Source organism: Pseudomonas sp. 8Z (genome assembly GCF_902506535.1).
Lineage (GTDB): Bacteria > Pseudomonadota > Gammaproteobacteria > Pseudomonadales > Pseudomonadaceae > Aquipseudomonas.
In genome coordinates, this window is record NZ_LR733826.1 from 282188 (window position 1) to 339858 (window position 57671).

General features: G+C 59.5%; 51 protein-coding genes (1 of these 51 cut by a window edge). 43 read left to right on the top strand and 8 right to left on the bottom strand.

From position 1 onward, the window contains the following. The 11 genes from iolC to AERO9A_RS10705 all read left to right on the top strand — a co-directional run. A protein-coding gene (iolC, locus tag AERO9A_RS10655; protein WP_159971934.1) for a 5-dehydro-2-deoxygluconokinase crosses the window boundary here: on the top strand, window positions 1–930 show its 3' portion. The gene continues 1008 nt to the left of window position 1, outside the view; only the last 930 of its 1938 coding nucleotides appear in the window; its start codon lies beyond the left edge, outside the window; the stop codon is at window positions 928–930. A 25-nt stretch (window positions 931–955) separates the two neighbouring features. Then, a complete protein-coding gene (gene iolE / locus AERO9A_RS10660; protein WP_159971935.1) occupies window positions 956–1855 on the top strand; it encodes a myo-inosose-2 dehydratase in 900 nt (299 codons plus the stop codon). 11 nt (window positions 1856–1866) lie between these two features. Continuing rightward, window positions 1867–2682, top strand: coding sequence for a 5-deoxy-glucuronate isomerase (gene iolB / locus AERO9A_RS10665; RefSeq protein ID WP_159971936.1), 816 nt, complete (start codon window positions 1867–1869; stop codon window positions 2680–2682). A gap of 50 nt (window positions 2683–2732) precedes the next feature. Further along, on the top strand, window positions 2733–4232 hold the full coding sequence (locus tag AERO9A_RS10670; RefSeq protein WP_159971937.1) for a CoA-acylating methylmalonate-semialdehyde dehydrogenase: 1500 nt from the start codon (window positions 2733–2735) through the stop codon (window positions 4230–4232). A 14-nt stretch (window positions 4233–4246) separates the two neighbouring features. Then, window positions 4247–6184, top strand: coding sequence for a 3D-(3,5/4)-trihydroxycyclohexane-1,2-dione acylhydrolase (decyclizing) (gene iolD / locus AERO9A_RS10675; RefSeq protein WP_159971938.1), 1938 nt, complete (start codon window positions 4247–4249; stop codon window positions 6182–6184). 55 nt (window positions 6185–6239) lie between these two features. Then, window positions 6240–7250, top strand: a complete 1011-nt coding sequence (locus AERO9A_RS10680; RefSeq protein ID WP_159971939.1) for a Gfo/Idh/MocA family protein — start codon at window positions 6240–6242, stop codon at window positions 7248–7250. Between the two features lie 45 nt (window positions 7251–7295). Further along, window positions 7296–8390, top strand: coding sequence for a Gfo/Idh/MocA family protein (locus AERO9A_RS10685; protein WP_159971940.1), 1095 nt, complete (start codon window positions 7296–7298; stop codon window positions 8388–8390). Window positions 8391–8712: 322 nt separating this feature from the next. Beyond that, complete coding sequence (locus tag AERO9A_RS10690) at window positions 8713–9639, top strand: sugar ABC transporter substrate-binding protein (RefSeq protein ID WP_159971941.1); 927 nt, start codon at window positions 8713–8715, stop codon at window positions 9637–9639. A 480-nt stretch (window positions 9640–10119) separates the two neighbouring features. Further along, window positions 10120–11667, top strand: coding sequence for a sugar ABC transporter ATP-binding protein (locus AERO9A_RS10695; RefSeq protein ID WP_159971942.1), 1548 nt, complete (start codon window positions 10120–10122; stop codon window positions 11665–11667). A 61-nt stretch (window positions 11668–11728) separates the two neighbouring features. Then, entirely contained in the window at window positions 11729–12754 is a 1026-nt protein-coding gene (locus tag AERO9A_RS10700) for an ABC transporter permease (RefSeq protein WP_159971943.1), read from the top strand. 146 nt (window positions 12755–12900) lie between these two features. Further along, window positions 12901–14010, top strand: a complete 1110-nt coding sequence (locus AERO9A_RS10705) for a Gfo/Idh/MocA family protein (RefSeq protein ID WP_159971944.1) — start codon at window positions 12901–12903, stop codon at window positions 14008–14010. Window positions 14011–14246: 236 nt separating this feature from the next. Here the strand turns inward: AERO9A_RS10705 and AERO9A_RS10710 are convergent, their stop codons facing one another. The 3 genes from AERO9A_RS10710 to AERO9A_RS10720 are packed head-to-tail and all read right to left on the bottom strand — an operon-like array spanning window position 14247 to window position 17033. After that, window positions 14247–15173 (bottom strand): sugar ABC transporter substrate-binding protein, encoded by a 927-nt coding sequence (locus AERO9A_RS10710; RefSeq protein WP_159971945.1) that lies wholly within the window; start codon window positions 15171–15173, stop codon window positions 14247–14249. Window positions 15174–15219: 46 nt separating this feature from the next. Next, on the bottom strand, window positions 15220–16011 hold the full coding sequence (locus tag AERO9A_RS10715) for a TIM barrel protein (protein WP_159971946.1): 792 nt from the start codon (window positions 16009–16011) through the stop codon (window positions 15220–15222). 5 nt (window positions 16012–16016) lie between these two features. Beyond that, window positions 16017–17033 (bottom strand): Gfo/Idh/MocA family oxidoreductase, encoded by a 1017-nt coding sequence (locus tag AERO9A_RS10720; RefSeq protein WP_159971947.1) that lies wholly within the window; start codon window positions 17031–17033, stop codon window positions 16017–16019. Between the two features lie 184 nt (window positions 17034–17217). Between AERO9A_RS10720 and AERO9A_RS10725 the strand changes: the two genes are divergently transcribed. Further along, complete coding sequence (locus AERO9A_RS10725; protein WP_159971948.1) at window positions 17218–19227, top strand: sigma-54-dependent Fis family transcriptional regulator; 2010 nt, start codon at window positions 17218–17220, stop codon at window positions 19225–19227. 75 nt (window positions 19228–19302) lie between these two features. Here AERO9A_RS10725 and sstT read toward each other — a convergent pair whose 3' ends face one another. Beyond that, window positions 19303–20526 (bottom strand): serine/threonine transporter SstT, encoded by a 1224-nt coding sequence (sstT, locus tag AERO9A_RS10730; RefSeq protein WP_159971949.1) that lies wholly within the window; start codon window positions 20524–20526, stop codon window positions 19303–19305. Between the two features lie 477 nt (window positions 20527–21003). Here sstT and AERO9A_RS10735 point away from each other — a divergent pair, with 477 nt between their 5' ends. Further along, window positions 21004–22332, top strand: a complete 1329-nt coding sequence (locus tag AERO9A_RS10735) for an MFS transporter (RefSeq protein ID WP_159971950.1) — start codon at window positions 21004–21006, stop codon at window positions 22330–22332. Between the two features lie 11 nt (window positions 22333–22343). Here the strand turns inward: AERO9A_RS10735 and AERO9A_RS10740 are convergent, their stop codons facing one another. The 4 genes from AERO9A_RS10740 to flgA all read right to left on the bottom strand — a co-directional run bounded on the left by AERO9A_RS10740 (window position 22344) and on the right by flgA (window position 24925). Beyond that, entirely contained in the window at window positions 22344–23084 is a 741-nt protein-coding gene (locus AERO9A_RS10740; RefSeq protein ID WP_159971951.1) for a flagellar brake protein, read from the bottom strand. Between the two features lie 88 nt (window positions 23085–23172). Continuing rightward, window positions 23173–23640 carry a flagella synthesis protein FlgN gene (locus AERO9A_RS10745; RefSeq protein ID WP_159971952.1) on the bottom strand — a complete coding sequence of 156 codons (468 nt, stop codon included), beginning with the start codon at window positions 23638–23640 and terminating at the stop codon, window positions 23173–23175. Between the two features lie 51 nt (window positions 23641–23691). After that, the gene (gene flgM, locus AERO9A_RS10750; RefSeq protein WP_159971953.1) at window positions 23692–24033 is read right to left on the bottom strand and encodes a flagellar biosynthesis anti-sigma factor FlgM; all 342 of its coding nucleotides are present in this window, start codon (window positions 24031–24033) and stop codon (window positions 23692–23694) included. A 133-nt stretch (window positions 24034–24166) separates the two neighbouring features. Beyond that, the gene (gene flgA, locus AERO9A_RS10755) at window positions 24167–24925 is read right to left on the bottom strand and encodes a flagellar basal body P-ring formation chaperone FlgA (protein WP_159972305.1); all 759 of its coding nucleotides are present in this window, start codon (window positions 24923–24925) and stop codon (window positions 24167–24169) included. A gap of 79 nt (window positions 24926–25004) precedes the next feature. On the opposite strand from flgA, the gene AERO9A_RS10760 reads away from it, so the two are divergent. The 30 genes from AERO9A_RS10760 (at window position 25005) to AERO9A_RS22475 (ending at window position 57547) form a co-directional block, all read left to right on the top strand. Beyond that, window positions 25005–25937 (top strand): chemotaxis protein CheV, encoded by a 933-nt coding sequence (locus AERO9A_RS10760; protein ID WP_159971954.1) that lies wholly within the window; start codon window positions 25005–25007, stop codon window positions 25935–25937. A gap of 44 nt (window positions 25938–25981) precedes the next feature. After that, the gene (gene cheR / locus AERO9A_RS10765) at window positions 25982–26809 is read left to right on the top strand and encodes a protein-glutamate O-methyltransferase CheR (RefSeq protein ID WP_159971955.1); all 828 of its coding nucleotides are present in this window, start codon (window positions 25982–25984) and stop codon (window positions 26807–26809) included. Between the two features lie 254 nt (window positions 26810–27063). Beyond that, window positions 27064–27471 carry a flagellar basal body rod protein FlgB gene (flgB, locus tag AERO9A_RS10770; RefSeq protein ID WP_159971956.1) on the top strand — a complete coding sequence of 136 codons (408 nt, stop codon included), beginning with the start codon at window positions 27064–27066 and terminating at the stop codon, window positions 27469–27471. 11 nt (window positions 27472–27482) lie between these two features. Further along, on the top strand, window positions 27483–27926 hold the full coding sequence (flgC, locus tag AERO9A_RS10775) for a flagellar basal body rod protein FlgC (RefSeq protein ID WP_159971957.1): 444 nt from the start codon (window positions 27483–27485) through the stop codon (window positions 27924–27926). Window positions 27927–27948: 22 nt separating this feature from the next. Next, complete coding sequence (gene flgD, locus AERO9A_RS10780) at window positions 27949–28614, top strand: flagellar hook assembly protein FlgD (protein ID WP_159971958.1); 666 nt, start codon at window positions 27949–27951, stop codon at window positions 28612–28614. 36 nt (window positions 28615–28650) lie between these two features. Further along, window positions 28651–30021 carry a flagellar hook protein FlgE gene (gene flgE / locus AERO9A_RS10785; RefSeq protein WP_159971959.1) on the top strand — a complete coding sequence of 457 codons (1371 nt, stop codon included), beginning with the start codon at window positions 28651–28653 and terminating at the stop codon, window positions 30019–30021. Window positions 30022–30232: 211 nt separating this feature from the next. After that, on the top strand, window positions 30233–30973 hold the full coding sequence (locus tag AERO9A_RS10790) for a flagellar basal body rod protein FlgF (RefSeq protein ID WP_159971960.1): 741 nt from the start codon (window positions 30233–30235) through the stop codon (window positions 30971–30973). A 46-nt stretch (window positions 30974–31019) separates the two neighbouring features. Continuing rightward, on the top strand, window positions 31020–31805 hold the full coding sequence (gene flgG / locus AERO9A_RS10795; protein ID WP_159971961.1) for a flagellar basal-body rod protein FlgG: 786 nt from the start codon (window positions 31020–31022) through the stop codon (window positions 31803–31805). Between the two features lie 39 nt (window positions 31806–31844). Further along, the gene (gene flgH, locus AERO9A_RS10800; protein WP_159971962.1) at window positions 31845–32567 is read left to right on the top strand and encodes a flagellar basal body L-ring protein FlgH; all 723 of its coding nucleotides are present in this window, start codon (window positions 31845–31847) and stop codon (window positions 32565–32567) included. Between the two features lie 149 nt (window positions 32568–32716). Next, window positions 32717–33796 (top strand): flagellar basal body P-ring protein FlgI, encoded by a 1080-nt coding sequence (locus AERO9A_RS10805; protein WP_159972306.1) that lies wholly within the window; start codon window positions 32717–32719, stop codon window positions 33794–33796. A gap of 10 nt (window positions 33797–33806) precedes the next feature. Next, a complete protein-coding gene (flgJ, locus tag AERO9A_RS10810; RefSeq protein WP_159971963.1) occupies window positions 33807–34991 on the top strand; it encodes a flagellar assembly peptidoglycan hydrolase FlgJ in 1185 nt (394 codons plus the stop codon). A 9-nt stretch (window positions 34992–35000) separates the two neighbouring features. Beyond that, window positions 35001–37046 carry a flagellar hook-associated protein FlgK gene (flgK, locus tag AERO9A_RS10815; RefSeq protein ID WP_159971964.1) on the top strand — a complete coding sequence of 682 codons (2046 nt, stop codon included), beginning with the start codon at window positions 35001–35003 and terminating at the stop codon, window positions 37044–37046. Window positions 37047–37113: 67 nt separating this feature from the next. Further along, entirely contained in the window at window positions 37114–38793 is a 1680-nt protein-coding gene (locus tag AERO9A_RS10820; protein ID WP_159971965.1) for a flagellar hook-associated protein 3, read from the top strand. Window positions 38794–38978: 185 nt separating this feature from the next. Further along, on the top strand, window positions 38979–39749 hold the full coding sequence (gene rfbF, locus AERO9A_RS10825) for a glucose-1-phosphate cytidylyltransferase (RefSeq protein WP_159971966.1): 771 nt from the start codon (window positions 38979–38981) through the stop codon (window positions 39747–39749). After that, window positions 39740–40807, top strand: a complete 1068-nt coding sequence (gene rfbG / locus AERO9A_RS10830; protein WP_159971967.1) for a CDP-glucose 4,6-dehydratase — start codon at window positions 39740–39742, stop codon at window positions 40805–40807. Before rfbF ends, rfbG begins: the two co-directional genes overlap by 10 nt. Continuing rightward, a complete protein-coding gene (rfbH, locus tag AERO9A_RS10835; RefSeq protein WP_159971968.1) occupies window positions 40800–42122 on the top strand; it encodes a lipopolysaccharide biosynthesis protein RfbH in 1323 nt (440 codons plus the stop codon). The genes rfbG and rfbH overlap by 8 nt, the downstream gene beginning before the upstream one ends. After that, window positions 42122–42814, top strand: a complete 693-nt coding sequence (locus AERO9A_RS10840; protein ID WP_159971969.1) for a sugar phosphate nucleotidyltransferase — start codon at window positions 42122–42124, stop codon at window positions 42812–42814. The genes rfbH and AERO9A_RS10840 overlap by 1 nt, the downstream gene beginning before the upstream one ends. Continuing rightward, entirely contained in the window at window positions 42811–44175 is a 1365-nt protein-coding gene (locus tag AERO9A_RS10845; protein ID WP_159971970.1) for a CBS domain-containing protein, read from the top strand. Before AERO9A_RS10840 ends, AERO9A_RS10845 begins: the two co-directional genes overlap by 4 nt. After that, the gene (locus tag AERO9A_RS10850) at window positions 44172–46070 is read left to right on the top strand and encodes an N-acetylneuraminate synthase family protein (protein ID WP_159971971.1); all 1899 of its coding nucleotides are present in this window, start codon (window positions 44172–44174) and stop codon (window positions 46068–46070) included. The genes AERO9A_RS10845 and AERO9A_RS10850 overlap by 4 nt, the downstream gene beginning before the upstream one ends. A 25-nt stretch (window positions 46071–46095) precedes the next feature. Beyond that, window positions 46096–47889: a thiamine pyrophosphate-binding protein gene (locus AERO9A_RS10855; RefSeq protein WP_256665917.1), complete on the top strand. Its 1794-nt coding sequence runs from the start codon at window positions 46096–46098 to the stop codon at window positions 47887–47889. A gap of 43 nt (window positions 47890–47932) precedes the next feature. Next, entirely contained in the window at window positions 47933–48682 is a 750-nt protein-coding gene (locus AERO9A_RS10860) for an SDR family NAD(P)-dependent oxidoreductase (protein WP_159971972.1), read from the top strand. A gap of 14 nt (window positions 48683–48696) precedes the next feature. Beyond that, window positions 48697–49512 (top strand): sugar phosphate isomerase/epimerase, encoded by an 816-nt coding sequence (locus tag AERO9A_RS10865; protein ID WP_159971973.1) that lies wholly within the window; start codon window positions 48697–48699, stop codon window positions 49510–49512. After that, on the top strand, window positions 49502–50254 hold the full coding sequence (locus AERO9A_RS10870) for an SDR family NAD(P)-dependent oxidoreductase (protein WP_159971974.1): 753 nt from the start codon (window positions 49502–49504) through the stop codon (window positions 50252–50254). The genes AERO9A_RS10865 and AERO9A_RS10870 overlap by 11 nt, the downstream gene beginning before the upstream one ends. Next, a complete protein-coding gene (locus tag AERO9A_RS10875; RefSeq protein ID WP_256665918.1) occupies window positions 50251–51093 on the top strand; it encodes an SDR family oxidoreductase in 843 nt (280 codons plus the stop codon). Before AERO9A_RS10870 ends, AERO9A_RS10875 begins: the two co-directional genes overlap by 4 nt. Continuing rightward, entirely contained in the window at window positions 51087–51377 is a 291-nt protein-coding gene (locus AERO9A_RS10880; protein ID WP_159971975.1) for a hypothetical protein, read from the top strand. The genes AERO9A_RS10875 and AERO9A_RS10880 overlap by 7 nt, the downstream gene beginning before the upstream one ends. 152 nt (window positions 51378–51529) lie before the next feature. Then, entirely contained in the window at window positions 51530–52582 is a 1053-nt protein-coding gene (locus AERO9A_RS10885; protein ID WP_256665919.1) for an NAD(P)-dependent oxidoreductase, read from the top strand. Then, window positions 52572–54137 (top strand): hypothetical protein, encoded by a 1566-nt coding sequence (locus AERO9A_RS10890; RefSeq protein ID WP_159971976.1) that lies wholly within the window; start codon window positions 52572–52574, stop codon window positions 54135–54137. The genes AERO9A_RS10885 and AERO9A_RS10890 overlap by 11 nt, the downstream gene beginning before the upstream one ends. Continuing rightward, window positions 54134–55594 carry a hypothetical protein gene (locus AERO9A_RS10895; protein WP_159971977.1) on the top strand — a complete coding sequence of 487 codons (1461 nt, stop codon included), beginning with the start codon at window positions 54134–54136 and terminating at the stop codon, window positions 55592–55594. Before AERO9A_RS10890 ends, AERO9A_RS10895 begins: the two co-directional genes overlap by 4 nt. Before the next feature lie 125 nt (window positions 55595–55719). Continuing rightward, window positions 55720–56424: a DNA polymerase beta superfamily protein gene (locus AERO9A_RS10900; RefSeq protein WP_218580141.1), complete on the top strand. Its 705-nt coding sequence runs from the start codon at window positions 55720–55722 to the stop codon at window positions 56422–56424. 565 nt (window positions 56425–56989) lie between these two features. After that, the gene (locus AERO9A_RS22475) at window positions 56990–57547 is read left to right on the top strand and encodes a hypothetical protein (RefSeq protein WP_256665920.1); all 558 of its coding nucleotides are present in this window, start codon (window positions 56990–56992) and stop codon (window positions 57545–57547) included. The last annotated feature ends 124 nt before the right edge of the window (window positions 57548–57671 follow it).

The following is a 57671-nucleotide window of genomic DNA, read 5'->3' on the forward strand; positions in this document are numbered from 1 at the left end:
AGCAGCCCGGTGCCCATCACGCGGCCCGATCTGGATCCCGTTCTCAACCGCCTGCACCGGGTCAGCGTGCCGCGTCGGCAGTGGCAGCAACTGTTCATTTTCGCTTTCGATCATCGTTACCAACTGGTGGACATCGCTCAACAGGTCGGCGCCGACCCGGCGCGTATTCCTGCGCTCAAGCAACTGTTCGTGCAGGCCATCGAGCAAGTCCAGGCGGATCTGGCGCGGCAAGGTATCGAGGCCGATGTCGGGCTGCTGGCCGATGAGCGTTTCGGCCAGGATGCGCTCAACGCTGCCACTGGCCGCGGTTGGTGGGTCGCACGTCCGGTAGAGCTGCAAAACTCGCGGCCGCTGGCTTTCGAACATGGTCGCTCGGTGGGCACTAACCTGCGCAGTTGGCCCAGCGAGCAGATCATCAAATGCTTGGTGCAATTTCACCCTGACGATGAACCTTTGCTGCGTCTGGAGCAGGAGGCTCAGCTCAAGGGGTTGTACGAAGCGGCTCTGGCCAGCGGCCATGAGCTGTTGCTGGAGGTGATTCCACCGAAGCAGCATGCATCGACTCGCCCGGACGTGCTCTATCGCGCCATCAAGCGCCTGTACAACCTGGGCATCTATCCCGAGTGGTGGAAGATCGAGGCGCAGCCTGCGGCCGTCTGGGAGCAGCTCGATCAGCTTATCGCCGAGCGTGATCCGTACTGCCGAGGCGTGGTGTTGCTGGGGCTCAATGCTCCGGCTGAGCAGCTCGCTCAGGGCTTCCGTGAGGCCAGTGGCAGCCGCCGCTGCCAGGGTTTCGCCGTGGGCCGCACCATCTTCGGTCAGCCGAGCCGGGCTTGGCTGGCTGGCGAGCTAGACGATGCCGGGCTGATTGCCCAAGTGCGCGCCACCTTCGAATTTTTGATCCAGGCTTGGCGCGACGCCCGCGCCTGAGCCGCCATCTGACGAGCAGAGCCAAATGAGCGCACAACAAAAACTCAAAATCGGTATCAACCCTATCTCCTGGGCCAATGACGACCTGCCTGCATTGGGCGGTGATACGCCGCTGGAAACCATCCTGCGTGAGGGCAAGGAGATTGGCTTTCAGGGCTTCGAGCTGGGGGGCAAGTTCCCCAGTGAGCCCAAGGCATTGGGTGAGGTGCTTGGCCAGTATGACCTGGAGCTGGTTTCGGGCTGGTATTCCAGTCGCCTGGCCCATCGCGATGTGGACGTCGAGATCGAGGCCATTCGTCCGCACTGCCGCCTGCTCGCCGAGAACGGTGCCAAGGTGCTGGTTTATGGCGAAGTGGCCGGATCGATCCAGGGCCAGCGTGTACCGTTGATCGAGCGCCCGCGTTTTCATAGTGATGCCGCCTGGCAGGCGTATGCCGAAAAGCTCAATCGCCTGGCTGCCTTTACCCTGTCGCAGGGGGTGCGGCTGGCCTATCACCATCACATGGGCGCCTATGTGGAGTCGCCCGAGGATATTGCTCGGCTGATGGCGCTGACCTCGCCGGATGTGGGCCTGCTGTTCGATGCCGGTCACTGCTACATGGGCGGTGGCGAGCCATTGCGCGTGCTTCAGCAGCATGTCGAACGGGTCTGTCATGTGCACTTCAAGGACGTACGCAAAGGCGTTGTGCAATTGGCGCGTAACAACCAGTGGAGTTTCCCGGATTGCATTCTTAACGGCACTTTCACCGTGCCAGGCGATGGCGACATCGACTTCTCGGCATTGCTCAAGGTGCTGGTAAGCGCTGGCTATGAAGGTTGGCTGGTGGTGGAAGCCGAGCAGGACCCGGCGGTGGCTCCTGCTTACGAATATGCCAAGAAGGGCTACGACACGCTGCGCCAACTGGTGGCGCAGGCCACTGCCTGAGGAGGCCCATGATGAATCTGCTCGTCAAAGCCGACAAGACTGCGCGTGACATCATCCGGGTACCGGATAGCGCGCTGCAATACGTTGGTTTTTCTGCTCATCGCTTACAGCCTGGGGAGCGTTTGCCGGTGCAGACCGGTGATCGTGAAATGTGCATCGTGCTGCTGAGCGGTAACGTCAGCATCCAGGGTGGACATGCTCGTTTCGGCGCGTTTGCCTGGCCGGGGCTGGTCGGGCGTCAGAGCGTGTTCGAGGATGTCTCGCCTTATGCCGCCTACCTGCCGCCGGGCTGCGAGGGATCAATCATCGCTGACAGCGTTGCCGAGGTTGCCCTGTGCGCTTCACCGGGCCATCCGCAGCCGGAGCAATGGCTGGCACCGCGTTTGATCGAGCCCGCCAGCATGAAGCGCTCAACCCGTGGCAAGGGCGCCAACGTGCGCTATGTCTGCGACATCCTGCCGGATACAGCAGCCGCGCATGCGCTGCTGGTGGTCGAGGTACGCACGCCGTCTGGGCACTCTTCCAGTTACCCGCCGCATCGCCACGACAGCGATAGCCTGCCGCAGCAGAGTCGGCTGGAGGAGTCCTATTACCACCGCATCGACCCTGGCCAGGGCTTCGTTTTTCAGCGTGTTTACACCGACGATCGCGACCTGGATCAGGCCATGGCGGTCGAGGATCACGATGTGGTGCTGGTGCCACGCGGTTATCACCCGGTCTGCGTGCCTTACGGCTATGAGTCTTATTACCTCAACGTGATGGCCGGCCCTACGCGCGTCTGGAAATTTCACAACGACCCGCAGCACGAGTGGCTGCTGGATCTGTAAGCACTTTTCATCGGCCGCCTGCTTGGCCGCAGAACATGAGGACTCAGAGCATGAGCGAGACCCCCATTATTGGGCACTACATCAATGGCGAAGTCGTCACCCGCGCCGAGCGCTTCGGCGACGTCTTCAACCCTGCGCAAGGTGTGGTCAAGGCGCGTGTTGCCCAGGCTACGCTGCAAACCGTTGAGCAGGCCGTGGCTGCCGCCAAGGCTGCCTTTGTGTCCTGGTCCGAGCAGTCGGCGCTGCGCCGCGCACGTATTTTGTTCCGCTTCAAGGAGCTGCTTGACCAGCATCAGCAGGAGTTGGCCGCAGTCATCACCCGCGAGCATGGCAAGGTGCTGTCCGATGCCATGGGCGAGGTGACACGCGGCATCGAGGTGGTGGAGTTCGCCTGTGGTGCCCCGCATCTGTCCACGACTTCCTACAGCGATAACATTGGTGGCGGCATCGATAACTGGAATCTACGTCAGCCGCTGGGGGTGTGCGCCGGTATCACGCCCTTCAACTTCCCGGTGATGGTGCCGCTGTGGATGATTCCCATGGCGTTGGCCACCGGCAATACCTTTATCTTGAAGCCCTCCGAGCGCGATCCTTCCGCCAGCCTGATGCTTGCCGACCTGCTCAAGCAGGCGGGTTTGCCCGATGGCGTGTTCAATGTGGTGCAAGGCGACAAGGTGGCGGTCGACGCCTTGCTGCAGCACCCGGATGTGGAGGCGATCTCCTTCGTCGGCTCTACGCCCATCGCCGAGTACATCCACCAGGAAGGCACGCGTCGCGGTAAGCGTGTGCAAGCTCTGGGCGGCGCCAAGAACCATATGATCGTGATGCCCGACGCCGACCTGGAGCAAGCTGCCGACGCGCTGATCGGTGCCGGTTATGGTTCGGCTGGCGAGCGCTGCATGGCCATCTCCATCGCGGTGGCGGTGGGAGAGGTAGGCGATGCGCTGATCGAGAAGCTGCTGCCGCGTATCGACGCTTTGCGCGTGCGCAATGGCGTGGAGCGTGACGCCGATATGGGCCCATTGGTGACCGCCCAGCACAAGGCCAAAGTCGAAGGCTATATCACCCAGGGGGTGGCGGAGGGCGCCAAGTTGCTGGTCGATGGGCGCAACTTCACGGTGCCGGGTGCCGAGAATGGTTTCTTCGTTGGCGCCACCCTGTTCGATGGGGTGACAACGGATATGACTATTTATAAGGAAGAAATCTTTGGCCCGGTGCTGGGCATCGTGCGTGTGCCGGATTTCGCCAGCGCGGTGGAGCTGATCAACGCCCATGAGTTCGGCAATGGCGTGTCCTGTTTCACCCGTGATGGCGGCATTGCCCGAGCCTTCGCCCGTACCATCAAGGTGGGCATGGTCGGTATCAACGTGCCGATCCCGGTGCCCATGGCCTGGCATTCCTTCGGTGGCTGGAAGCGCTCGCTGTTTGGCGACCACCACGCTTACGGCGAGGAAGGTTTGCGCTTCTACACACGTTACAAAAGTGTGATGCAGCGCTGGCCCGACAGCATCGCCAAGGGCGCCGAATTCAGCATGCCGACTGCCAAGTGACTGGAGCCGCCACCATGAGCACGCAACGTCTGACCATGGCCCAGGCCCTGGTGAAATTCCTCGATAACCAGTACGTCAGTGTCGACGGGGTCGAGAGCAAATTCGTCGCTGGCATCTTCACCATCTTCGGTCACGGCAATGTGCTGGGCTTAGGCCAGGCGCTGGAGCAGGATCCCGGCGATCTGGTGGTTCATCAGGGCCGCAACGAACAGGGCATGGCGCATGCCGCCACCGGTTTCGCCAAGCAGAAACTGCGTCGGCAGATTTACGCCTGCACCTCGTCGGTCGGGCCAGGGGCGGCCAACATGATTACCGCGGCCGCGACGGCCACGGCCAACCGTATACCGCTGCTGCTGCTGCCGGGCGATGTCTATGCCAGCCGCCAGCCTGACCCGGTGTTGCAGCAAATCGAGCAGTTTCATGACCTGTCGATCAGCACCAACGATGCTTTCCGTGCGGTGAGTAAATATTGGGATCGCATCAACCGCCCCGAGCAATTGATGAGCGCGGCGATCAACGCCATGCGCGTGCTGACCGACCCTGCCGAGACCGGTGCGGTGACCCTGGCCCTGCCGCAGGACGTGCAGGGTGAGGCTTATGATTATCCCGACTACTTCTTTGCCAAGCGTGTGCACCGCTTGGATCGTCGGCCGCCAGCGGCTGCCGCCATCGAAGAGGCGCTGCGGCTCATCTCGCGCAAACGCAAGCCACTGCTGATCTGCGGCGGTGGGGTGAAGTACGCCGAAGCTGCCTCTGCCTTGCAGCGCTTTGCCGAGCGCTTCGAAATTCCCTTCGCCGAGACGCAGGCAGGCAAGAGTGCCATCGTCTCCAGCCATGAACTCAACGTCGGTGGCATTGGTGAAACCGGCTGTCTGGCTGCCAACTTGCTGGCCAAGGAGGCTGATCTCATCATTGGCGTGGGCACCCGTTACAGCGATTTCACCACCTCGTCGAAGTGGCTCTACCAGAACCCCGACGTGGAGTTTCTCAACATCAATGTGGCTGCCTTCGATGCCGGTAAGCTCGATGGGGTGGCGGTCGTCGCCGATGCTCGCGAAGCCCTGATCGCCTTGAGCGCCTTGCTAGGCTCCACCGACTACCGAGCCGCTTGGGGCGCCCAGATTGGCGAGGCGCGTGAGCAATATCGCGAGGAGGTCGAACGGGTCTATGCCGCCCGCTATAGCGGCTCGGACTTCGTGCCGGAGGTCGATGATGCATTGCCGCGTGCGGTGCTCGATGAGTTCATCCGCCTGACCGGTTCATGTTTGACGCAGAGTCAGGTGCTGGGGCGCCTCAATCAACGCCTGGCTGACGACGCCATCATCGTTGCCGCCGCTGGCAGCCTGCCCGGCGACCTGCAGCGCGCCTGGCATAGCCGCGCGGTTAACACCTATCACCTGGAGTATGGCTACTCCTGCATGGGCTATGAGATCAACGCTGCGCTGGGGGTGAAACTGGCTGAGCCTGCGCGTGAGGTCTATGCCCTGGTTGGCGATGGCTCCTACCAGATGCTGCATTCGGAGTTGGCCACCTCGATTCAGGAAGGGCGCAAGATCAATGTGGTGCTGTTCGACAACATGGCTTTCGGTTGCATCAATAACCTGCAGGTCGGTCATGGCATGGGCAGTTTCGGCACCGAATTTCGCTTCCGCAACCCGGAGACGGGCCGTCTCGATGGCGCCTTCGTACCGCTCGACTTTGCCATGAGCGCTGCCGCCTATGGCTGCAAGACCTACCGGGTGCGCAGCCTTGAGGAACTCGACGCGGCCCTGGCCGATGCCAGTCAGCAGTCGGTATCGACCCTTATCGACATCAAGGTACTGCCCAAGACCATGCTGCATGGCTACCTGTCCTGGTGGCGTGTGGGCGGTGCCGAGGTGTCCACCAGCGAGAAGATCGCTGCAGTCGCGCAAGTGCTCAAGGAGAAGACCGCTCAGGCCCGTCAGTATTGATGCTCGATCATCCGAGGCATGCTCATCACAACTATTCCAATTGGAGAACCATGTCATGACTTTGAATATTGGGGTGATCGGTACCGGCGCCATCGGCCGCGACCATATTCGCCGTCTCAGCCATACGTTGCGCGGTAGCCGTGTGGTGGCAGTGACCGACATCAATGCCGCGCAGGCTTCCCGCGTCGTGCAGGAGGAGGGCATCAGTGCCGAAGTCTATGCCGATGGCCATGCTCTGATCGGTGCTGCGGATGTCCAGGCCGTAGTGGTCACTTCCTGGGGGCCGACCCATGAGGAGTATGTGCTGGCTGCCATCGCAGCGGGCAAACCGGTGTTCTGTGAAAAACCCCTGGCAGTCACTGCCGAGGGCTGCAAACGCATCGTCGACGCCGAGCAGGCCTATGGTCGGCGCCTGGTTCAGGTGGGCTTCATGCGCCCCTACGACGCGGGATACCGGCAGCTCAAGGCGGTGCTTGACGGTGACCGTATCGGCGCGCCACTGATGATTCATGCCGCGCACCGTAACCCGACGGTAGCCGACAGCTACAGCACGGACATGGCCATCACCGATACCCTGATTCACGAAATCAACGTGCTGGCCTGGTTGTTGGACGATCAGTATGTCTCGGCGCAGGTGGTGTTTCCGCGCAAGGCCCCCAAAGCCTTGGAGCATCTGCGTGACCCGCAGATCGTGTTGCTGGAAACCGCCAAAGGTGTGCGGATCGATGTCGAGGTCTTCGTCAACTGCCAGTATGGCTACGACATTCAGTGCGAGGTCGTGGGTGAACGCGGTATCGCCCGCTTGCCCGAGCCGACCACTGTGCAGTTGCGCAGCGAGGCGCGGCTCTCCAACGAGATTCTGATGGACTGGAAGGATCGTTTCATCGACGCCTACGACGTGGAGTTGCAGGCCTTCATCGATGACCTGGCGCGCGGTCAGTTGACGGGTCCATCGTCGTGGGATGGTTACCTTGCGGCAGTCACCGCTGATGCCTGCATAAGCGCTCAGAACAGCGGCGCCATCGTGCCGATCAGTCTGCCCGAGCGGCCTGCGTTCTACGGCTGACTCCTGTTCCAGCCGACAAGGCTGCTGCCGCTTTAGGAGGTGTGCATGCGTATCGGATTGGTCGGCTATGGTCATGCTGGCCGCTTCTTTCATGCCCCTTTGATTGCCTGTACGCCGGGCCTGGCGTTGGTTGGTGTGGTGACGCGCTCGGCCATGCGCCGTGCTCTGGTGGCTCGGGATTATCCGGGGGTGATATGCCATGACAGCCTCACCGGGCTGCTGGATATCGGCGTCGACAGCGTGGTGATCGCGGCGCCGCTGGCTGAACGCCCGGCGTTAGTGTTGGAGGCCATCGCCCGTGGTGTAGCGGTGGTGAGCGAAAGCCCGCTGGCGACCAACCTCGCCGAGGCACGAGCGATAAGCGATGCTGCGCAGCAGGCCGGGGTCGCGCTGACGGTCTTCCATAACCGGCGCTGGGACTCGGACGTGTTGACAGTGGCTCGGTTGTTGGCTCAGCAAGCGCTGGGGCGCATACGCATCTTCGAGTCCCGTCTGCAGGCACAGGCGCCGCGACGTGCGGGTGGCCTGCTGCTCACCCAAGGTTGTCATCTGGTAGACCAGGCCTGCCAGTTATTCGGCCCGGTGACGCAGGTATATGCCGAGGTTTTGGCACCGGCGGGTTTGCCCGGAGAGGACGACGAATTTTTCCTGTCGCTGCAGCATGGCGGTGGCGTGGTGTCACACCTGTGGGGCAGTCGTTTGCAAGACTGTTCTGCCCGTTTACGAGTGGTCGGCGAGGCGGGTGTTTACACCGTCGATGGCACCGATGGCCAGGCTGAGGCACTGTTGCAAGGTCGTACACCGCGCAGCGAAAAAGGCAATTGGGGCGTGGAGGAGCATCCACGCTGGGGCTGGCTGCATCAAGCGCAAGAGCGTCAGCGTGTGCCGAGTGAGCGCGGTTGCTGGCCGCTCTTTTACCAGCAGTGGGCCGCTACGTTGATTGATGGCGCGCCGCTGCCGGTCGAGCCGGATCAGGCGCTGGCGTGCCAGGCAATTCTGGATGCGGCGCAGCGTAGCGCGATGAGTAGACGGCGCGAACCCGTTGAAACGATTGCCACTGAAAGTCGACAGCACCTGCAGGCAACGCGAGGTCGAGGAGACGTGGCGGGTGGCAGGCGGCAAGTTCGTAGTGGACTATAAATTCTATTTTTATCTTGTTGTGGAAATAATTTTTCAATATGGTGTTTTGGCGAGCGCGTATGAAGTGCCCGCACTCTCAGGCTCAACTGCATCTCAACAACAATAAAGAAGGGTGCCGCCTCATGAATCCTCAGGATATGACCTCCGCTTCGCTGTTTCCGGCATCGGGCCGACTCCTGCAGTCGCTCTCGTTGTTGGCGTGTATCCGCGGCGCTGAATGCAGACGCGCGATGCTGCCGACCTCCCGGACTGTTGCGCCTGGCGCGGCGCGGCGCTGACACGCAAGGTTCCCCACTCTCATTTCTCTATGGAGTCTTTCCACATGCCGAGCAAACGTCGTTTCGCTGCCCTGGCCTTGTCTTTGATGTTGACCAGCACCGCAGCCCTCGCTGAGTTAAGGGTCGGGGTGACCATGTCGTCATTCGATGACAACTACCTGACTTACCTGCGCGAGTACATGTCCGAGAAGGCCAAGACCGATGGTGTGCAGTTGCAATTCGAGGACGCCCGCAACGATGTGGTCAAGCAACTGAGCCAGGTGCAGAGCTTCATCAGTCAGAAAGTCGATGCGGTTATCGTCAATCCGGTGGACACCATGGCCACCCGCACTCTGACGAACGCAGCGACCAAGGCAGGTGTGCCTATCGTCTACATCAACCGCCGCCCGGATGATCCGCAGTTACCCGATGGTGTGGTGACCGTGACCTCCGATGACAAGGAAGCGGGGCGCCTGCAAGCCCAGTACGTCGCCGATAAACTGGAAGGCAAGGGCCAGGTGGCTATCCTGCTGGGCGACCTGGCCAACAACGCCACCCATAACCGCACAGCCGGGATTAAGGAGACGCTGGCCAAATACCCGGATATCACGATTGTCGAGGAGCAGACCGGCGCCTGGCAGCGCGACAAGGGTATGGATCTGACGAGTAACTGGCTGCTGGCTGGCAAGGAACTCAATGCAGTGCTCTCCAATAACGATGAGATGGCCATTGGCGCCGCCATGGCGCTGCGTCAGGCGGGCAGGACGGATGTGTTGGTCGCGGGTGTCGATGGCACACCGGATGGCCTGGCGGCTATCAAGCGCGGGCTAATGGCCGTATCGGTCTATCAGGATGCCAGGGGGCAGTCTGAAGCCTCGCTCGACGCTGCATTGAAGATGATCAACAAAACGCCTGGCGAGCAACACGTCGTGATTCCCTATCAGTTGATCACGCCGCAAAACCTGGCCGAGTTTCAAGCGCTGACTAAATGAGTCGGGCCAAGCATGCCTCCATCCGCAAGGTTTTGTTTGCGCCGCTAGTGTGAGCTGCCTGCCTTGGGCGTGAAATGAACAACGGGCATCCCGCTTACGGGATGCCCGTTTTTTATAGGGCGCCAGCTTGCTCGCGTGGGTGAACGAATGCTGGGTGCATAGTGTCCTTGATAAGGCTCTGTTCGTTTTAAAATTCCAAAAAACTGTTGACTGGAATTTATTTTCCAATAAAGTCAGTTCTGCGCTACGACGAAACACAGCGACCTTGCATCTGGTGAGGTCAGGCTGAACAAAAATAAAAGGTGCCGTCATGCTATCGCTTTACCACCCTCTTTGCGGGCTGCCGTCCGCTCATCTTTACACCTTCTCTCTCGCCGAGACCTGTTCGTCGAGCCCAGTCTCTGGGGCTCCTTCGCGCATCAACCTTCACTGACCAGCGGCTTGCGCCGCTTGATCGGCGCCCGCGAGGAGAACGCGATCATGCTCAACGCTGCCACTTCCCAGTCTTCTGCCCAACCGTTGCCGACCCAGAGCGAATACCTGCTCGAAATCGTTGATGTCACCAAGGAGTTTCCCGGTGTCAAGGCGCTTTCTGAAGTGCAACTGCGTGTACGCCCAGGCACTGTACTGGCGCTGATGGGCGAGAACGGGGCGGGTAAATCCACGCTGATGAAAATTATCGCCGGTATCTACCAGCCAGATGCTGGCGAGCTGCGCTTGCGTGGTGAGCCGGTGCACTTCGAAACACCCTTGCAGGCACTGCAGTCGGGCATTGCCATGATCCATCAGGAGCTCAACCTGATGCCATTTATGACCATTGCCGAAAACATCTGGTTGGGGCGCGAGCCGCTCAATGCGCTGCACCTGGTCGACCATGGGCGCATGCGCCGACAGACTCAGGCGTTACTCGATCGGCTGCGTATCAACCTTGATCCTGACGATAACGTCGGTTCGCTTTCCATTGCCGGGCGGCAGATGGTGGAAATCGCCAAAGCGGTGTCTTACGACAGCGATGTATTGATCATGGATGAGCCAACCTCGGCGATTACCGAAACCGAAGTGGCGCATCTGTTCTCGATCATTGCCGACCTCAAGGCGCAGGGTAAGGGCATCGTTTACATCACCCACAAGATGGACGAAGTGTTCCAGATTGCCGATGAGGTGGCGGTTTTTCGCGATGGCCAGTACATCGGTTCGCAACGTGCCGACAGCATGAATGGCGACGGCCTGATCGCCATGATGGTGGGCCGTGAGTTGAATCAGCTCTTCCCTGAGCGCACAGCGCCGCGCAAGGACGTTCTGCTCTCGGTGCGTGATCTGGCGCTGGAGGGGGTGTTCTCCGGGGTTTCCTTCGACCTGCACGCCGGTGAGGTGTTGGGCATTGCCGGACTGATGGGCTCAGGGCGCACCAATGTGGCTGAGGCGCTGTTCGGTGTAACGCCGGCAACCAGCGGCGAAATTCGTATCGATGGTGAGCCGGTGCGGATGAACGATCCTTGCCTGGCGATCCAGAAAGGCCTCGCGCTGCTGACCGAAGACCGTAAGGACACAGGCCTGTTTCCCTGCCTGTCGGTCGGGGAAAACATGGAGGTTGCGGTGCTCTCCGGCTTTGCCAGTGGCGGCTTCGTACAGCAGCAGCGTCTTGATGAACTGTGTGAGCAGATGAGCCAGCAACTGCGGGTCAAGACACCTTCGTTGGATCAGTGCATTGCCAATCTTTCCGGTGGCAATCAGCAGAAAGCCCTCTTGGCGCGCTGGCTGATGACCCGTCCGCGTGTGCTGATTCTCGATGAACCGACTCGTGGTATCGACGTCGGTGCCAAGGCCGAAATCTACCGCTTGATCGCCAACCTGGCTGCCGAGGGCCTGGCGGTCATCATGATTTCCTCCGAGTTGCCTGAAGTCATGGGCATGAGTGACCGGGTGATGGTGATGCACGAAGGCACCGTGACGGGTTTTCTCGATCACGCCGAGGTGACTCAGGAGCGTGTCATGCACCTGGCTTCGGGTAATCCCGTCTTTCACTGAAGCGCGTTATGCGTGGCGGGCCGTGCCCGCCACTTCCTGGCATAAAAAGAGGTAGAACAAGATGAGTGCCATTCTGGACAATAAAACTGCAGCGCTTCCCGCTACGCGCCCGCGTCGACGCATTCCGACCGAGCTGGGCATCCTGCTGGTGCTGATTGGCATTGGCCTGGCCTTCGAGGCCTTTGGTTGGGTGCTGCGCGATCAGAGCTTCTTGATGAACCCGCAGCGCCTGGTGCTGATGATTTTGCAAGTGTCGGTGATCGGTCTGCTGGCCATCGCGGTAACCCAGGTCATCATCACCACCGGTATCGATTTGTCATCCGGCTCAGTGTTAGCGCTGTCGGCAATGGTTGCTGCGAGCTTGGCGCAGACTTCGGATTTCGGCCGCGCGGTGTTTCCCTCGCTAACCGATATGCCGGTGTGGGTGCCTGTCATGGCAGGGCTTGCAGTGGGATTGATAGCCGGAGCCATCAACGGCAGCATCATCGCCATCACCGGTATTCCGCCTTTCATCGCCACGCTGGGCATGATGGTTTCGGCTCGTGGTCTGGCGCGCTATTACACCGAAGGCCAGCCAATCAGCATGCTCTCCGAGGAGTACACTGCGATCGGCGCTGGCGCCATGCCGGTCATCATCTTTCTGGTGGTGGCGGTGATCTTCCATATCGCGCTGCGCTACACCAAGTACGGCAAGTACACCTATGCCATCGGCGGCAACATGCAGGCGGCGCGTATCTCCGGGATCAATGTCAAGAAGCACCTGGTCATCGTCTACAGCATCGCGGGGCTGCTGGCTGGCTTGGCTGGAGTGGTGGCCTCGGCACGTGCGGCTACTGGTCAGGCAGGTATGGGGATGTCCTATGAACTGGACGCCATTGCCGCTGCGGTCATCGGTGGTACCAGCCTGGCCGGTGGCATGGGGCGTATCACCGGTACGGTGATTGGTGCCTTGATTCTCGGGGTGATGGCCAGCGGCTTCACCTTCCTGGGTGTCGATGCCTACGTTCAGGACATCATCAAGGGCCTGATCATCGTTATCGCCGTGGTGATCGACCAGTACCGCAACAAGCGTAAGGCCAAGCGCTGAGCGCGTTCTGAGCGGGCTCGCGGTATTTCCCCAAGCCCTTATGCGCGGTCTCTGCAGCCGCGCATGGGGGCTAACTCTATCTAGCATTGCGCCCGTCGAGCGCATTGGTTGTGTGCTGGGTTTTCTTCAAGTGCCTGGAGGTAAGCATGCGTAACATCGGTATTGGTTTGATTGGTACTGGCTTTATGGGGCACGCACACGCGTTGGCGTTTCAACATGCGCTGAGCAGTTTTACCCTGCCGGTACTGCCGCGTCTGGTGGCCCTGGCAGATGCTGACCCTGCGCGTGCGGCCCGTTGTGCTGCTGACTGGGGCTTCGCCAAGTCCTGTGATTGGGAGAGCCTGATCGCTGATCCGCAGGTTGAGCTGGTGGCTATCACCACGCCCAATCTGTTGCACGCGCCGATGGCATTGGCCGCGCTTGCGGCCGGCAAGGCGGTTTATTGCGAGAAGCCGCTGGCGGTGACGCTGGAGGAAGCGACGCAGATGCGTGATGCCGCGCGTGCTGCTGGGGTGGTCAATCGTGTGGGCTACAACTACCTGCAAAACCCTATGCTGGGCTTGGCTCGTGATCTGATCGCGGCTGGCGAGGTGGGTGAGATCGTCAGCTTCAACGGTGAATTCAGCGAAGACTTCATGGGCGACCCGCAGGGAGCTTTTACCTGGCGCTGCGAGACGGGGCAGGCCGGCGGCGCTCTGGCTGATCTGGGCAGCCATCTACTGTCGCTGTCGCGCTTTTTGCTTGGCCCGGTCGAGGCGTTGTGCGCCGACTTGCATACGGCACATGGGCAGCGCCCGCACCAGAGTGGGCTTCGCGCGGTTGAGGTCGATGATCAGGCGCATCTGCTACTGCGTTTTGCCAGTGGCGCGCGTGGTGCGCTCACGACCAGTTGGCTCAAGCATGGGCGTAAGAACCGCCTGGCCTTCGAGGTGTGTGGCACCCGTGGCACCTTGACCTTTGATCAGGAACGCCTCAACGAGCTGCGTTTCTATCAGGCGGGCGAGCGTCCAGAGCTGGCAGGCTTCCGCACCTTGCTGGCTGGCCCGCAGTTGCCTGACTATGCCGCTTTCTGCCCGGCCCCTGGCCATCAGCTTGGTTACAACGAGCTGAAGACGCTGGAAGTTCGCTCATTGCTTGAAGCGCTAGGGGGCAACTCCGGCTACACCGGAGTGGATTTCCAGGAGGCGTGGGAGGTGGAGCGCCTGGCCCATGCCGCTCGCACTTCGTCTCGTGAGGGGCGTTGGGTGCGTTTGTAGCGCTTGTCACTGCTGATCAAATAACGCGCAAGGCCCAGCCAGTCATTGGTTGGGCCTTGTGCTTTGGGGGCGTCAGCCTATTTGTCGTGCTGAGATTGTAATACAAGGGTGAGATGCGGCCTGGGTGTGTGCGTGCTACTCGCATCAACTTGACCGAGAGCCTTATAAAGCAAAAGCACCGGTGCGATGCAGGTCGCTGCCGGTGCCTTGCACGGGAGTGCGCCAGCCAATACTGGCTACTTCAGGCGGGCTTGGTAGGTTTCCAGATTCTCTGGGGTGATCAGTTCGTAAGGCACCCAAATGGAGGCCTCAACCGGTTCCTTGCGGATCATTTTCAGTGCCGACTGCAGGGCTTGGATGGCCTGGCCTTTGGGGTCTTGAAACACCGAGGCTGCCAGCAAGCCACGCTTGATTGCGGCCTGGCCATCGGGCAAACCGTCGACGCCTACCACGGCAACCTCGCCATTGCTTTTACCCGCTTGGCGCAGAGCCATGGCCGCGCCAATGGCCATCTCGTCGTTGTTGGCGATAATCGCATCGAACTGGGTGCCGGCAGTCAGCCAGTTGCTGGTCAGATCCATGCCCTTGCTGCGATCCCAGTCGGCGTTCTGTTCGGCCACTACCTTGATGTCCGGGTAAGCCTTGAGCGCTTCTTTGACACCTTCGGTGCGCCCGCGCGTGGCGTTCTGGGTCAGCTCACCCATGATCAGGGCGACATTGCCTTTACCGTTCAAGCGCTTGGCGATGAAGTCCCCCTGCAAACGGCCTGCCTGGAGATCTTCGGAGGTCACGGCGACCACGCCTTCGGGGAGCTTGGGGTTGTCAGGCCGACGATTGACGTACACCAACGGGATCTTGGCTGCGGTGGCTGCGCGGGTGATGTTGACGGTGGCCGCGGTGTCTACCGGCAGCACGATGACCGCATCGACGTTCTGCGCGAGAAAGCTCTGAACCTGGTTGAGCTGGCGTACAACGTCGCCCTGAGCATCCTCGAACTGCATGGTGACTTGTTCCGTCTTGCCTGCATCCTCAAGGCTGCGGCGTACGTTGGTCATAAAGTTATCGTCGACCTTGGCAATGCTGACGCCGATACGGTAATCGGCCATCGCCAGAGGAGTAAGCGCGCATACGAAGGCAGCGCAGAGCAGTTTGCGAAGGGGCATGTGAGATTCCTCTTGTTTTTATGATGATGGGCCCGAGGGCCCGGTGTTACAGGGTGAAAGCGGCTTGAAACCGCTGCAGGGCTCGCTCGGAGTCACCGTCTGCCGCCCAGCCTTCCAGGCCGACTACGCCGCGGTAGCCCAGCTCGGCGAGCGCTCGGGCGATGGCGGGGTAGTGGATTTCACCGGTGCCGGGTTCGCAGCGCCCCGGCACGTCGGCGACCTGAATTTCACCGATAGAGGCACCGGCACGGCGGATGAGTTCAATCAGATTGCCTTCGCCGATCTGTGCGTGATAAAGGTCCAGATTCAAGCGCAGATAGGGGCTGGCGACTGCCTCGATCAGTGCCAGGGTGTCCTCGGCGCGGGCGAAGGGTACGCCGGGGTGATCAACGGCGGTGTTGAGGTTTTCCAGCAGGAATACTTTGTTGGCCTGCTCGCCCAGACGTGCGATCTCGGCCAGGGTGTCACGTGCGGCTAGCCATTGCGCTCCGTTGACGGTGCTCAGGGGTTTGACTGGCAGCCCACGGTTGTCCAGGCCGGTGCCGTGCAAGTTCAGGGAGGGGCAGTTGAGTCGTTCGGCGACCTCAAGTGATTCGCGGGCGCTGGAGAGCAGTGCCGCGCGGCCTTCGGGGCTGATCAGGTCGCCAGAGATGTAGCCGGTCATCGAGGTGAAGCGGGCGCCAGTGGCGGCCAGGGCGTCGATGTCGTGGCGTGTCCAGTCCCAGATTTCCACGGCGAAGCCCAAGGCATGCAGGCGGCGTACGCGCTCGACGAAGGGCAGGTCGAGGAAGACCATTTCAGCGCTGACAGCCAGGACGAAAGGCGAGGTGTTGGTCATGGCGTTTACTCCTGTACTGCAACAGGTTGACCGGTTTTCACCGATTCGATGGCGGCCAGGGCAATGGCCAGCGCCGCACGGGCATCGGCACCACCGACCGGTACGGGCGTACCGCCGTGCACGGCATCGATAAAGGCGCGCAATTCACCCAGATAGGCGTCGCGCAGCAGTTCGGCATCCGAGCGTTGGGTGGTTTGGCTGATGCCTTCGGCGCCGTAACAAACCAGCTCGCTGGTACGTGCATCGCCCGCAGTGAGCATGCCGGCACTGCCAAACACTTCGCCGCGTACGTCATAGCCGTACACCGCCTGGAAGTTGGCCTCGGCGGTGGCGATCGCGCCGTTGTCGTAGCGAATGGTGACCACGGCGGTGTCCAGCAGGCCCTTGTCGCGGAAATCTGGGCGTACCAGAGCGTCGGCTACCGCATATACCTGGGTGGCCCGTGCGCCTGGGTTGAAGAAGTTAAGCGTGTCGAAATCGTGGATCAGGGTTTCCAGAAAGATTGTCCAGGGCTTCACTGCGGCAGGGTTTTGCAGGCCAGGATCGCGCGTCAGCGAGCGCATCAGTTGCGGCGTGCCGATGCGTCCGGCGTTGATCATCTCGCGTGCGGTACGGAAGCTGGTGGCGAAACGGCGGTTGAAACCCACCTGCAGAGCAACACCGGCATCGGCGCAGGCTGCGATGGCGCGGTCAGCTTCTTCCAAGGTCACGGCCATGGGCTTTTCACAGAACACTGGCTTGCCTGCGCGTGCGGCTGCCACGACCAACTCGGCATGGCTGCGTGCCGGGGCGACGATAACCACTGCCTCTACGGCCGGGTTTTCGATCAGGGCTTGTGGGTCGGTATGGATGTGCTCGACATCGAGGATTTCACCGAGGCGGGCGGCAGCACCGGGAGCCGGATCGGCCAGGGCGACCAGACGGGCGCCGTGAAGATGTTGGGCGAGGGCAGTGGCGTGGAAGGTGCCCATGCGACCTGTACCGATGAGGCCGACGGACAGAGGTGTCTTGGAATGAGGCATGAAGAGGCGTCCTATTGTGGTTGTTATGCGCAGGGCCTTGGGCCCGAAAGGGCTTCAGCAACCGTCATGCCAGTCATGGAATGCGCCATTTTTAGGGGTTTTCAGGTGGGGCGACTCTTGTAATATGTCTAAAAAAAAGACATGCCTAGTTAGACATGTCCAACTTTCAGACAGAGTCACCACCATGCTTGAGTTGGGCGCCGCAAATGATCTGAGTCAGGAGTTGCTGTTTGTCAGTGAGTTGCAGCAGCCGGCTTCTGCTGTTGCTATTGAGCGTGGTTTGGATGCGGCTTGGGTGGACTGTTTGGCAGGTGATTCGGAGTTGTCTGCGCTCCGCTCTGTGATTCGCGCGTCCTGGCTACGCAGTCGGGCGGCTGGCGTCGAGGCCGAAGAGTTCCACTACGAGTTCGTCGAGCCTCAAGAGCTGACGAGCCGTCTTGCGGCCAATCGTGAAGTTCTCGATATCGCCGCACCGATCATGGCCGAACTGCTGCGCTACAACCCCGGTGGCCACCTTAATCTGGCTGATGCCGATGGTGTGACGCTCAGCGCTTGCGGGGTGGATTTGACTCCTCTCGGGAGTCGTTTGCTGGAGCAGGTACAAGGCACTAACTGCACGGGGCTGGCGCTGCGTGAGCAGCGTCTGGTCTTCGTTCTGGCGGGTGAGAACTTCAAGCGTGAACTGCGTGAGCGGCACATGCACTGTGCCTCGGCGCCGGTACGCGACCCCCAGGGCCGATTGCTTGGGGCGCTGACGCTGACTGCTGCGGTTGGCAACTTTCATTGTCACACCCTCGGCACCGTGCAGGCGGCAGCGGAGGCCGTGTCGCGGCAATTGGCGCTCAAGGCCCTGCTGGATGAGCAACAGCGTGTGCTGGAGGTGCTTAATGAAGGGGTCATTCTGCTCGATGATGGGCGCCACATCCGTAGCCTCAATGGCTATGCTCGGCGTTTACTGCAGCTCGATGATCAGCAGTTGGGCAGGCCGTTCGCCAGCCTTATCGCTCAGGATACCGACCTCGGGCACTGGCTGGATCGTCGCTGGGAGCGTCAGGATCGTGAGCTAACGCTGCTATTGCCTGATGGCGGTAGCCTGCCGTGTCTGGCCTCGGCTTCGCCAATCGCGCAGGGTGGCTGGGTGCTGTCGTTACGTGAGAATCGCCGGATCCGGGAAATCACCCGGCAATTGCTCGGCACTCGGGCGCGTTACAGTTTCGCGGATATCCAGGGGCGCTCAGCGGCGTTGCAAGACTGCATCCGACTTGCTCAGGCGGCCAGTCGTAGCGAGGCGACGGTATTGATTCAGGGGGAAAGTGGCGTGGGCAAAGAGTTGTTCGCTCAGGCCATTCATAATGCCAGTAGCCGCTGTGCTGGCCCTTTCGTTGCGGTGAATTGCGGTGCCATTCCACGTGATCTGGTGCAGAGCGAACTGTTCGGGCACGTCGAGGGCGCGTTCACGGGGGCGGCGCGCGGAGGCGCGGCAGGTAAGTTCGAGCTGGCTGATGGCGGCACCTTGTTTCTCGATGAGATTGGCGACATGCCCCTGGACGCGCAAATCAGTCTGCTGCGAGTGCTTCAGGAAGGCGAGGTGACGCGCATCGGTGCTAAGAAGGCGCATGCGGTGGACGTTCGTGTTATCGCCGCCACCCATCGCGATCTAGCTCAGGCCGTTGTTGGCGGGAGTTTTCGTGAGGATGTGTTCTACCGACTCAATGTGCTGACGCTTGAGGTGCCGCCGTTGCGTGAGCGTCGTGAGGACATTCCCAAGCTGGTGGCGACAATGCTCAAGAGTTTGGGGCGCAACCTTGAGCGACCACCGCAGGCCATCGCCGATGAGGCCTTGGCACTGCTGATGGCACATAACTGGCCAGGTAACGTACGTGAGCTGGAAAACGTCATCGAGCGCGCGATCAATCTGGCGCAAGGTGCTTTCATTCAGCCTGCGGATTTACCGCCTGCACTTGTCCGTGTGGCCAATGGCGACGCAGAAGCAGAAAGCCATCTCCCGCCCCTTGAGCTAGGCGAGCGTGATCTGATTCGTGCAGCGCTGGAAGAGACCGCAGGCAACATCCGCCGCTCAGCAAGTTTGCTGGGCATATCGCGTGCAGGCATTTATCTGAAGCTCAAACGCTATGGGTTGGATGCCGGAAAATTTCGTCGCCTTGATGACGATTCCACCGCGCCAGGTGATTGAGCTGGGTTTGATCGTGCCGAGGCTATGGCCCAGTGATAGAAAGAAGGCTTGCGCGTTGCGCAAGCCTTCTGCGTTTTAGCCTTGGCGTTTTTCTTCTGCCAGGCAAGCCGCCGCAGTGAAGAGCGCATCGGTTGAGGAGTTCAGAGCGGTTTCTGCGGAGTCTTGAACGATACCGATGATGAAGCCGATCGCTACGACCTGCATGGCTACGTCATTGGGAATGCCGAACAGGCTGCAGGCTAGAGGGATCAGCAGCAGCGAGCCTCCCGCTACACCTGAAGCGCCGCAAGCGCTGATCGAGGCAAGCAAGCTCAACAGCAGGGCAGTGGGCAGATCGACGGCAATATTCAGGGTGTGCACGGCTGCCAGGGTCAGCACGCTGATGGTGATGGCTGCGCCAGCCATGTTGATGGTGGCGCCGAGCGGGATAGACACCGAATAGGTTTCTTCGTGCAGACCAAGGCGCTGGCACAGTTGCAGATTGACTGGAATGTTGGCCGCCGAGCTGCGGGTGAAGAAGGCCGTCAGGCCGCTTTCGCGCAGGCAGGTGAAAACCAGCGGGTAGGGGTTGCTACGCGTCTTCCAATACACCAGTGCTGGGTTAATCAGCAATGCGACCAGTAGCATGCAGCCGACCAGTACCACGAGTAGGTGCAGGTAGCCGAGCAGCGCGCCGAAGCCGGATTCGGCCAATGTTGAGGCCACAAGGCCGAAGATCCCCAGCGGAGCCAAACGGATGACCAGCTTGACGATGGATGTGACGCCATTGGACAAATCGCCCAGTAGCTGTTTGCTGCCGACGCTGGCATGGCGCAAGGCGAAGCCCAGGCCGATGGCCCAGGCCAGGATGCCGATGAAATTGCCTTTGAGCAGGGCGTTTACCGGGTTGTCGACGACGTTCATCAGCAGGGTCTTGAGAACTTCACCAATCCCACCCGGCGGCGACAGTTCGGCAGCCTGACTGCTCAGTACAAGCGCAGAGGGGAAGGCGAAGCTGGCGACGACCGCCACCAATGCGGCACTGAATGTGCCGAGCAGGTACATCAGCAGGATTGGGCGAATATGGGTCTGTTGACCGTGCTGATGGTTCGCGATGGAGGCCATCACCAGAATGAACACTAATACCGGGGCGACGGCTTTCAATGCCGAGACGAACACATTACCGATCAGACCGACTGAAAGCGCCGCCTGAGGTGCGACAACGGCAAGGGCAATGCCCAGGAGCAGGCCTACGGAAATCTGCACGACCAGGCTGGTACGGTTGAGCAGTTGTAGGAGTGGATTGACGGCTTCGGACATGACGCAGATCTCTGTTTACTGAGGCGCGAGGGTATTCGCAGGCCTTTCTCGAGCGGCTTTCCAGCCAGGGGCGGAAAAAATAGCGCGCGACTCTAGCACAGTCGCCAGCACCATTTGCCTGGGTAATGAGGGTGGGGCGAGTCAGTGCAACTGTGTGTCGCATTCAGGTAAACCTTTACTGCTTGAAATATCGAACATTCGGCGCTTATTTTGTACGCGGTGTGTCCGCCGACTATGCTCAGAAGGCATCTGAGCGTTCAGGTCGGTTGGTGTACCCCGGAGACGTGATCGAGCGTCCGATATGCCATCGAACTGATGGGCCATACACTCGTCGAAGATTGCATCGCTGGCCAAGCAACGCTGGCCATGGTCTTGTATGAGGCTATTCATTCGTGCTGACTGAGCATCTCGAAAGCGCGCCGCTGTACCGGGCGTGAGTCATCGACTTACGCTCCGCCATAGGAGTTTTACCTGCCAATGCGTTTGATCTGGAAGTCCTTCCGCTCGCTGTATTTCGCCACTTTGTTGATGCTGCTCGGTTCAGGTCTGCTTAGTACCTACCTGGCTCTGCGTCTGGCCGATACGGTGGATGGACTGTGGGTGGGGGCGTTGATGGCGGCCAATTATTTCGGTCTGGTACTGGGCGGCAAACTGGGGCACCGGCTCATTGCGCGAGTCGGGCACATACGGGCTTACGTGGCCTGTGCAGGTGTGGTTACCGCAGCGGTATTGGGACATGGTCTGGTGGAGTGGTTACCGTTCTGGCTGTTTCTGCGCATGCTGGTTGGTCTCGGCATGATGTGCCAGTACATGGTGATTGAAAGCTGGCTGAACGAGCAGGCTGACGCCAGCCAGCGTGGATTGGTGTTCAGCGGTTATATGGGCGCCTCGTACATGGGCTTGATTCTGGGGCAGCTAGCCTTGGTGATCCATCCGACCTTGGGGCTGGAATTACTGATGCTGGTCGCCCTGTGCTTCGCGCTGTGTCTGGTTCCGGTGGCGCTGACCCGGCGCCTGCACCCCGCGCCTTTGCATCCGGCGCCGTTAGAGCTGCGTTTTTTCCTCAAACGGGTACCGCTTTCGCTGACCACTATTTCGGTTGCAGGTCTTTTGATTGGCTCTTTCTATGGCCTGGCGCCCTTGTATGCCACGCGTATGGGGCTGTCCACCGAGCAGGTGGGGCTGTTCATGGGGAGCTGCATTCTGGCTGGGCTGCTGGTGCAATGGCCGCTGGGGTGGTTGTCCGATCGGCATGACCGGGTGCGTCTGATTCGAGGCTGTGCTGTCTTTATGTTGCTTGCTGCCTTGCCGTTGGCGGCTTTGCCACAGGTGTTTCTTGGCTTGCTGATAGGCGTTGGCTTTCTGGTCAGCCTGATGCAGTTCAGTCTGTATCCCTTGGCTGTCGCGTTGGCTAATGACCATGTCGAGCCTGAGCGGCGGGTATCGCTGACGGCCATGCTGCTGGTCACATTTGGTGTCGGTGCCTGTATTGGGCCCTTGCTCACGGGCATGCTGATGCGCTTCTACGGCCCCAACATGCTGTATGTATTCATCTGTTTCTGTGCGCTGATTTTGGTCTGGCGTATCCGGCCTGAGGTTGTCACCCATCTACATCAGGTCGATGATGCGCCGCTGCAGCACATTGCGATGCCGGGTAACGTGGCGAGCTCGCCTCTGGTCGCCGCGCTGGACCCGCGCGTCGATGAGCAGACCGTGCAGGAGCAGATGCAGGAGCCTGCTGTGGCGATGGCCGCCGAAGCGGCTGAAAATGAAGATCGCGAGCGCAATGAGAGCGCTGCAGTCTGAGGGCTTGGCCCTCAGTCGCTCTCGGTGCGGCGGGCTTCGCGCTGTAGTTGATAGACAAAGCGCTCTACATTGCGCTGTTCCAGGCCGCCAAGGTCAAAAAAACGGGTGCCGACGAAGGTGCAGTCAATCTTCGCTTCATACTGCACGTGGCGCAGCTCCACCGCGGTGGTCATGGCGCCGAAGGGCAGTTGAGCGGTCAGGCGTTCATGCACCTGGCCGTTCTGCAGTTGCTGGCTCTGGTCTCCCGCGAAGCGCAACTTGCAGCCGGTGGCGGAGATATCGAGTAGATGCCCTGTAAGCGGTTCGTGCAATTTGTCGCTCGACAGCACAACCTTGATTAGATCTGTCTGCTTGAGTGCGGCGCGAAAGGCGCTACGTCGCTGGTGATAGATCATCTCGGCGGGTAGGGGCGTCCAATAGCATGGCGCGCCATCATGCTGGCCTATTTGGACGCTATGTTCGCACTTCCAGGCCACCCGCACGCCGTCACGGAAGGCCTCCACGGAGAAGCTTTCTCCCTGTTTGAAAAAACGCTCGCCATCGGTGGGAATGATTTCGTCGAGCGCAATGCGTGAGCGCTCGCGGTCGATGTCCACGACATAACTTTGGAAGCGTTGGCTGCGTTCGTGAAACTGAATGAGCAGAGGGTCATGGTGCTGCAGCAGTAAGCGCAGGGTTGCAACGATCTCCGCCGGGGTCTTGAGTAGTTTGGGTGGCTGAGGCCCATTTCCCTCGTTGAACGCGCTGGACACAGTGCGAAGCTCTCCGGTTTTTCGATTACGGCATGCACTTACATGCCGACGCAGTGCCTGCATGTTCCCGTGCTTTTTATTGTGTGGCTCAGGCTTGGCTGAGCGGGCGGTGCTGCGCGATTCTAGCGGCGCTGCCGCGGCTGTCATAGAGCCCCGGCGTTTCGCCGCCGCGTAGGATGCCCAGAAGGCTGCTGACTGTTGCTTTGTTGGCGCGAATCAAGCGGCCGTTACGCAAGTTGGCATCCTGGCAGCGCTGCAGCAGCTCAGACAGCTCTTCGCTGCGGGTCAGCAGTTCAGCGCCAATGCTTGAGCGGGCAGCCAAACTGGCTAGCCCCTCACGGTCAGCGCTCAGGCCGACAGCGTGCAATAGCTGGCTGCGTTCGGTGCCGTGCTGCTGCAGTTGTGCCAGAAGTGGCTGTTTGTCTCCCAGCAGCTTATCGAGACGCGTCAGGTCGCGTTCATCGAGCGCCTGAAATTCGGCGTCGATCAGCTCAAGGAGTTGCTCGGCGATGCCGATATCTGAGGTGAACAGGTGTAGCAGAGAAGTATCGTGCATGGCGGGCTCTTGGGGGTCGGGCGTCCAACACCCCCAGCGCAGCCCTTAGGACTAGCGCTGGGATTCGAAGTCGAGCAGCTTTTGGGCGACGCGCTTGCTGTCGACCTGATAGCTGCCATCAGCAATGGCTTGTTTGAGCTGGGATACACGATCTTTATTGACGATGGGTTGATCGCGTAGCTTCTCACTGATCTTCTGCATTTGCTGTGCCTCTTGGCTCAGCTGTACGGGCTCACCGCTTTTGACCGGGGCTTGCGGTTCTTGACCTTTGCTGCTGACAGGCGCTTGAGGCGACTGCAGGGCCTCGTTGCGATTGCCAGTCTGAGTCGAGCCAGTACGCCCCGCATTGGCGGGTGTAGTGGCGTTGTTCAGCCGGTTAAAGTCAGTGACCATGATGCAGAACCTCGGACGATATGGTGGACGCTTGCCAAGCTTTTCGGCCAGTGCCGTAAAAACTTTAGGAAAAAATCTGCGTCGTTTGGACAGTGTAGAAAATCGCCAGCCTGTTGCGCTACAAGAAACATGCCTACATTGCCACATCTACCTGTCCCGGCCCCACCACGCGGGCTCTTATCACCCGCTGTGAGCGAAGGTTGCGTACTTGGATCTGTTCACCTGGAGAGCCGTTGCTCAGTGCTTCACCAGGCATGCGGACATTCACACTGGCGCTGCGGGCGCTAATCACGACCTGATCGCCTTTGCGTATGACCTCGGCGATTTGTAGGTAATTAGGGGCGATAACCTGTTTGCTTGCAAGTTGGCGCGTCAATTTTTTGCCGATTGCCTGGCTGGGGTCCGTGAGGAAACCTTGATTAAGCTGGCTTATGTCCTGTTCTACCAGGCTTACGTCTGATGCGCCTATCACGCTGAGACGTTTCATCGGGCGCGTCATAATCAGTACGTCACGAAATAGGCGTACCTCGCCCGGCACGAAAACTGTCCAGGGTGAGCTGCCATCGCAACGTACGCGAGTTGTTACTCGGCCGATGGGCTGCGCTGGGGTTTCCAGGCGCACGCTTAGGGCCTGATCGCATTTGGGCAGTCGTAACCTTGGGTCGAGTCGATTAATACTGATCTCATGGCGTCCCTGGATTTCGCTACGCTGTAAATATTCGACGACTGCCTGCTCAAGAAAAGACTCGGCAGCGCCGATAAGCTCATCGGTAGTTGTGATGGCAGCAGCAGCGCTGCCGCTATAGCCGATCAGGGGCAAAGCGAGTAAAACGGGCAGGGCGCGGAGGCTTTTTGCCAGTAACTGACGGGATGATGACGTTAGTAGCTTCATGAAGTTTGATGAAGCAAGGCTCGTGCCGCCTGCTAGGCTCAATAGAGTTAGCGTTATTTTGACGAAGAGGAGTCCGGGCATGGCCGGGTTACTGGATTCGGTTAACCAGCGTACACAGCTGGTAGGGCAAAACCGCTTGGAGCTGTTGCTATTCCGCCTGGATGGCCCTCAGCTTTATGGGATCAACGTATTTAAGGTGAAGGAGGTGTTGCAGTGCCCCAATCTCACCATCATGCCCAAATCCAACGCGGTCGTACGTGGTGTAGCCAACATCCGTGGCGGCACCATTCCCATTCTTGATTTGGCCATCGCCACGGGGCGGGCACCGCTGGATAACATCAAGACCAGCTTTGTGATCATCACCGAGTACAACACCAAGGTGCAGGGTTTCTTGGTGCGGTCGGTGGAGCGCATCGTCAACATGAACTGGGAGGAGATCCATCCGCCACCCAAGGGCACTGGCCGCGACCACTATCTGACTGCTGTGACCCGTATGGATCAGCAGTTGGTGGAAATCATCGATGTGGAGAAGATCCTGGCCGAGGTTGCGCCCACATCAGAGGTGATTTCCGAAGGGGTGATCGATGAGCATGTGCAGAGCAAGGCGGTATCCAAGTGCGTGCTGATCGTCGATGACTCTTCTGTGGCGCGCAAACAGGTTTCGCGTTGCCTGCAAACGGTTGGGGTGGAGGTAATTGCACTTAACGATGGGCGCGAGGCGCTCGATTACCTCAAGAGCATGGCGGCTGAAGGCAAGCAGCCAGACAAGGAGTTGTTGATGATCATTTCCGACATCGAAATGCCGGAAATGGACGGATATACCCTGACAACCGAAATCCGTGCCGATTCTCGCATGCAGAAGCTACATATACTCCTGCATACTTCGCTGTCGGGCGTTTTCAACCAGGCGATGGTGAAGAAGGTGGGGGCCGACGATTTTCTGGCCAAGTTCAAGCCGGACGATCTGGCGGCGCGCGTGGTTGACCGTATCCGCGTGGTAGATGGGGGCTGAGGGGGTATCTCTTGGCGAACATTATGGTAGGTGAGGCGGCACTAGTGTCTTCAGGTAATTTGGATTTCGAGCAGTTCCGGACATTCCTGGAAAAGGCCTGCGGTATTCTGCTTGGCAACAACAAGCAGTATCTGGTCTCCAGCCGTCTGAACAAGCTGATGGAGCAGAACGGCATCAAGACTCTGGGTGAGCTGGTGCAGCGTATGCAAAGCCAGCCTCGCGGCGGGTTGCGCGAGCAAGTGGTCGATGCCATGACGACTAACGAAACGCTTTGGTTTCGTGACACCTACCCGTTCGACGTGCTCAAGAGCAGGGTTTTACCGGAACTGATCAAAGCCTATCCAGCTCAGCGGTTGCGTATCTGGTCGGCGGCTTGTTCGTCGGGACAAGAGCCTTACTCGCTGTCCATGTCGCTCGATGAATTCGAGCGCAGCAATCTTGGGCAGCTCAAGGCTGGTGTGCAGATCGTTGCCACCGACTTGTCACCATCGATGTTGGCCAATTGCAAGTCGGGTGAGTACGACAGCTTGGCGATGGGGCGTGGCTTGTCGCAGGAGCGTCTGCAGCGCTATTTCGACCCACGTGGGCCGGGGCGTTGGCAGGTCAAGCCCGCGGTCAAGAGTCGTGTGGAGTTCCGTCCGTTGAACCTGCTCGACAGCTATGCGGCCTTGGGCAAGTTCGACATCGTGTTCTGCCGTAACGTGCTGATTTACTTTTCCGCAGAGGTAAAGAAGGACATCCTTACGCGCATTCATGCCACGTTGAAGCCGGGAGGCTATCTGTTTCTGGGGGCATCCGAGGCGCTTAACGGGCTGCCGGACAAGTACCAGATGGTTCAGTGCAGTCCGGGCATCATCTACAAGGCCAAATGATGGCCTGATTCCCTAGAACGGGAGGCTTCGGCCTCCCGTTTTGCTTTTTGGCCAGAGCGACTGCAAGGAGGCAAAGCGCCTCTGGTTGCTTTGCCGCTTGTTTGCCACTGGCGGTAAAGCCTTGCCGCTTTGCCTCTCTTTTTACCTCTTTAGTCGCTTAACTCATTGATTCTATTGGTGTTGATGAGTTGGCACAGCCTTTGCTGAATATCTCGCGACAGCGATCAGATGCCCCAGCGGCAAAGGTTCAGAACATGAGCATCAACTTCGGCAGCGCCCTCGGTATTCATGAAAAAGCACTTACTTTCCGTGCCCAGCGCGCGGAGGTGCTAGCCAACAATATCGCCAATGCCGACACGCCGAACTACAAGGCGCGTGATCTGGACTTTGCCAGCGTCCTGGCGGCCGAGAGTTCGCGCCAGCAGCGCGGCCCGGTTTCCCTGAATCGCACTGACAGTCGCCATATTGCCGCTGATGGCGTGCCAAGCGGTGAGGCTGAGCTGCCTTATCGCACACCATTCCAGGCTTCCTTGGATCAGAACACTGTCGATCTACAGATCGAACAATCGAATTACGCTGAGAACACCGTGCAGCTTCAGGCCAGCTTCACCTTTCTCAACAGCAAATTCAAAGGGCTGACTGCAGCCCTGCGCGGCGAATAAGGAGCCAGACCATGTCCCTTGCCAGTGTCTTCAATATTGCCGGAACCGGTATGAGTGCTCAGAGCACCCGCCTCAATACCATCTCCAGCAACATCGCCAACGCCGAGACGGTCTCTTCGAGCCTTGATCAGACCTATCGTGCGCGCCACCCGGTATTTGCCACTGTGTTTCAGCAGGCGCAGGGCGGTGACCGTGGTTCGCTGTTCGCCGAGCAGGATGAGGCGGGGCGCGGTGTGCAGGTGTTGGGTGTGGTCGAGGATCAGAGCAGCCTGATGCCGCGCTACGAGCCGGATCATCCGATGGCCAATGCCGATGGCTACGTTTACTACCCGAACGTCAACGTGGTCGAGGAGATGGCTGACATGATTTCTGCCAGTCGGGCCTTCCAGACCAACGTGGAAATGATGAACACCGCCAAGCAGATGCTGCAACGCGTACTGACCCTGGGTCAGTAAGTCACTACGAGGAACGCAGGTCATGACTACCGTAAGCGGCGCTAGCTCGGTACTGGAGCAGTACCAGATAAAGCAGGACACAACCCAGAGCAAGGACCTCGGCAAGGACGAGTTCCTCAACCTGCTCGTGGCCCAGCTCAACAATCAGAACCCGCTGGAGCCTCAGGGTAACGGTGAGTTCATTGCTCAGCTGGCGCAATTCAGTAGCTTGGAAGGGATCCAGCAGTTGAACGACAGCGCGACTTCGATGATGTCCAGCTTCCAGTCCTCGCAGGCGCTGCAAGCGTCTTCTCTGGTCGGGCGCAAGGTCATCGTACCGAGCGACAAGGCGGTGGTCGACACCAGTGAGAGCTTCAAGGCGAGTGTGGTTCTGCCGGTAAGTAGTAGCAACGTCTACGTCAACGTCTATGACAATGCTGGTGCCTTGGTCAATCGCGTCAACCTGGGTGAACAGGCTGCTGGCAATGTCAGCTTCATCTGGGATGGCAAGAATTCCAGTGGTGCGGTGATGCCGCCAGGCACCTACAAGTTTGAAGCGCAAGCCACCTATGGCTCTGAAACCAAGGGGCTTTACAGCATGCTGCCGGCCAACGTCGATAGCGTCACCCTGGGCGGCAGTGAGCTGATGCTCAACCTGGCTGGCTTGGGCAGTGTCCCTCTTTCTCAAGTGCAGGTCATCGGCCAGTAATTATTGCGGCCGGCAATTCCGGCAAAGGAGATTTCCATGTCGTTCAATATTGGTCTCAGTGGTCTGCGCGCCGCTACCAGCGATCTCAATGTCACCGGTAACAACATCGCTAACGCCGGTACGGCTGGCTTCAAGTCCTCGCGTGCAGAGTTCGCCGATGTCTACGCGGCCTCGATGCTGGGCAGTGGCTCTAATCCGCGTGGTAGTGGTGTGTTGCTGGCTGACATCTCTCAGTCGTTTAATCAGGGCAACATCAACTACACGCAAAATGCGCTGGATCTGGCGATCAATGGCAGCGGTTTCTTCATGACTAGCAATAACGGCAGCATGAGTTATACCCGTGCTGGCTACTTTGGTACGGATCGCGATGGCTATATCGTCAATAACTTCGGCTATCGCCTGCAGGGCTATTCCGCGGATGAGGACGGTAATGTCCTGCCGATTCAGACTGATTTGCGTATCAATGCCGGTCAGCAGGAGCCGAAGGCGACCACATCCGTCACGCAGTCGATCAACCTTAACTCCAACGCCGTGCGCCCGGTCAACGCCGGTACCATGGCGGCGCCGACCTTCGATCCGAGTGATGCGCAGTCCTTCAACTGGTCGACTTCAACCAATATTTATGACGCCCAGGGCAATGCTCACGTGATGAGCCAGTACTTCGTCAAGAACGAAGCGCCGGCCAATAACGGCTGGGTCATGAATGTGCTGATCGATGGCGTCAACCCGCGTGATCCCACCAGCACCCAGCCATTTAGCTATTCGGTGAACTTCGATGCGAGCGGTCAGTTGTCCAACCCGGCGTTAACGCCAATTGCCAGTACGCCTGCTAACCCGGCACTTGATGCACCGGCGCTTCCGGCAACCGCTGCCAATGGTGTGTTTGCGCTTGCTGCTGCTGATTGGGTGCCAGCGGAGGAGGATCCGGCGAATCCGGGCACCTTGGTTGCTAATGGCGCGGATAGTGCGGATTTCACCTTCGATATGCGCGGTTCGACTCAGTATGCCGCGAGCTTTGGTGTGAATGCGGTGAGTCAGGATGGCTATACCACCGGTCAATTGTCGGGTCTGGAAATCGATGACACCGGCATCATCTTTGCCCGTTACACCAACGGTCAGTCCAAGGTGCAGGGCCAGGTACTGCTGGCCAACTTCGCTAATGTTCAGGGGCTGACGCCCAATGGCAAGACCGAGTGGGTGCAGTCCTTCGCCTCGGGCGAGCCGGTAATCGGCACGCCGCGCAGCAGTACGCTGGGCAACTTGCAGTCCAGTGCTCTGGAGGACTCCAACGTGGAAATTTCTGACCAGTTGGTGAATCTGATCGTGGCTCAGCGTAACTATCAAGCCAACGCCAAGACCATTGAAACCGAAAGCGCCATCACCCAGACCATCATCAACCTGCGTTGATGCACCGTCTGCTTAGCAAAGCGGCAAGCGAGGCTTGCCGCTTTGTTGTTTGAGGGTCGGCAAAAAATCGCCGCCTGAATTTTTTCATCCTCCCGTATTTGTAAAAAAATTCTTTTATATCAGTGTCTTACTATTTTTTTCTTGGTTGGCACGTGGCTTGCTTTCAGTCATGTAAAGAGCCAAGGGCATGTCGCCCGCCAGGAGAATTTCCATGGACAAGATGCTGTACGTCTCCATGACAGGGGCGCAGAACAACACTCTGAGTTTGCGCGCTCACGCCAACAACCTGGCCAACGTCTCGACAACGGGCTTTCGTCGTGATTTTGAGCAGGCCCGTTCAATGCCGTTGTTCGGCGAAACTTTCCCGTCCCGTGTGTTCGCCATGAGCGAGCGGCCTGCTACTGACTTTCGCCCAGGCTCGTTGCAGGAGACCGGGCGTGACATGGATGTGGCCGTAGGCGGTAAAGGTTGGATCGCTGTGCAGGCGCCGGACGGTAGTGAAGCTTATGTGCGTACTGCGAGCCTGAATATTGACGCTCAGGGCATGTTGCGTACCGGCAATGGTTTGCCGGTGATGGGCAATGCCGGGCCGATTGCCGTGCCGCCAGAGCAGAAGGTGGAAATTGGTCAGGACGGCACCATCACCATTCGCGCGTTGGGCGAGGCTCCTAACGTGCTGGCCGAGGTTGATCGCATCAAGCTGGTCAACCCGGACCCCAAACAAATGGAGAAGGGCACCGATGGTTTGGTTCGGGTCAAGGGGCAGCCTCAGATCGAGCCTGATGCGGCGGTCACCCTGACCTCCGGCTTTCTTGAATCGAGCAATGTTAACGCCGTCGAGGAGATGACCGCGATCCTCTCCTTGTCACGCCAATTCGAGCTCTCGGTAAAGATGATGCGTACCGCTGAAGACAACGCATCCTCTATGGCTCGGGTTTTGCAGATTAGCTAATTACCAGCAGGCGGCGCCGTAAAACCGGCACCCGAGGAGAAACGATATGCTTCCGGCACTGTGGGTCAGTAAGACCGGTCTGTCCGCTCAGGACATGAACCTGACCACCATTTCCAACAACTTGGCCAACGTGGCGACCACGGGCTTCAAGCGTGACCGTGCGGAATTCGAAGACCTGCTGTATCAGATCCGGCGTCAGCCGGGCGGTCAGTCCACCCAGGACAGCCAACTGCCTTCCGGTCTGCAACTGGGTACCGGTGTACGCGTGGTGGGCACGCAGAAGATCTTTACTGCCGGCAGCCTGCAAACCACCGAGCAGCCGCTGGATATGGCCGTCAATGGCCGGGGCTTTTTCCAGATTCTGATGCCCAACGGCACCGTCGGTTATACCCGCGATGGCAGCTTCCACCTCAACTCCGATGGTCAGGTCGTCACCTCTCAGGGCTTCCCGCTGGAGCCGGCTCTCGTGCTGCCAGCCGAAGTGCGTACTTTTACCGTGGGTGAGGATGGCACCGCCTCCGTGACCACGGCAGGCAACTCGCAGCCGCAGGTTATCGGCAACATTCAGTTGGCGGACTTCGTCAACCCGGCAGGTCTTGAGGCCATCGGCAACAACCTGTTTTTGGAGACCGGTTCCAGTGGCGCGCCACAGGTCGGCGCACCTGGCCTCAATGGCCTGGGGACCACCCTGCAGAACACCTTGGAAAACTCCAACGTCAGCGTTGTGGAAGAGCTGGTGAACATGATCACCACTCAGCGCGCTTATGAAATGAACTCCAAAGTGATTTCCACTGCTGATCAGATGCTGTCGTTCGTGACGCAGAACCTCTGATCCGTTGAGCCAGACTAGTTACACCGTGAGGTAGAGGTTATGAACCGGCATTTGATCTGTTTTCCCCTGTTGGCCAGCGTGCTGCTGAGTAGCGGTTGCGTGGCGCCGACAGCCAAGCCGGACGATCCCTATTACGCCCCGGTGCTGCCGCGTACGCCGCTGCCGGCTGCGCAGAATAACGGTTCGATCTATCAGGCTGGGTTTGAGAATGGTCTGTATGACGACCGCAAGGCCTTTCGCGTGGGTGACATCATCACCATCACCCTCAACGAGCGTACCCAGGCCAGCAAGAACGCCAACAGCACCCTGCAAAAAGACAGTAGCGCGACCCTGGGTGTACCGACCTTGTTCGGTATGACGCCTTCGCCGAATAACCCCGTTAGCAGTCTGGGATCTCTCGGTATGACCAACAACAACCTGGGGCTCGATGCCAGTTGGAACGCCACACGTGCCAATTCAGGCACTGGCCAGGCAGGGCAGAGCAATAGCTTGACTGGCTCGATTACCGTGACCGTCGCCGAAGTGCTGCCCAACGGCATCCTTGCCGTGCGTGGCGAAAAGTGGATGACCCTCAATACCGGTGATGAACTGGTACGGATATCCGGTTTGGTTCGTGCTGACGATATTGCCACTGACAATACTGTGGCCTCAACTCGTGTGGCCGATGCGCGCATTACCTATTCCGGTACCGGTGCCTTCGCCGATGCCAGCCAGCCGGGCTGGTTGAGCCGCTTCTTCATGAGCCCGCTGTGGCCGTTCTGAGCAGGGGATACGACATGACATCCTGGATCAGCGTTCTGCGCCCGGCGCCACGTGAAAACAAGCCCTATCATTCCTGCCGCCAGCAGTTTGCTGCCGCGCACCGTGGCTACCGTCGGCGTGGCGCCAACGACTGGCTGCTGCTGGCAACCATGCTCATGTGCCTGCTACTCAGCCTGCCGACCCAAGCTGAACGTCTGAAGGATCTGGCGTCCATTCAGGGCGTGCGCGCCAACCAGTTGATTGGCTACGGCCTGGTAGTTGGTCTCAATGGTTCGGGCGACCAGACCACCCAGACGCCGTTTACCGTGCAGACCTTCAACAACATGCTGGCGCAGTTCGGTATCAAGGTGCCGGCTGGCGGTAACGTGCAGTTGAAGAACGTCGCAGCGGTCTCGGTGCATGCCGAGTTGCCGGCGTTCGCCAAACCTGGTCAGGCCATCGATATCACCATCTCCTCGATCGGTAACGCCAAGAGCCTACGCGGCGGCAGCCTGCTGATGACGCCGCTCAAGGGCATCGACGGCAACGTCTACGCCATCGCTCAGGGCAATCTGGTGGTGGGCGGTTTCGATGCCAGTGGTGCCGATGGCTCGCGCATCACCGTCAACGTGCCCTCGGCGGGCCGTATTCCCGGCGGTGCAACGGTCGAGCGTCCGGTGCCCAGTGGTTTCGATCAGGGCAACACCCTGACGCTCAACCTTAATCGCCCGGATTTCACCACCGCGAAAAACATTGTCGATCAGATCAACGATCTGCTTGGCCCTGGTGTTGCTCAGGCTATCGACGGTGGCTCGATCCGCGTCAGCGCGCCGCTCGACCCGAATCAGCGTGTCGATTACTTGTCGATTCTGGAGAACCTCGACGTGCAAGCCGGGCAGGCGGTGGCCAAGGTCATCATCAACTCGCGTACCGGCACCATCGTCATCGGCCAGAACGTCAAGGTGCAGCCGGCGGCTGTTACCCATGGCAGCCTGACCGTGACCATCACCGAAGACCCGATTGTCAGCCAGCCGGACGCGCTCTCGGGCGGCCAGACCGCCGTGGTGCCGCGTTCGCGCGTTGGTGCGGACGAAGAAAAGAAACCGATGTTCAAGTTCGGCCCCGGTACCAACCTCGATGAAATCGTACGTGCGGTGAATCAGGTAGGTGCTTCGCCTTCAGACCTTATGGCCATCCTGGAGGCGCTCAAACAAGCCGGCGCCTTGCAGGCCGACCTGATCGTGATTTGAGGAGCTGACCATGGACTCTCGCCTCAATGCCGGCTTGTCCGGCACCAAGACGCCGATCGACAGTGGCGCGTTCAACGACCTCAACCGACTCAGCCAATTCAAGGTCGGTGGCGACAGCGAGCAGAACATCCGCAAGGTGGCCAAGGAGTTCGAGTCGCTGTTCGTCAACGAGATGCTCAAGGCCATGCGCTCGGCCAACGCCGTGTTCAGCGAAGGCAACTTCATGAACAGCAACGAGAGCAAGACCTATCAGGATATGTATGACCAGCAGTTGGCTGTGACGCTCTCCAATGAAGGGCGCGGTATCGGCCTGGCCGATGTCATGGCGCGGCAGATGTCCAAGACCAAGCACCCTTCGAGTCGGCCTAATCCCTTTGCCCAAGTTGAGCAGCCGGGCAATGTTCAGGCGTCGGGCAAGAGCATCGGCAAAGACGTTTCCACGTTCCGCGAGAACGATGATGTAGCCGCGCTCAATCGTCGGCGCCTGGCGCTACCGGGCAAACTCACCGACCGTCTGCTCGCAGGCATCGTGCCGACGGGCGAGGCTGACGACGGCAAGAGCCTGGCCGGTAATGATTGGATTGCCCCACAGGCTGCGAGCAAGGGCGCCGACAAGGCGCTGAGCCTGACCCGCAGCGATGCCATCACCGGGCGCCGGATCGCCCAGCCGCCCCTGGCGCCTGCCAAGGCGGCCTTCGATTCGCCCGCAGAATTTGTCGCCACCATGCTGCCGATGGCTGAGGCCGCGGCTGAAAAGATCGGTGTCGACCCGCGCTATCTGGTGGCGCAGGCGGCGCTGGAAACCGGTTGGGGCAAGTCGATCATCCGTACGAGTGATGGCGACAGCAGCCATAACCTGTTCGGCATCAAGTCCCAGGGCGGCTGGGAGGGCGATTCGGCACGGGTGCTGACCACCGAGTACAAAGGCGGCAAGGCCGTCAAGGAAGCGGCCAACTTCCGCAGTTATGAGTCCTATGCCCATAGCTTCGATGACTACGTCAGCTTCCTGCAGAACAACGGGCGCTACGAAAAGGCGCTGAACGCCACCGACAACCCGGAGCGCTTCGTCAAGGAGTTGCAACAGGCCGGCTATGCCACGGATCCGCAGTATGCGCGCAAGATTTCGCAAATCGCTCGCAAGATGCAGACCTATCAAGCCATTGCCGCCGCCGACGGCAGCACCACACGGATTTGAGATTGAATCATGGCTGACCTATTGAACATTGGCCTGTCCGGTCTCGCGGCGAATAAAACCTCGCTGTCCGTTACCGGTCACAACATCGTCAACGTCAATACCCCCGGTTTTTCGCGCCAGGAGTCGGTGCAGACCACGCGCGCTCCGCAGTTCAGTGGGGTCGGCTACGTTGGTTCGGGCACTACGCTCAACGACGTGCGCCGTATCTACAACGACTTTCTGACCACCCAGGTGCGTAGCAGTACGGCGCTCAATAGCGATACCCAGGCTTACCTCAGTCAGATCAACCAGCTTGATTCGCTGCTTGCCGGGAGCACCACAGGTGTCAATCCGGGCTTGCAGAGGCTGTTCAGCTCCTTGCAGACCGCCGCCGAAGACCCTGCCAACATTCCGGCCCGGCAGCTTTCCTTGTCCGAGGCCGAGGGCTTGGCCAAGCGCTTCAACACGATTTACGACCGCCTGGCCGAGCAGAATACCTTTATCAACAAGCAGCTTTCGGCTGTGACCGATCAGGTCAATCAGTTGGCGACATCCATCGCCGGCTATAACGATGCCATCGCCATCGCTTCGGCCAACGGCAGCATGCCCAATGACTTGCTCGATGCGCGTGAAGAGGCGGTGCGCAAACTGTCGGAGTTCATCGGCGTCAGCGTGGTGCCGCAGGATGACAACAGCTACAACCTGTTCATCGGTTCCGGGCAGCCGCTGGTAGTGGGCAGCAGGGCGGCGCAACTGGCCGTTACGCCGGGGCAGTCTGACCCGCTGCGCAGTGAAATCCAGTTCATCAGTGGTAACTCGCAGCAGAACGTCACCTCGCTGGTTACCGGTGGCGAGATGGGCGGTTTGCTGCGCTATCGCCAGGACGTTCTCGATACGGCGATGAACTCGGTTGGGCGCTTGGCCTTGTCGGTTTCTGATCAGGTCAACCGGCAGCTTGGCCAGGGGCTCGATCTCAACGGTGAGTTCGGCAACGAGTTGTTTCGCCCGATCAATGATCCGCTGCTGCTTGCTCAGCGCAGCCTGGCGCGAGTCGGTAACAGCGACCCGTCGGCCAACCTGAGCGTCAGCATCACCGATACCACGCAACTGTCCACCAGCGACTACGAAGTGCAGTTCACCAGTGCCACCGAGTACGTGGTGCGGCGTAGTTCTGACGGTACGTTGTTCCCGGCCAGCCCGGCGACATTTGATGTCACCACCGTGCCGGCTCCCGAGGTGGATGGCTTCTCCATCGGCGTGGCCAGCGGCACCTTTGCCGCTGGTGACCGTTTTCTGGTGATGCCGACGCGCAACGCTGGGCGTGATGTGCGCGCGGATATGAAAAACCCAGAGGAGCTGGCATTCGCCGCGCCGCTCAAGGCCGAAACCAGTCCGGCCAATATCGGCACCGGCAAGATCACCCAGCCGACGCTGGCCACTGAGATTGATATTTACGACACGACCGCGCAAACCAACCTGGAAACCAGTCTGCGCAACGCGCCGCCACTGCGCATCGTGATGGGCGCTGCCGGTGGTGCCACGCAAAGCTACGATGTGCTCGACATCAATGGCAACGTGCTCGACAGCGGCAGCATCGTGCCGGGGCAGGACAACGCCCTGACCATCACCGTGCCAGCCAATCCGCCAAACGTGCCGTCGACCTTCGACTATCAGGTGACGCTCAGCGGTCGGCCTTCGGAGGGCGATAACTTTTCAGTGTCGTTCAACACCAATGGTGTTTCCGATAACCGCAACGCGTTAAAGCTGGTTGATCTGCAGAAACAGTCGGTAATCGGTATCAACCCGGCTGCGCCAACCACTACCGGTTCCAGTTTTTCCGATGCCTATGGTGATTTGGTCGAGCGGGTCGGCACGCTGACCAGTCAGGCCCGTGTCGACGGTGAGGCGACCAGCGCGATTCTCAAGCAGGCCACTGACAACCGCGATTCGGTATCCGGGGTTAACCTCGATGAAGAGGCAGCCAAACTGATCCAGTTCGAGCAGTACTACCAGGCGTCCGCACAGATCATTCAAGTGGCGCGTAATCTGTTCGATACCCTGATCAATACATTCTGATAGTCATTCTTCCGGCAACGGAGAATGCAGCCTGTGTACCTAGCAGGCACTGCAAGAGGCAAGCCCCATGGTCACGCGCATTTCGTCCATTCAGGCATTCAACAACGGTGTCACCGGGCTGGGACGCAACTACTCCGATCTGATTCGTACCCAGGAGCAGATCAGTAGCGGCAACCGTATCCTGACTCCGGCCGATGATCCGGTGGCTTCGGTGCGTCTGTTGCAACTGGAGCAGCAGCAGTCGGTGCTCTCTCAGTACAACGACAACCTGACCGCCGCGAAGAACAGCCTGTCCCAGGAAGAAACCACGCTTAATTCGGTCAATACCGTATTGGATCGGGTGCGTGAACTGGCCGTGCAGGCCGGTGGTGGAGCGCTGTCGGCTGCCGACCGTAGCTCTATCGCCAAGGAGCTGGCCGAGCGTGAGAATGAGTTGCTCAACCTGATGAACAGCCGTAATGCCCGTGGTGAGTACCTGTTCTCCGGTAACCTGGGCAAAACGGCGCCATTCGTGCGTAACCCGGACGGCACCTACTCCTACTTCGGTGACGAAGGGCAGCGCAGCCTGCAGGTCGCCAGTTCCACCAATGTGGCGATCAATGACAATGGCAAGCGCCTGTTCGAGGACGTTACCAATGCTGATCGCGTCGCCAATACCGATGGCGTGAGCAACCCGGCGCTGCCGTCGCCGCCCTTGCCCGCCACAACCATTCCCGGCGTGCCTGCGGACGAGCAGCGAGTATTCATCTCCCCCGGACTGGTGCAGGATGATCGTGCCTTCAACTCTGATTTCCGTAATGGCGAGCCTTATTCCCTGGCCTTCGTCAGTGGCACCGAATTTCGTATCTACGATGCGAGCGGGGCTGATGTGACCTCGGAGGTTCCCGGTGGCGGCAAGATCGACCCGCTGGCCAGCAGTGGCAATACCATCAATTTTCGCGGCATGCGCTTTCAGCTCGACGTAGCCCTCAAGGACGGTGACAACGAACTTGATCTGGATAATCTGCTGGCCGATACCGCCACACCCGGTACGCCCGGCATCGGTACGCATAGTTTCACGCTGCAGTCCGCGCCGACCGAATTTGCCATAACGCGCTCCTCCACCAACGCTTCGGCGGCTGTCGTGGCCGGCGGCACGATCTCCAACCAGGCCACCTTCGATGGTCAGTTTCCCACTTCAGGTGTGGTGTTGCGCTTTACCGACGACACCAATTACGAGGTTTACGCCCAGCCTGTGGGCCCCAACAGCCCGGTACTGACCACCGGAACGGCGGCTGGTCCGTATCCGTCGACGTTCAACGTCTATGGCGTGGACTTCATCTTGTCGGGCCCGGCCAGCGCTGCCGGCGGTGATGAGTTTGGTGTGCAGCCACAGTTTCAGGAGCAGCGCAGCATCCTCAATACCATCTCGCGCCTGCGCCAATCGCTGGAGTCATCGCCGACGTCACCGGCTGGCAACCTGGCCGTGCGCAATGAAGTGGCTATCGCTCTGACGAACCTCGATAACGGCTTGGCCAACGTCGATGAAGTGCACACCGAAATCGGCGCGCGCCTGGGCTTGATCGAGACAACCACCACCGACAACGAGGACGTGACCTTGGTGAACAAGTCCGTGCAGGCTGAGTTGCGCGAACTCGATTATGCCGAGGCGTTATCGCGTCTGTCGTTCCAGACGATCATTCTTGAAGCGGCGCAGCAAAGCTACGTGAAGATATCCGGGCTGAATCTTTTCAATCAGTTGCGTTAGCTTCCAGCCTAGCGGCGTGGCGCTCAGGGCTGTTACGCTCGCGCCCGGCGTTCATCGCGCGACTTCGCCGCGTCGTATATTCGCCAGCCTTATCCTATAGTGCGGCATGTATTTTGCTCATGCAGTGATACGAGTAGGGTAAGGTCAATGAATTGTCGGTCAGTACGGACGACCTGGGCGAATCTATGAAAACAGTCATTCTGGCCGGCGGATTGGGCACGCGTATCAGCGAAGAATCCCACCTGCGGCCCAAGCCGATGATCGAGATAGGCGGTAAGCCGATCATCTGGCACATCATGAAGATTTACTCCCATTTCGGTATCAACGACTTCGTCATTTGCCTGGGCTACAAGGGCTATGTGATCAAGGAGTATTTCGCCAACTATTTCCTGCATATGTCGGACGTGACCTTCGATATGGCGGAAAACCAGATGCACATTCACAACCGCCATGCCGAGCCCTGGCGTGTGACCCTGGTTGATACCGGTGAAAGCACCGCCACGGGCGGTCGCCTCAAGCGCGTACGCGATTACCTGGGCGACGAAACCTTCTGCCTGACCTACGGCGATGGCGTCGCTGACATCGACATTGCGCAACTGATCGATTTCCACCGCAGCCACGGCAAACTGGCCACGGTAACGGCCGTGCAGCCGCCAGGTCGCTACGGCGCATTGGATATCCAGGGCCAGCAGGTGCTGGGCTTTCAGGAAAAGCCCCAGGGTGATGGCGGCTGGATCAATGGCGGCTTCTTCGTGCTCGAACCAGGCGTTCTCGATTACATCGATGGTGACAGCACCACCTGGGAATTCGAGCCGATGCGCCAGTTGTCCGAGCACGGGCAGTTGATGAGTCATCTGCATCGTGGCTTCTGGCAACCGATGGACACCCTGCGTGACCGCGTGCTGCTCGAAGAACGCTGGAAAAGCGGCCAGGCACAGTGGCGCCTATGGCCGTGAATGCGGCGTTCTGGGCGGGGCGCCGAGTCCTGTTGACCGGGCATACCGGCTTCAAGGGGGGCTGGCTGGCGCTGTGGCTCAAGGAGCTGGGCGCCGAGGTCTGCGGTTACGCCTTGCCGACGCCCGCCGAGCCATCGCTCTGGCAGGCAGCGCATCTGGAGCAGCATGTGCCCGGCACGCTGGCCGATATCCGTGATGCTCAGCGCGTTGTCGAGGTCGTTGCGGCTTTTCGCCCGCAAATCGTCCTGCACCTGGCGGCTCAACCTTTGGTGCGTGAATCCTACCGCGCGCCAGCCGAAACCTACGCCACCAACGTCATGGGCACGCTCAATCTGCTGGAGGCGGTGCGAAGCTGCGACAGCGTGCGCGCGGTGCTGGTGGTGACCAGCGACAAGTGCTACGAGAATCGCGAATGGCTCTGGCCGTACCGCGAACGTGACAACCTTGGCGGGCACGACCCCTATAGCAGCAGCAAGGCCTGCGTGGAGTTGCTGTGCGCGTCCTGGCGTGAGTCGTTCCTGCGTGAGTCCGGTATCGCCCTGGCCACGGCGCGGGCCGGCAACGTGATCGGTGGCGGCGACTGGTCGGCCGATCGCCTGCTGCCCGACATTCTGCGTGCCTGGCAGGCCGGGCAGTCACTGACGCTGCGTTACCCGCAAGCCGTGCGCCCCTGGCAGCACGTACTCGAACCGTTGCATGGCTATCTGTGCCTGGCGCAGGCGTTGGTCGAGCAGGGTGAGACCGTGGCGGAGGCGTGGAACTTCGGCCCCGACAACGAGGGGTTGGTCAGTGTCGGCGAACTGGTTGAGCGCCTGGCTCAGCGCTGGCCAGGTCAGGCGCTCTGGACGGTCGAGGCGAGTGGGCAACCGCACGAAGCCGGCCTGCTTGCGCTGGACTCCAGCCAGGCGCGTGCTCGTCTGAACTGGCGACCGCGCTGGAACTTGCAGCAGGCCATCGAACGAACCCTCGACTGGCACCAGGCCTGGCAGGCTGGCGAGGACATGCAGACATTCAGCCGCGCGCAAATCGCGGCCTATCAAGGCGAAACCCATGAGTGAACAGACGGCGCAAGCGCTGCGTCAGCAGATAGCCGAGCTGGTGGAGCGCTATGCCGAGCTGCAATTGGCACCGACCGCCTTCGAGGCTGGCCGCGATGCCGTGCCGCCGTCCGGCAAGGTAATCGGTGCTGGCGAGCTGAAAAACATGACCGAGGCCGTGCTCGACGGCTGGCTGACCACCGGGCGCTTCAACGAGGCTTTCGAGAAGCGCCTGGCCCGCTATCTCGGGCGCCGCTGCGTACTGACCACCAATTCCGGCTCCTCGGCCAATTTGCTGGCGTTCTCCGCCTTGACCTCGCCGCGTCTGGGCGAGCGGGCGATTCGCAAGGGCGATGAAGTGATTGGCGTGGCGGCCGGCTTTCCCACCACGGTCAACCCGATTCTGCAGTTCGGCGCGGTGCCGGTGTTCGTCGATATCGAACTGGGCACCTACAACATCGATCCGGCGTTGATCGAAGCCGCCATCGGCCCGCGTACCAAGGCGATCATGCTCGCCCACACGCTGGGCAATCCGTTCAACCTCAAGGTCATCCGCGAGCTGTGTGACCGCTACGGCCTGTGGCTGATCGAAGATTGCTGCGATGCTCTTGGCTCGACCTATGAAGGCCGCCAAGTGGGCAGTTTCGGTGATATCGGCACGCTGAGTTTTTACCCGGCGCACCACATCACCATGGGCGAGGGCGGGGCTGTGTTCACCGACTCGCCACTGCTCAAACGCATCGTCGAGTCGTTCCGCGACTGGGGCCGCGATTGCTATTGCGCACCGGGCGAGGACAACACCTGCGGCAAGCGCTTCTGCTGGCAATTGGGCGATCTGCCAGAAGGCTACGACCACAAGTACACCTACTCGCACCTGGGCTACAACCTGAAGATCACCGACATGCAGGCCGCCTGTGCGCTGGCGCAGATGGATCGCCTGGATGACTTCATCGCTGCGCGCAAGCGCAATTTTGCCTGGCTCAGCGAGCGCCTGGCCGACTGCGCTGAGCAACTGATCCTGCCGCAAGCGACGCCTGGCAGCGATCCGTCGTGGTTCGGCTTCCCGCTGACCCTGCGCGATGGTTGCGGCATCGAGCGGGTCGAGCTGTTGCGCTACCTGGACGAACAACGTGTGGGCACGCGCCTGCTGTTCGCCGGCAACCTGACGCGCCAGCCTTACATGCAGGGGCAGGCGTACCGCGTGAGTGGTGAGCTGACGATGACCGACAAGGTGATGCGCGACACCTTCTGGATCGGCCTCTGGCCGGGTCTTTCCGAGGATCACCTGGAGCACGCCGCGTGCAGCCTGGAAACCTATGTGCGGAGGCTGCGCTGATGCGCGCCTACGTGCTCTGCGGTGGTTTCGGCACGCGCCTGCGCAGCGTGACGGACACGCAGAAAGCGCTGGTGCCGGTGCATGGCGAGCCTTTTCTGGCGCGCGTGCTACGGCAATTGGCGCGAGCTGGCGTCAGCGAGGCCGTACTCTGCGCCCACTACCGCGCCGAGCAGGTGGCCGAACAACTGGCGGATCTGGCGCAGGACGCCGGGCTGCATCTGCTGCTGGTGGTCGAACCCAGCCCCATGGGCACGGGCGGTGCACTGCTCAATGCCTTGCGCGAGCAACCGCCGCAGGGACGCTATCTGGTGCTCAACGCCGATACCTTTGTCGATGCCGATGGCTACGCGCTGATGGCGCAAGGGCAGGGCAGCGCGCTGCTAGGTGTGCAGGTGGATGACCGCAGCCGTTACGGCAGTCTTGAGGTCGATGCCGGTGGCCAGTTGCGTGCGCTGCTGGAGAAGGGGCGCGAAGGCGCGGGGCTGATCAACGCGGGCGTCTACGCTTTCACCTGTGAAACCTTCGCGAGCGCCACCGTGCGTGCGTGCTCGATGGAGCAGGAGTTGCTGCCCGATTTGCTGGCCCATGAGGCCGTGCGCGTTATCGAGTACAGCGGGCGCTTCATCGACATCGGCACGCCGGAGTCGCTTGAGCGCTATGCCAATGATTTTCGGATGGAACCTCGATCATGAGCCTGCTTGTGCAAACCCTCAGCATCCGCGAACAACAGAGCATCCTCGACGCCGTCGAGTGCATCGAGGCTGGCGCCCTGCAGATCGCCTTCGTGGTGGACGAGCACATGCGGCTGCTGGGGGTGGTGACCAACGGTGACGTGCGCCGCCATTTGCTGCAGGGTGGCAAGACGGACGAGGCGGTGACCGCCTGCATGAACGAGGAGTTTCGCTCGGTGCAGGCCGGCGTGCCGCGTGAAGACCTGCTCAAGGCATTCGACCTGGGCTACATCGCCCTGCCGGGGCTGGACGAGCAAGGTCGCTTGGTTGAGGTGTACACCCGACAGATGGCCGCCAGCGCCGAGGTGCCCGTACTGGCGCGAGCTCGCGCACCCGTGCGGATGAGCTTCTGCGGCGGCGGTGCCGATCTCACCTATTTTTTCATCGATCACTCCGCGGCGGTGCTCAGTTGCACCGTGGGCCTGTATGCTCATGCCACCTTGATCCCGCGTGACGATGGGGGCATCAGCATCTTCGCTGAAGACCTGAAACGCGAAGAGCATTACAGCTCCCTGGCCGAGTTGCTGGCCGCGCCGGAGAAGAGCCTGCTGGCCACCATCGTCGCGGTGATCAAGCCCAAGTACGGCTTCGACCTCTACCTGCGTTCGGACTTTCCCGTAGGGTCGGGTTTGGGCGGCTCATCGGCCGCCACCACCGCGACCATCGCCGTGTTCAACGAGCTGCGTCAGGATCGCTGGAACACCTACGAAATCGCCGAGCTGGCGTTCCAGGCCGAGCGCCTGTGTTTCGGTATCGCCGGTGGTTGGCAGGATCAGTACGCCTCGGCTTTCGGCGGGTTCAACCTGATCGAGTTCGAGAACCAGCGCAATCTCGTGCACCCGATTCGTCTGGAAGACGCCATCCGCAATGAGCTGGAGTCCTGCCTGGTGCTGTGCGACACCGGCATCTCCCATGACTCCGGGCGCCTGCACGAACTGCAGCGCGAGGAAATCGAGGCCGAGCTGTCGCAAACCGAACTGCTCAGCGCCAGTGTCACCCTGTGTCGGCGCATGCACCACTTCCTTATCCGGGGCGAGCTGAAGGCGTTCGGTACCTGCCTGGATGAAGCCTGGCAGTTGAAAAAGCGCTTCTCCTCGGCCATCAGCGATGGTCGGCTTGATGACATCTATGCGGCCGCCCTGGCTGCCGGAGCCTGCGGCGGCAAGCTGCTGGGCGCTGGCGGCGGCGGCTTTTTCCTGTTTTACGTCCAGCCCCAGCACCGCCAGCGTGTGATCAACGCCGTCGGCGCGCTGGGCTGTCAGACCCAGAACTTCCGCTTCGAATCGAGCGGCGTGACCTCATGGCGAACGAAAATCCAATGACCCCATTTCATATCGACGGCTTCGCGCTTGGCGGCGAGCGCGTCTACGTCATCGCCGAAGTCGGCAACAATCACAACGGCTCGCTGGAACTGGCGCGGCAACTGGTCGACGCGGCTATCGAGGCCGGTGCCGATTGCGTCAAGTTTCAACTGCGCAACCGCGACGCTCTGTACCGCCGCAAGGCCGATGGCTCGCGCGCCGAGGATCTGGGCGTCGAGTACATTCAGGACTTGCTGGACAAGGTGGAACTCAGCCTCGACGAGCACCGCGAGGTGCGCGCCTATTGCGCGCAGAAGGGCATCACTTACCTGTGCACGCCCTGGGACGAGCCCAGTGTCGATGCGCTGGCCAGCTTCGATGTGGCGGCGCTGAAGATCGCTTCGGCGGATCTGTGCAACCCCTACCTGATCACCAAGGCGGCCAGCCTGGGCAAGCCGCTGATCCTGTCTACGGGTATGTCCTTCGAGCACGAGATCGTGCGCGCCATCGAGCAGCTCAAGGCACTCGGCACGCCGTTCGCCCTGTTGCATTGCAACAGCGCCTATCCGGCGCCCGAGTCGGATATCCAGCTTGGCTATCTGCGGCGCTTGCAGGAACTACACGGCTTGATCGGCTACTCCGGGCATGAGCGTGGCATCGCCATCACCCTCGGTGCGGTGGCGCTGGGCGCCAAACTGGTGGAGCGCCACATTACGCTGGATCGCGGCATGGAAGGGCCGGATCACCTGGCCAGCCTGGAGCCGGGCGAGTTCCGCCAACTGGTCGACGGTATCCGTCAACTGGAGCTGGCCTTGCCCTGGCAAGGGCCAGGGCGGCATGCCAGCCAGGGCGAGTTGCTCAACCGCGAAAACCTCGGCAAGAGCGTGATTGCCGCCTGTGACATTGCCCGTGGCACCGTCATGGAGGCGTCGATGCTGCGTATCGCCAGCCCCGGCCAGGGTTTGCCGCCGTATCGCTTGCCGGAGTTACTGGGCAAGCCGGCTGGGCGCGATATCGCCCTGGGCGATTTTCTTTTCGACAGCGACCTGAGCGAACAGGCCCAGGAGCAGCGCTTGGCGTTCGAACTGCCGATTCGCTGGGGCGTGCCGGTGCGCTATCACGACTTCCTCGATTACCGTCGGCGGATCAGCCCGGATCTGTTCGAGTTCCACCTGTCCTATCGTGACCTCAGCCTCAAGCCGCAGCCGTTTCTCGCCGAGGTCGACTGTTCGCGCCTGGTGGTGCACGCGCCGGAGCTATTCGAGAACAGCGAGCTGCTGGATCTGGCCTCGGACGACCTGGCCTATCGCCAGCGCTCGATCGACAACCTGCAGCGCGTAGTGGATGCCACGCTACAGATCGGCGAGTTCTTTCCCAATGCCGATGCACGGCTGATCGTCGCCAATATCGGTGGCTTCTCCGCCGATGAGCCACGCCCGCTGACCATGCGCCCTGAACTCTACGAGCGCTTCCACGAAGCCTGCCGCCAGGTGGACTTCGCCGGCACCGAACTGATCCCGCAGAACATGGCGCCGTTTCCCTGGCACTTCGGCGGTCAGCGCCACCAGAACATCTTCATGATGCCCGAGGAACTGGCCGCCCAAGCGCGTGAGCACGGCCTGCGCCTATGCCTGGATCTGTCGCACCTGCAAATGACCTGCTTCCACTTTGGCATCGATTTCCAGCAAGCGCTGGCCCTGCTGCTGCCGCACTCGGCGCACCTGCATGTGGCCGATGCCAAGGGCACCAACGGTGAAGGCGTGCTGATGGGCACCGGCGACATCGACTGGCCAGCCACCTGGGCGCAGATTCGCCAGCACCCCGAGGTGAGCTTCATCCCCGAGGTTTGGCAGGGACACAAGGATCATGGCGCCGGCTTTTGGTCAGCGCTGCAATTTCTGACCCGGCTCGCTTGAGCGCCGGTTTCGAGAGGTATTGAACGTGACACAAACTATCCGCGTAGCGGATTACATCATGGAGCGCCTGGCGCAGTTGGGCGTTGGGCAGGTCTACTTCTTGCCGGGTGGTGGCGCGATGCACCTCAATGACGCTCTGGGGCGTCATCCTGATTTGCAACCAGTGCTGTGCCTGCATGAGCAGGCGGCGGCCATTGCCGCAGAAGCTGCGGGCAAACTCACAGGTGGTCCTGCCGCCTGCATGACCACCTGTGGCCCCGGGGCGACCAATACGGTTACAGCGGTGCTAGGGGCCTGGCTTGACTCTACTCCGGTTTTTTTCGTGTCCGGTCAGGTCAAGAGCGCTGACCTTAAAACCGGCACTGGTCTGCGCATGCTGGGCGTGCAAGAGGCTGACATCGTTTCGATCGTTGAGCCGATCACCAAGGCTGCTGTTACCTTGACTGATCCCGACGCAGTAGCTGAGGTTTTCGATCAGCTCGAACATGCTGCGCTCAGCGGCCGTCGTGGTCCGGTGTGGCTGGACGTACCGCTGGATGTGCAAGCTGCACAGGTCGACCCTACTCAGTTGCGTCGCGCCCGGCTCCCAGCCGCTAGCGAACCTGTGGCGTTGGCTGAGCCGGTAGCGCGCACCTTGGCGCTACTGAAGTCTGCAAAGCGCCCTGGCATCATTGCAGGCAACGGTATTCGTATGGCCGGTGCGGTAGACGCTTTTCGTCGACTGGCCGAGCGCGCGGGTGTGCCGGTTATGCCTACTTGGCTGGCAATGGATCTGATCGAAGATGATCACCCGCTGTATGGTGGTCGACCGGGAGGCATCGCCCCGCGTTGGGCCAATTTCACCTTGCAGAACTGCGATCTGCTGATCGTCCTTGGCTCGCGTCTGGATATGGCGCTGACCGCATACAACCACGCTCATTTTGCTCCCCATGCAAAAAAAGTGGTGGTGGACATCGATCCGGCTGAGATCGCCAAATTGCAGATGCCGATAGAGGTCTCGGTAACTGCCGACGTGCGTTACTTTATCGAGGCGCTGGACAAGAAGATCGCTGCCGATTCTCTGCCGGATTATTCCGCTTGGATAGCTAAGATCGCTGCCTGGCGCAAACGCTATCCCTTGCTGTTGCCCGAGCATGCTGATGATAGCCAGGGCGTGAGCATGTACCACTTCACGGATCGGCTCTCTGAACTGCTGGTGGAGGGTGATGTGATCGCCCCATGTAGTTCGGGTTTCGCGGCAGAGTTGTTTCTGCTCAACCTGCGGATCAAGAAGGGGCAGCGCTGCTTCCACAATCGCGGTACGGGATCGATGGGCTTTGGGATTCCCTCGGCCATCGGTGCTTGTCTTGCCTCGGGGCGTAGGCAGACGCTCTGCGTAGAGGGTGATGGTGGCCTGCAGATGAATATTCAGGAGCTTGCGACGTTGGCGGCGCTTGAGCTTCCGGTCAAATGCTTCGTCATCAACAATCAGGGCTATGCCTCCATAAGGGTTTCGCAGAGCGCGCACTTCAAGTTGTTGGTGGGGGCTGATTCCAGTAGCGGTCTACGCCTGCCCGATTTGCGCTCGCTTTGCGCAGCCTACGGTATCGGCTATGCCCGCATAGAGTCGCATAAGGGGCTGGATGACAGCTTGCTCGACGTGCTTGGCCGCCAGGGGCCGGTGCTCTGCGAGGTCATGGTGCAGGTTGAGGAACCGCGAATCCCTCGCGTGATGACGCGCATCAATGAGCAAGGCAAACCAGAGTCCGGGGCGCTTGAGGATCTGTACCCCTTCCTGCCGAGGGATGAGTTGGCTGAACACTGGCCGCTATCTTCCTGATGGGATACCCGATGACCTTATTCATTTTTCGAGTTGAGTGGCCATGAGCGTTCTTGATTCATTCAGGCTCGATGGGCGAGTGGCGTTGGTCACAGGTGCATCGCGCGGCATCGGCTGTGCGATTGCGCAGGGCCTTAGTGAGGCTGGTGCCACTGTCTATGGTATGGGTCGATCCAGAGAAACCGAAGCGCAAGCAGGCATATTCCAGTATCGCCAATGCGATGTTCTGGATAGGGAGCGCCTCTCGCACATGTTGGCCGAGCTGGTTGAGACGCACGGCCGGTTGGACATCCTGGTCAATGCAGCGGGTATCACCATGCCTGATCAGATGGAGGCAGACCCGTTTACGACGTTTCAGCGCACGCTTGATCTGAACCTGACGGCGGCGTTCGCGTGTAGCCATCTGGTGCTGCCTTACATGCTGTCAGGCGGTTATGGCTCGATCATCAATGTCACCAGTATCGGCGCCGCCCTGGGCTTTCCCGGTAATCCAGGGTACGTCGCCTCCAAGGGGGGGCTTGCGGCGATGACTCGCGCTCTGGCGAGAGATTACGGTGGTAAAGGGATTCGAGTGAACAACATCGTTCCGGGTTACATACATACGGCAATGACGCATACCAGCTATTCGACTCCCGAGCTGCATGCCGCACGTGCGGAACGCACGATGCTGGGCCGTTGGGGTTCTACAGCGGAGTTGTGTGGCGCTGCCGTGTTTCTGGCCTCAGCCGCAAGCAGCTATGTGACGGGGACGGATCTGGTGGTCGATGGCGGCTGGTCGGCCAAGGGGTTGTGATGGATATTGGGTTTATGCAAGGTCGTCTGTGTGATCGGGTCGACGGCAAAATACAGGCCTTCCCGTGGCTCAACTGGGAAAAAGAGTTTCCTCTGGCGCAGCAACTGGGCATGTCACTCATGGAGTGGACGCTGGATCAGGAACGTTTGTACGAGAACCCATTGATGACTGTGCCTGGCCGTCAGCGGATTCGTGAGCTGTCGTTGCAGCATGGTGTCCGGGTACTGTCCCTCACCGGGGATTGCTTTATGCAGGCACCATTTTTCAAAGCCTCGGGCGCGGTGCGAGAAGAACTGCTGCGAGATTTGCACGCCATCGTGCAAGCGTGCGCCGATCTGGGCATGCGTTATTTGCTGATCCCTCTCGTGGACAACGGCTCGCTGACTTCGGCTGCCGAGGAAGATGCTTTGCTCGATGGGTTGCTCCCTTTACGCGAACGGCTGATCGTCGCGAAGCTGAAAATCGTCTTCGAGTCGGATTTCGAGCCTGAGCGCCTGGCCCGTTTTATCGCGCGCTTCCCCGAGGATGCCTTTGGTCTTAATTACGACATTGGCAACAGCGCCGCACTGGGTTACTCGGCGTCGCAAGAAATCGCCAGTTACGGTCACCGCATCGATAACGTGCATGTCAAAGACCGTGTCCTGGGCGGTACGACCGTACCGTTGGGTACTGGTAATGCGAACTTCCCGGAAGTTTTCCGGGCTCTCCATGCCGTGGGATATGGTGGTGATTTCATCCTGCAGACGGCGCGTGCGGACGCAGATCATGTCGGCGCGATCGACCGTTATCGCGCCATGACGCTTGCCTGGTGGCGTGACAATGGATCTTGAACTGACAGGTAAAGTCGCACTGGTTACCGGCTCGTCATCCGGCATCGGTTTTGCGATAGCGCAGCAGCTTGCTCTTGAGGGTTGCCATGTCGTGCTCAACGGGCGTAATCCCGAGCGCTTGCAGGCTGCACAAACGCAAATTGTCGGCTCCAGCAGCGTACTCGCTGATGTGCGTGACCCAGATGCCTGTCAGGCGCTGGTGCAGCGAGTGCTTGAGCAGCATGGGCGACTCGATGTGCTGGTCTGCAACGTCGGCAGTGGTGCCTCCGTGCCGCCAGGTAAGGAAACTCCTGCGGAATGGCATCGGGTTCTGGAGCTCAATCTCTATTCCACAACGCAGGCAGTATGGGCTGCGACTGATGCGTTGGTGGCAAGTCGCGGCAATGTCATCTGCATCTCTTCGATCTGCGGCATCGAGGCGCTTGGCTGTCCGCTGGCCTATGCGGCGGCTAAGGCTGCGGTGGAAAGCTTCGTGCGCAATTCCGCACGCTCGCTTGGCAAGCATGGCGTGCGTATCAACAGTATTGCGCCGGGTAACATCTTGTTCGAAGGCTCCGTGTGGGAGCGTAAGCTCAAGGAAGACAGTGATGCCGTGCAGGCGATGTTGCAGCGTGAGGTAGCACTGGCTCGTCTGGGCTCTACCAAGGATGTTGCGCAGCTCACCGCCTATTTGGCTTCCCCATTGGGGGGATTCATCACCGGTGCTACCTATGTAGTTGATGGAGGTCAGTTGAGATCATGAATGGAGCAGCGCTTACCCTGCCCAAGATGTTCGATTTACGCGGTCGCGTGGCTGTCATCACTGGCGGCGCTGGCTTGTTGGGTTACCAGCATGCCGCGACCATTGCCGGGCTCGGTGGTTTGCCGGTGCTACTGGACATCAATGCTCAAGGTCTGGCGAGCAACGCCGCCAGGTTGGCCGAGGAAACCGGCTGCCAGGTTCCGACCTACGTGGCGGACATCACCGATCTGAACGCCCTCGAAGCGGTGGGGCAGGCATTACTGGCCCTGCATGGTCAGGTCGATATCCTGATCAATAACGCCGCGCGCAACCCCAAGGTGGAGAGCGCTGGTGATAAGGACTTTTCCCGTCTGGAGCACTTCCCCTGGGAGCAATGGCAGCTTGACCTGAACGTCGGCCTCGGCGGTGCGTTCAACTGCGCCAAGGTCTTCGGCGCGCAGATGGCGCGGCAGGGTGGTGGGGTGATCGTCAACATCGCCTCCGACCTCGGTGTCATCGCGCCGGATCAGCGTCTGTACCGAGTGGATGGCCGTGAGGCCGACCAGCAGCCGGTCAAACCGGTGACTTACTCGGTGGTCAAGCATGGCCTGATCGGCCTGACCAAGTACCTGGCCACCTACTGGTGCGAACAGGGCGTACGCTGCAATGCGCTCTCGCCTGGCGGCGTTTATGCCGGGCAGAACGATGTGTTCGTCAGCAAGCTGACGCAACTGATTCCGCTGGGTCGCATGGCCGCGGCCGATGAGTACCGGGGCGCCATTGCCTTTCTGTGCTCGGATGCTTCCGCCTACATGAACGGCGCCAATTTGGTGATTGATGGAGGGCGTAGCACATGGTGACCGTATGTTCGCTCACCAGTGCCGAACAACCGGAGCCTAGTGGCAGTCTCGAAGGTGCCTATATGGCAACTGATGATCCTCTCGGGGGCTGGGGTTCGTTTTATGTGGTATGCGGGGAAAGGTTGGCGGGAGGATGGGTATGTGATTGCCTGGCGGCTCGCGGTCAGCCCTTGGATGCTTTTCTTGATCGAGATGATGCAATGCCAGATTTTGCAGGCAACTTCATCAAGATGAATATCGACGGTGAAGAGCCTGCAGCACTAAGGGGACGGAGATTCTTATGAGCGCACACCGCCCCTGTCTGACAAGCAGTATCAATCACCGTGCAGGGCATCCATGGGAGATAGTTGAGCCTGACCTGGATTATCGGTTTTACCTGCGCTGTTACGCGCTAATAAGTTTTGACCAAGCACTGTATGCAACGAGTGAAGCATAGATGTCGGTTTCATTGAGCAATCCACTCATTCGTAGTCACTTGATGACGTTAGAGGGGCATTTGGGCGGCATTCGTCCGCTGTATGGACGGCATTTATTGATCACAGGTTCGACTGGCTTTTTTGGGCGATGGCTGTTGGCTCTGCTCGACCTGCTCAATGAAACGGGCGCTGCGATCCGTGTCACAGCACTGTCACGCCAGCCCGAGTTTTTTTTGCATCAAGTGCCCCGCTATCGCACGGCGAACTGGCTGACGATGCTCAAGGGTGATATCAAGACGTTCACGCTGCATGGCGACTCTCCCGATTTCCTTCTACATGCGGCAACCGATACTTCCCAGGCCGCCCAGCGTGATGGCCTGGCGCTTTTCGATACCCTGGTTATTGGCGCCCGTCATGTACTTGATATTGCGGTGGAGCATGGTATCCGGCGTGTGCTGTTCACCGGTTCTGGTGCTCAATATGGGCGCGATACCGGGGCTGTCCCGGTTGCCGAGTCGACTCCGATGGCATGCGACAGTGCCCTGGCGGGCAGTGCATATGGAGAGGGCAAGCGCGTTCAGGAAACCTTGGCTGCACTGTATGCCGAACGCTTTGGTACGGAAGTGCTGTTGACGCGTTGTTTCGCGTTTTCCGGTGCTGGGTTGCCGCTGACGGGGCATTTCGCCCTCGGCAATTTCATTCACGATGCTCTTTACAGGGAGGCGATCGTCCTCAATTCAACCGGCGAAGCGGTACGTAGTTACCTGGACGGTGCCGATCTTGCTGTTTGGTTACTGACTTTGTTGGCCTGCGGCGAAGCCGGTGCTACCTACAACGTCGGATCTGACCAGCCATTGAGCATCTCCGATCTGGCGCAACGAGTGCAGCAGCGGGTGGCACCGCAGAAAAATCTACAGATTGGCGATTCCCAAGGAAGTACAGCTCGCTATGTGCCCGATATTGGCAAGGCTCGTGCTCTGGGGCTGGATGTGTGGACTTCTCTGGACTCCTCCATTGATCTGATGGCCGCATGGGCGCGCGGGCTGGGCGCGGAGGGTCAACATGGCGCTTGAGGTCGACGCGAACCAATCCTTCATCATCTACGGCGCCGGCATGCTCGGGCGGATCATGCAGGCAAACTTGCTCAATCAAGGCATGCAGGTGGACTGCTTCTTGGACCAGCGTGCAAAGACGATTGGCAATGTCGGAAATATTCCTGTCCATACTCCCGACGATCCGCAGTTATCAAATCTGCAAAAGAGGCTACCGGTCATTCTTGCAGTTTCTGACTATTTCGCTCATGAGACGCTGGCAGAAGTGCTTTTCCGCTACGGTTTCACGCTGCTGATTTTCAAAAGAGATCTGATCGGCGGTGAGCAGCGCCATGCCGTAAATGCCTTGTATGACCGGCTGTTCGAAGGCGGCAGGCTGGCGGGCATGCATGTTGAACCCTATTTGCCGCAGATAAGAGAAACAATGCCCTTCCAAGCTCCGCTCAGCGAGGAAAATGGTGCGATCACTGCGTATTTGCCGATTAGCCTGTTGTTTCGATCGCCTAGAAGGGCTTGGTCCTATTCTCCAGAGCGCCATGTCTTGCACGACACTTCACCAGATCCGACAGCACACTGGACGCTGGAAGATTACCCGTTTTATCTGAACGACCCCTTGTGTGAACTCTTCGACTCACTCAGGACGGGACGGGGCTTGCAGATGGCACCCGTGGCTCGCCACAACATGAAGTTAAGGGAGCGTGTCTTTTCGGTAGACAATGTCTTAGCGGGCGAAATGGCTGCGCGTTATGTAAGTCACTTTCAGCACATGACGAAAGCATTCAGTCTGGATCCGGCATTCTTTGTTCGGCACCCCGCACAGGTCAAATGGCACGAGCGCGGCTATTTTTTCATACTCGATGGCAATACCCGTCTGGCTTTTTTATTCTCGCAGGGACTAACGCATGTACCGTGCCGGATGTCTGCCGAGGATTACTGGCAGTGGCTCAAGGCACCAGGTTTAACTGAGGTGACCGATTATCTGCAGGCGCATGCCGATGTGCAGGTGCCAACCCCAATTCCTCATGCCGATTTCTACCCGCTTCCATCGCAGCATGAGAATGCCCGCCGTACCGCGCTTGAGGCGATATTGGACTTTCTTATCGGCCAGGACGTCGCATTGTCACGAATGCGCTTCGCGGATCTTAGGGCGGGGGCTGGGCATTTCGCTCAAGGGCTTCGTAGATTAGGGATTGAAATGACCGCACTAGAGCCGGACAGCGTTTTATTCGGCTTGTTGCAACGGCTGAATGTTTTGCTCAAGTGCGCTGATATCCATTGCGTGGAGGCTGACTGGCGAACTAGGGAACTATCCCGCCATGACGGTGTGCTTTTGATCGATTGCGTAGCAAGCCCCGATCCCTTGTCTGTGAAAGAAATCAAGCAGTTGGATGAAATGACCGCTAGCTATCTGTTCTATGAGTCATTCGGCCTCGAGGAAGCTGAACATGTTCTCGCTCATTCCTCGTTCGACACTTATTGTCTCCTCAATGAAAGTGTCCGGTTCGGTACGGTGCGCTATCTGGTTGTCTTTGCCCGAACCTTTCAGGACAAGGGAATAAAAGGAGCAATAAGGTGACAGATGTCTTCGAGTGGGGGCCGGAAACGGAGGTTGTCATCTATGGTGCCGCGGCCCTGGGTACACTGGTTTGCCGAAATATCCGAGCGATTAGCCGAGTCGTCGCTTTCTTCGACAAGCGTGGCGATGAACTTGAAACGTGCATGGGGGTGCCGGTGCATAGCCTTGAGCAAGCACCGTTCTCAGCCGACAGACGCAAGCGATTGGTCGTGTTCATAGCGATCAAGAATATTTTCGAGCACGAATATCTGGTTAATCGCCTGATTGAGCTGGGTTATGAGCGGATCGTTTTCAAGGCAGCTGATCGTTCAGTGTTCGACAAGCGCGGTATGGAAGGCCTTGAGGCAATCGCTGAAACCTTCGATCAGGCTGTGGCTGGATCGCTGACACTGCCGCGTCAGGTTCCAGTATCGCGCCTCAGTTTCAGGGTTGAGTGGCGCGACTATGCGTCGATTCGAACCGCAGCGGGTCGTGTCTTAGCTCATATACCTGTCTCAGACATCGCCACCAACCTTTATGGCGATGCCAGTTATGCTTGGGAAAACGTCCCAATCGCTGCGATGTTCCCTCATCTGGAGTTTTTTGAATACCTTGGCGGCGATGCAAAGGCCAGCCCAGATTTCTATATCGAGGACTTCATCGTCTATACCGCCAGGCGCAATGGCGACTACGCGACCACCGAGCGTTGGAAAGAGAATGTCATTCAAAATCGAGCGATGGTTCACGAGCAGATGAGCCTGGCTTGGGAGCTTGATCGAGAGTTCTTTACACGCAACGCACCGGAGGCTGTATGGAACCCGAGGGGACACTTCAACCTTACCAGCGGCAAGCACAGGGCGACGTTCTTAGTTTCCAAGGGGTGTAAGTTCATCGTGCTATCGATGAGTGAAGACGATTATGAGGAATACCTGAATCGCTCGACGCTCGAAGCAGCGATACGTTTTGTCGAAGACCATGGCGCACGACCTCTGCCAGCTCCGGTGCTGCACCCGTTTTTTTACCGTTATCCCTGTGCTGGTGCCGAGTCCTTCCATGGCTTGCTGGCCAGATTATTGCGAATAATGGGTAAAGAAGTTTTTCAGCGCCATGGCACGGTTAATTTTCGGCGCCTGCGGATTAACGATGCCAGCCGTGACTGGGCTGAACTGGGGTTGCGTTTCGCCAAGCTGGGCGCTCAGGTGGTAAGGACGACCGAGCTATCGTATTGGGAGCGGCTTCAGGCATCGCTGTATCGAGTGGAACTTAGTTCACTTGAACGTGCGCCCTTGCATACGTGCCCCGACCTGACAATCCTTGACGACCCGCAAATGCTGGGAGGCGCCTATTCTGGACGATGCCTGTTGATTCTCGACGAGAAGGACATGGAGAAATGCACTCTCCTTCATCGTCAAGTATTGATGAGCTTCTTTCAGGATGGGAGGAAACGTCTGGCCGTTCTGACTGGGTCTGGCGAATGAGGGGGGTGCTTGTCGAAGCGGGCAGTCCGACGTACCTCAATCTGAATGCCTGGGTCGACCGGGCAGAAGAGGTACATGGAGTTACATTCCTTTTTGCTGGTGAGTACGGTAGTCGGCCTATGGGAATGGCCACTTCGCTCAGTGATGACGATATTTATGCCGTCCATAGTAAGCCTGATAGGCTTAGGCTTGCGTTGACCCTGGAGGACTCCAAGGGGCGTTCCTGCGATGTGCTTTCTTGGCATATCAAGGCCGTAAGCGCACGGCCGCAATCAAAGTGGGCATGCTTCCCCACCTACCACCAGCGTAGCGAAATGGCTCTGGCATCGAAGTGCCGAAATTCGTCTGGGCCTGAGAATCACGTGACGGAGTTGCTGTTATGCCGCCGCGTCTGGGACGACCGTGGTTACCTGAAGCAGGTTTGGCCAGAAGTTCATTGCTCCCATCTTGACGAGCTGCATGTGCTTGATCTGCTTTATTCCAAGGGGCGTGGGCTTTGGGAGCATTTTCTGCAAGGAAGCCAAATCCCGGTGCGACGCTACCTGAATGCTGTGCACCGGGTTTTGGGCATGCGTTGGATCCTGAACCACGGAAGCCTGCCGCCCATCGAATTCGAAACCCTGCTGCGCTCGTGTGACGATATGTTCGTCAGGCAGACCAGCCTGGCTCTGCTACGTGCTTACAAAGCGTCGGGGCTAGACAAGTCGAGTGCCTTGGTAGCGCCAGACTTGCACGTGCACGACTATCTAGCGCGCCAGCTAGACGCTCTGGCCATTGCCATAGGCTCGCAGGGCGAAAGCCAGCGCAATAAGCCTCTGGAAGTAGATTGACTCATGACGCTACGCTCCGAACTGTTTGATGACCTCCCATCACGTTTGCCGACTTTTCGCGCGGTGCCAAGAGATAAAAGCCATGCGGAAACTGGTTTCCCCGCCCCCGTACCTTTACTTCATGGTATGTGGCACTTGGCTCCAGCCGCTTGCAGGCGGCCTTATTATTTGCCCCTTTGAGGGGATAACAGCTTAAAGCCCCCGGCGTTGCTGGGAGATATTGAGTTGTCGGCTTAATACTTTCGGAGCGGTAATGCCGATGCCTGACTTCTACTCACATTCACCGATCATTCAGCGAGTGTTGCAAGGTATCCCCGTTACATGGGGGCTGCATGATGAATTGGCCGGGCAACATGCACTATTGACTGGTGGTGCGGGCTTCTTTAGGCAGTGGCTGCTGGCGCTGCTCTATCAGTTGAACCTGCAAGGGGGAGGGTGGAGGTTCGCGTGTTGTCACGTACGCGGGCGGGCTTTCTCGACACGCAACCACGCTGTCGCCATTGCTCCTGGTTGAACTGGCCTGAGTGGCGATGTTCGTGATCTCCGCGCGCTACCGGGGCGTCAAGTGACGTTGATCCTCCATGCGGCTGCCGATACCTCCGCAGTCGCGCACGGCAAGCCTCTGGAACTCTTCGACACCATTGTTATGGGTGCATATCGAGTGCTTGGGCTGGCTGTGCAGCATGATGCGCGCGTGCTGTTGAGGGGATCCGGGCACAATACGGTGTTTTGCCGGGCGCTTCTGACGAGGATACTGGCGTCGTTGAAACATTTACGGGCACATGCCTCAGCAGCAGTGCGAACAGTACTTACGGCGAAGCGAACACAGGAAACGCTTGCCGTCATTTATGTATGCGTAACAGCATGGTCTGCCTGTCATGATGACGTGCTGTTTCGTTTTTCCGGACCTGGCTTGCCACTCGAGGCGCATTTTGTGAACGGTAACTTCGTGCGCGCTGCCCTGTGCTCGGATGAGAACGTGCTCCATTCCAGCGGGCAGGCGTTACGCAGCTATCTGCATGGTGCCGATCTGGCAGGCAGGTTCCTGACTTTGCTGGCCAGGGGCAGCCCAGCGAGGTCTACAACCTGGGCTCCGACGAAGCTATCAGCGTGGCTGCGTTAGCGTGGCGGGTGATGGAGCGTGTTTATCTAGGGGAGCTCTAGCGGATACAGGGCCAGGCCGGTGACTCCAACCGATACTTCTAAGTGCCTGACATCTCCAGAGCGCGCCAGCTAGGGTTAGATGT

Bases quoted from the DNA above. Each gene is read 5' to 3' on its own strand.
- flgD (WP_159971958.1), top strand. From the start codon at position 27,949: ATGACTACCGTAAGCGGCGCTAGCTCGGTACTGGAGCAGTACCAGATA.
- rfbF (WP_159971966.1), top strand. From the start codon at position 38,979: ATGAAAACAGTCATTCTGGCCGGCGGATTGGGCACGCGTATCAGCGAA.
- AERO9A_RS10845 (WP_159971970.1), top strand. From the start codon at position 42,811: ATGAGCCTGCTTGTGCAAACCCTCAGCATCCGCGAACAACAGAGCATC.
- AERO9A_RS10745 (WP_159971952.1), bottom strand. From the start codon at position 23,640: ATGCACGATACTTCTCTGCTACACCTGTTCACCTCAGATATCGGCATC.
- AERO9A_RS10805 (WP_159972306.1), top strand. From the start codon at position 32,717: ATGCTCATGTGCCTGCTACTCAGCCTGCCGACCCAAGCTGAACGTCTG.
- AERO9A_RS10725 (WP_159971948.1), top strand. From the start codon at position 17,218: ATGCTTGAGTTGGGCGCCGCAAATGATCTGAGTCAGGAGTTGCTGTTT.
- flgH (WP_159971962.1), top strand. From the start codon at position 31,845: ATGAACCGGCATTTGATCTGTTTTCCCCTGTTGGCCAGCGTGCTGCTG.
- AERO9A_RS10690 (WP_159971941.1), top strand. From the start codon at position 8,713: ATGCCGAGCAAACGTCGTTTCGCTGCCCTGGCCTTGTCTTTGATGTTG.
- AERO9A_RS10695 (WP_159971942.1), top strand. From the start codon at position 10,120: ATGCTCAACGCTGCCACTTCCCAGTCTTCTGCCCAACCGTTGCCGACC.
- AERO9A_RS10680 (WP_159971939.1), top strand. From the start codon at position 6,240: ATGACTTTGAATATTGGGGTGATCGGTACCGGCGCCATCGGCCGCGAC.
- AERO9A_RS10700 (WP_159971943.1), top strand. From the start codon at position 11,729: ATGAGTGCCATTCTGGACAATAAAACTGCAGCGCTTCCCGCTACGCGC.
- AERO9A_RS10735 (WP_159971950.1), top strand. From the start codon at position 21,004: ATGCGTTTGATCTGGAAGTCCTTCCGCTCGCTGTATTTCGCCACTTTG.
- AERO9A_RS10850 (WP_159971971.1), top strand. From the start codon at position 44,172: ATGACCCCATTTCATATCGACGGCTTCGCGCTTGGCGGCGAGCGCGTC.
- flgE (WP_159971959.1), top strand. From the start codon at position 28,651: ATGTCGTTCAATATTGGTCTCAGTGGTCTGCGCGCCGCTACCAGCGAT.
- iolB (WP_159971936.1), top strand. From the start codon at position 1,867: ATGAATCTGCTCGTCAAAGCCGACAAGACTGCGCGTGACATCATCCGG.
- AERO9A_RS10865 (WP_159971973.1), top strand. From the start codon at position 48,697: ATGCAAGGTCGTCTGTGTGATCGGGTCGACGGCAAAATACAGGCCTTC.
- flgA (WP_159972305.1), bottom strand. From the start codon at position 24,925: ATGAAGCTACTAACGTCATCATCCCGTCAGTTACTGGCAAAAAGCCTC.
- rfbG (WP_159971967.1), top strand. From the start codon at position 39,740: ATGGCCGTGAATGCGGCGTTCTGGGCGGGGCGCCGAGTCCTGTTGACC.
- flgB (WP_159971956.1), top strand. From the start codon at position 27,064: ATGAGCATCAACTTCGGCAGCGCCCTCGGTATTCATGAAAAAGCACTT.
- AERO9A_RS10885 (WP_256665919.1), top strand. From the start codon at position 51,530: ATGTCGGTTTCATTGAGCAATCCACTCATTCGTAGTCACTTGATGACG.
- AERO9A_RS10705 (WP_159971944.1), top strand. From the start codon at position 12,901: ATGCGTAACATCGGTATTGGTTTGATTGGTACTGGCTTTATGGGGCAC.
- AERO9A_RS10900 (WP_218580141.1), top strand. From the start codon at position 55,720: ATGGCCACTTCGCTCAGTGATGACGATATTTATGCCGTCCATAGTAAG.
- flgK (WP_159971964.1), top strand. From the start codon at position 35,001: ATGGCTGACCTATTGAACATTGGCCTGTCCGGTCTCGCGGCGAATAAA.
- flgM (WP_159971953.1), bottom strand. From the start codon at position 24,033: ATGGTCACTGACTTTAACCGGCTGAACAACGCCACTACACCCGCCAAT.
- AERO9A_RS10880 (WP_159971975.1), top strand. From the start codon at position 51,087: ATGGTGACCGTATGTTCGCTCACCAGTGCCGAACAACCGGAGCCTAGT.
- AERO9A_RS10790 (WP_159971960.1), top strand. From the start codon at position 30,233: ATGGACAAGATGCTGTACGTCTCCATGACAGGGGCGCAGAACAACACT.
- AERO9A_RS10710 (WP_159971945.1), bottom strand. From the start codon at position 15,173: ATGCCCCTTCGCAAACTGCTCTGCGCTGCCTTCGTATGCGCGCTTACT.
- AERO9A_RS10760 (WP_159971954.1), top strand. From the start codon at position 25,005: ATGGCCGGGTTACTGGATTCGGTTAACCAGCGTACACAGCTGGTAGGG.
- iolE (WP_159971935.1), top strand. From the start codon at position 956: ATGAGCGCACAACAAAAACTCAAAATCGGTATCAACCCTATCTCCTGG.
- AERO9A_RS10840 (WP_159971969.1), top strand. From the start codon at position 42,122: ATGCGCGCCTACGTGCTCTGCGGTGGTTTCGGCACGCGCCTGCGCAGC.
- AERO9A_RS10670 (WP_159971937.1), top strand. From the start codon at position 2,733: ATGAGCGAGACCCCCATTATTGGGCACTACATCAATGGCGAAGTCGTC.
- iolD (WP_159971938.1), top strand. From the start codon at position 4,247: ATGAGCACGCAACGTCTGACCATGGCCCAGGCCCTGGTGAAATTCCTC.
- AERO9A_RS10720 (WP_159971947.1), bottom strand. From the start codon at position 17,033: ATGCCTCATTCCAAGACACCTCTGTCCGTCGGCCTCATCGGTACAGGT.
- sstT (WP_159971949.1), bottom strand. From the start codon at position 20,526: ATGTCCGAAGCCGTCAATCCACTCCTACAACTGCTCAACCGTACCAGC.
- rfbH (WP_159971968.1), top strand. From the start codon at position 40,800: ATGAGTGAACAGACGGCGCAAGCGCTGCGTCAGCAGATAGCCGAGCTG.
- AERO9A_RS10870 (WP_159971974.1), top strand. From the start codon at position 49,502: ATGGATCTTGAACTGACAGGTAAAGTCGCACTGGTTACCGGCTCGTCA.
- AERO9A_RS10890 (WP_159971976.1), top strand. From the start codon at position 52,572: ATGGCGCTTGAGGTCGACGCGAACCAATCCTTCATCATCTACGGCGCC.
- AERO9A_RS10875 (WP_256665918.1), top strand. From the start codon at position 50,251: ATGAATGGAGCAGCGCTTACCCTGCCCAAGATGTTCGATTTACGCGGT.
- AERO9A_RS10860 (WP_159971972.1), top strand. From the start codon at position 47,933: ATGAGCGTTCTTGATTCATTCAGGCTCGATGGGCGAGTGGCGTTGGTC.
- flgG (WP_159971961.1), top strand. From the start codon at position 31,020: ATGCTTCCGGCACTGTGGGTCAGTAAGACCGGTCTGTCCGCTCAGGAC.
- flgJ (WP_159971963.1), top strand. From the start codon at position 33,807: ATGGACTCTCGCCTCAATGCCGGCTTGTCCGGCACCAAGACGCCGATC.
- flgC (WP_159971957.1), top strand. From the start codon at position 27,483: ATGTCCCTTGCCAGTGTCTTCAATATTGCCGGAACCGGTATGAGTGCT.
- AERO9A_RS10820 (WP_159971965.1), top strand. From the start codon at position 37,114: ATGGTCACGCGCATTTCGTCCATTCAGGCATTCAACAACGGTGTCACC.
- AERO9A_RS10715 (WP_159971946.1), bottom strand. From the start codon at position 16,011: ATGACCAACACCTCGCCTTTCGTCCTGGCTGTCAGCGCTGAAATGGTC.
- AERO9A_RS10685 (WP_159971940.1), top strand. From the start codon at position 7,296: ATGCGTATCGGATTGGTCGGCTATGGTCATGCTGGCCGCTTCTTTCAT.